Origin of the sequence: Enhydrobacter aerosaccus (genome assembly GCF_900167455.1) — a bacterium.
Lineage (GTDB): Bacteria > Pseudomonadota > Alphaproteobacteria > Reyranellales > Reyranellaceae > Reyranella > Reyranella aerosaccus.
The window spans coordinates 109372-165785 of record NZ_FUWJ01000006.1 but is presented as its reverse complement, the minus strand read 5'-3'; the positions used below and the strand labels follow the sequence as shown (position 1 = coordinate 165785).

The window sequence follows — 56414 nt, the reverse complement described above, 5'->3', positions numbered from 1 at the left end:
AAGGCGGCGGCTGGCAACGTCGAAAATGCGCTCGTCGTGTGTCGACAGCACCACGGCGCATTTGGCGCGCATGGTGAGATCCTGAAGTTGGTCGACCACCAGCCGTCCGGCGACGCGATCGAGTGCCGAAGTGGGCTCGTCGGCGATGATCAGGTCCGGCAAGCCAATCATGACGCGCGCGATGGCCACGCGCTGCTGTTGGCCACCCGAGAGCTCGTCCGGCCAGGATTCAGCCTTGTCGCCCAACCCGAGCAGGCCGAGCAGATGGCGGGCACGAACCTCGTCCCAGGCCGGATGCGCCAGGGCTGTGGTCGAAACGCCGGCGACCACATTCTGCAATGCCGTCAGCGAGGAAAGCAGATTGCGCTTCTGGAACAGAAACCGCACGCGGTTGCGCAGCCGGTCCAGTTGCGCGTTATTGATGTCGCTGACATTCGTCCCCAGCAGCCGCAGCTTGCCCTCGGACGGCCGACGCATCGTGCCCAGGATCGTAAGCAGTGTCGTCTTGCCGGAACCCGAAGGACCGGTGACGATCACCAACTCGCCTTCCCGCACCTGCATATTGATGTCGAACAGCACGTCGACGCGTTGCGCGCCTTCACCATAGTGATGATGCACGTCGATCGCCTCGACGACCGCAGGCCCCAGCGTGTTGCCTTCGCTCGTCATGGCTATTCGAACAACATGATGGGGTCGACCTTCCACAGACGACGGATCGCAAACAGGCTCGACACGACCGTCATGACGATCGACGCGATGAGCGATACCACCATCTCCCGCAGACCCATCGCCATACCGAGATGGATGGCCGCCTCTGCCACTCCGTAGACAAGGCGGGCCAGCGTGAAGGCGACGATGAAGGCCGGCGTGATGATGGCTGCGCCGATCTGGCCGATCATGCACAAGAAGAACCACCAATCGTAGCCCAGGCTCTTCAGGATGGCGTATTCGGGCAGGTAGAAGCGGATGATCTGGTATTGGGCGTAGTAGATGAACACCATGCCGATCATCAGGCCCATGACGAAACCGAGATCCGTGATGTAGCCGACCGGCGTTTCGCGCGACCAATAGCGCTTTTCGCGCGCCTCGAACTCCTCTCGGCTGATCACCTCACCGCGGCCAGCGAGATCGCGGTTAAGCTGCTCCGCGACCGCCGCCTTGTCGGCGCCCGGCACCAGCCGGATGCCCATGAAGGCCGGCCGGTCGGAATACCACTCGCCCAGCAGCTCATCCATGGAGGCTTCCGACATGACGATACCGCCATCGTTCACCACATTCGGACCAATGGCCACGGTGCCAACGACGAACATCTCACGCAAGAGGCCGCGATTGTCGGGAGGTCCAGTCACTGGAACTTCCTCGCCCTTTTCGGCCTCATTGGCGAGGTTACCGAAGTACGGCCGCGAGTCGCGGTCGAACAGGATCCGTCGAGTGACGCGCAGCTTGTAGAGATTCTCGCGCAACCCCGGCACATCGATCGCCGGTCGCTCGACATCGATGGCGTACCAGGCGAGCCGACGCGCCACCGGCATGTCGGCGCCCTTGAGCGACATGACGCCGAACCAGAACGGCAAGACTTGCGAGACGGAGGGATTGGCCGAGACGACATCGGTCATGGCCACGGGAACGTCTGCATTGAGCTGCAGCGACTTGAATCCCATCGGCACCAGCACGAGGTCGGTCACCACCGACCGGTGGATGCGGATCGAGGAATCGTAGACGGCGCGCTCGATGCCAAGCTGGGCAAAAATGACCAGCAGACTGGCCGTCACGCCAGCAAGCGAGAGCAAGGTGCTGGTCCGCTGCCGCCTGAGCTGCTGCGCGCCGAGAGGCATCGCCGCAGCCGTCTTGGCGGCCGCCCGGAATGCCGCCAGAGACTCCGAAAAGCTCGGCCATCTCCGGCGCGGCCGTGGCGACGGAGTGGCAGGCAGCGCGACGGTCATCAGACGACCATTAAAGGAAAGTAACGCGTGTCTCGCGACCGAGAACCTGTGGCACGCTTCCCGGATCATCGAGCTTGATTTCGACCTGAACGACGCGCGCATCGGTGGCCGATCCGCCATCGGGCTCCGTGCGCTGCATACGCTTCACGCTGGGCGCAATACGCACGATATGTCCCTTGAAGATCGTAGAGCTGCCGCGGAACGTCACGTCCACCGTTCCACCGACCACGACGCGGCCCAGATGGACCTCGTCCACATCGGCGAATACCCGCATCTGATTCATGTCGACGATCTTCGCGACACCGTACTGGTTGATGCGCTCGCCGGGCCGGGTCCAGATCTGCACCACGACGCCATCCAGCGGCGACCGCACCAGAGCCTGCTCGCGGTTCGTCCGTGCATTATCCAGCTTGGCGGTACGGATGCTGATATCGGTATCGATCTGTGCCAGATCGGTCGCCAGGGTCTCTTTCATCACGCGCAGCTTGGCCTGCTCGCGCTCAAGCTTCTGTTCGGAGATGTTGAGCTCAAGTTGCTTCTGATCCGGCGGCTTGCCCGAGCGCTGGAGTTCGAGCGCCTTGAGCTTGTTCTCCTCCATCGCCGACTTGACCGCCACTTCCTGCTCGGCGATCTCGGCAACCCGATAACCCGACACCATCGCCTCGCGTTGGCGTTTGGCCTTCTCGAGCTCCGCCTCCGCCGAGCGGACCGACACATCGGCGATGGGGTAATTCGACAGCACGGCGATCACCTCGTCGCGCTTCACCTTCTGGCCTTCGGCCACGCGCAATTCGAGAAGGACGCCACCGCCGGCGGCGTCGCCCGCAATGGCAGCCGTTCCAGCCGGCGCATCCGTATAGCCGCGGGCAATCAGGGGGCCCGCAGCCGCCCCGTCCTGGGCACTGCTGGTCTGGCGGCTCGGCGCAACCCACAGGACAACGGCTGCGATCACGAACAGGATTGCCCCCGTCGCCGCACCCCATGTGAACTTCTTCTCTCGCGCCATCCAGTTGGTCTCCAGCTCCCTCGCCTACCCGTTCGATCAGAACGAGGTCGTCGTCGTGGTGGTACCCTTGGCTACGCCCACAATCGAGACCGTACGGTACAGCGCGGACAGGATTTTATTGTACTCGTAAAGTGGCGCATTCGTGACGTAAATCACGTCTCTCGCTTGCATGCCAAATTGTTGCGCCACGAAAATGGACACGGGCTGCATCAGGTCCAACCGGAAGACGCGCGCCCGGGCCGAGGGATTATCCTGGATATCCCCCATCCGAAACACGAAGACGCCGGTCTTGTTGGCGCGCTCGTCAGACAGACCATGGACCTCGCCCAAGGCCTCCAGCAGCGTCATGTTCGACTTGGTCAGTTCGACATTACCGGCCTTGGCGACTGCGCCCAGCACGGTGAAGACCTGCGAATTGGGGCGAAGCACGATCTCGTCGCCCTTCTGAATGCCGATATCGGCCCCAGCCAGGAGTTCCGAATACTGCTTGTCCAGAATGACGGTGCCATGCCGGCGGACCACGGCCTGCAATTGAGTCGCGACTCCAACGGGGCCCCCGGCCCGGTTGACAGCGTCCACGACCGAGCGGGTGCCCTCGAGCAACGACAGACGGCCAGGGTTCTTCACCTCGCCCGACACCATGACGGTGTTGTTCCGGTCGGCCACGTACTCGACGATCACTTGCGGATTCTGGGCCTTGTTGCCTAGCTGGGTGACGATCTGGCGCTCGATCTGGCCCAGATCCATACCCGCCACCCGGACGGTTCCGACATAGGGCACCTCGATCGTGCCGTCGTCGGTTACGCGCTGGTTGCCGAGATCCGCTCCCGGCTTCTGGATAGTCGGAAAGATACTGCCTTCGTACGGCTCGAAGATGCGAACCTTGAGGACGTCGCCGGGCGCTACGGCCACGCGGGCACCGGCCGAAAGATTGCTGGTCGTGGAAGTTTGATCGACTGTCGCAGGAGGCCGATAGGCCACCACCGTCGTCGGCGTCAGGTCGATGAGATCAAACGGCAGCGCTTCGCTGCTCGTCGACTTCGCGCCATTCATCCACGGCCCGTCGCCGGGGATCGCCTGGCAGCCCGCCACCGCCACACCCAGGCCGAGGACAATAGCAGTAGGTCGACCGATGGCCTGCAGCCACGTCCAAATTGTCAATTCTCGATCTCCGTGCGGAACGGTCGGCATGCAAACGCCGCTCCACGTTCTTTGGGTCTTGCCTCAGCCTACCCAGTAATTAACCTGTGGTGCCACGGCGGTGCAAGCGCTCCGCCGGGATTCTCCCCGTCTTTGCATTCAAACGAGCCGCCGCTTCCTCTGGTGAGTCGGCGATATCCAGAAGCTGCCAGAAGCCAGAAACAAGCAGACAATCTTCGGCAGCTCCGCTGAAGCTGCAGAAGACGACATGGGCCTGCCGGTCTTCGGCACTGCGCAGCGCTGTCGCCAGGGCGCGCACGCCGGCGGCACTCATGTATGTCACGGCACTGCCATCGACGACGAGCCGGGCGCCGGGATTCAACGCATCCAGCATCGACTTCTGCACCTCCAAGGCGGTTACCGAGTCCACCCGCCCGGGCAGTCTGATCGTGGTGATATCCTTGACCTGATCCATTCCGCTCATACGGGCTTCCCCGAAACCTCATCCCCGCGCTTTCGCCACTGTCCGCCGAGGTCAGTCCCCCGCCAGTCTATATTGCGCCCGGCAAGGGCGCGAACCATCAACCAAGGGGCCAGGACCTCGCGCACTAGCGCCGCGCATGCAGCGCGGGGGCCGAAGGCCAGGCCCCGTCCCGACATGAACCATTTCTCGGCACAAAGCCAAGCGAAGATATGAAGGGCGAGGCCGGCGGCAGCCAAACTGGGGCCGGCCCCGAGCGCGGCCAGGCCGATCAGGCCGGCCACGCCCGAGACAGCGGCGCCGATCGCCGGCTCCCAGAGGACTAGGGGCCAGACCGGGAGACGAAGGCGGGTGCGGGCCCAACGGACCTGGCGCATCCATACATCCGCCCAGGTTCGCGATCCGACCGGCAGCCGCAACATGATCGAGCCCAGCCTAGTCGCCAGGCCAAGCTCACGGACCGACCGGGTGACCGAATAGTCGTCCGCGATCCAGCGGTTGAAGCCACGCCAGTTCCCGATGCGCTGCAAGGTACTGTGTGACATTAAAGTCACGCCTCCTGATGCGACGGCGAGACCCAACCGGTCGGCAGCAAACAGGAATCGCGCCTGGTGGCCATTGATGTAAGCGCATTCCAACTCGGCTGCGAACGTCTCTGGGCGGACGGCCGCTTTCAGCGCCAGGACAAGCCCCACCGTATCGGATAACGGAGCCGAAGCGCACCGCAGTTCCTCGGCACCCAGGACAATGCCCGCATCGCACAAGGCGACGACCGGCCGACTGGCGGCTTCGAGGCCCTTGCGCACATTGTTCATCTTCGGATTGAAGGTCGTATCGGTGCCGACCAGGATCGGCGCGTCGGGCCAGAGTGCGCGCGTCGCGGCGATTGCAGCATCCTCGGCAGTGGCGACGCAGATCAATACCTCGACGCCGGCCTGCGCCAGTGTCTGCAAGCCGCCGACATAGGCTGCCGATGCATCCGTCGCTCCTTTCATCGGAGCAACGATGCTGAATTCCTTGGGTAAGTGCCGCGGACTAGGCGACGGTCGGGGATTGCGGGCGAGTGCGGCGCTCACCCACTGGATGGCCGAACCTGTCCCCCACCAGCCGAGTCCCAGCCAAACCAGCACATCGCCGGCCATGCCGCATCACCCGCTCGCGGAGAAGCGATGTACATCGTCCTTCTCCACCAGCAGGGCCCGGTGATAGGACCGGATGACCTCGCTTGGATCGCCCTGCTCGCGGATGCGGCCTTCCTCGATCCAGATGGCCCGCGTGCACAGCCGGCGAACCTCCGCCATGGAATGCGAAACGAACAGCAATGTTCCAGTCTTGCGAAAGCTGTCGATCCAGTCGAGGCACTTGCGCTGGAAGGCCGCATCGCCGACGGCCAGAGCCTCGTCGACGACCAGAATTTCCGCTTCGACATGGGCGCAGATCGAGAAGGCCAAGCGCGTCTTCATGCCCATCGAATAGTGCTTGACCGGCTGTTCCATGTAATCGCCGATACCGGCGAATTCGGCGATCGAGTCGAACTTGCGCAGAATTTCGGCACGCGTGAGGCCCAGCACGGCGCCGCCGATCATGACATTCTCGCGTCCCGACAATTCGAGGTCGAAGGTCGAGCCGAGCGCCAGCACGGGGGCGATCCGGCCGTTGACGCGCAGTTCGCCGTGGGTGGGCAAGGTCATGCCGCAGATCACCTGCAGGAGCGTGGACTTGCCACAGCCGTTGCGACCGAGGATCCCGATGCTCTCGCCCCGCCTGATTTGCAGATCGATGTCGCGCAGGACCCAGAATGGCTTGAAGTAGGTCTTGTACCAGCCGAACATCACCTGCTTCAGCCAGTCGTTGCGACGGGCATAGAGCTGGTACGCCTTTCCAAGGTGCTTGGCCTGGACGACGATGTCAGATGACGTCGACGATGACATTCCGATACCTGTCGAAGAACCAGTAGCCAAAATAGAAGGTGAACACCGAGGTGAAGAGCGTCCAGGCGTAGACATGCCAGTTCGGCAACTTGGCGAGCAGTACGATGTCGCGCATGACCTCCACATAGCCTGTAAGCGCGTTCGCGTAGATCCAGAAATCGAATGGCGGCGGCAGCGATTCGTGGGGATAGAAAACCGGCGTCGCGAACATGAACAGCGGCACTACGTTGATCATCAGGTAACCGGCGTCGCGTGTGAAGGCACCAATGGCGCACAGGAACCACGACATTCCGACCAGAAATCCCATGAACGGGATGAACATCAACGGCAGCAGCAGCACGGTCCATGGCAACGAGTGCACCATGGCGAGTTGGAACAACAGCATCACGCTGATGGAGATCACGGTATAGAGCGTGGCGCGCAACGTCGAGATCACCGCCAGCATGTCGCTCGGGAAGATCGTCTGCTTGATGAAGTGCGTGTACTCGTGCAGCAGCATCGGCGCACGAAACGCCATCTCCGAGAAGAAGTTGAAGACGATGATGCCGCTGAAGATGAACAGAGCATATCCCACGCGGGGACCGGCATTGCCGTCGGACAGCGGCAGCTTGAGATTGGTCGTGAAAGCGAAGGTGTAGACCGCGATCGCAAGCAACGGAGCAACCACCGCCCAGACCCAGCCGGCGACGGAGCCCTTGAACCGCTCGCTGACTTCTCGCCGCAGGATCGCTCGGATCAAATCACGGTGATGCCACATCTGCGAGAAGGGCTTGACCAGGAAGCGGACCACCCGCTGGGCCGGGCCGAGGTTCTCGACCACGATCTGCTTGCCGTTGACGACATTCACCGACGGCATGAGCCGCTTCTCTCCTTATTCGGTCCCGTGGTGAGCCCGGTGGGGTACGATCCCACGACCCTCTGATTAAAAGTCAGATGCTCTACCGCTGAGCTACGGGCTCGTCCCGGTGTCGCGCTGCAGGCCAAAACCTCGCGCGGCGCCCGTATAAAGTGCGCCGGCCCTCCGGTCAACGCACCCTCGGGGGGTATCACGTCCGGGCAAATTTGCGCTTGAGGCGTTCGTAGACCTTCTGGGACACGAACTGGGACGTGTCGCCGCCCAGCCGTGCGATATCCTTCACCAGCGACGAGGCGATGAACTGGTGACGGTCCGAGGCCATCAGGAAGATGGTCTCCACATTCGGCTCCATACGGGCGTTCATATTGGCCATCTGGATCTCGTACTCGAAGTCCGATACCGCCCGGAGACCGCGAATGATGAGGGAGGCCTTCATCTCGCGCGCAAAATGGATCAGCAGCCCCTCGAACGGCACCACCTCGATCCGGTCGCGCTCCGCCTTCGGGAAATCCGCGATGTCGTCCTGGATGATTTCGATCCGCTCTTCGAGCGAGAACAGCGGGCCCTTGCCGATGTTGATCGCCGGTCCGATGATCAGTTTGTCGACCAGCCGCAACGCACGCCGTACGACTTCCATGTGCCCGCTGGTTATCGGATCGAACGTGCCCGGATAAACGCCCGTACGCTCTACGGCCATGTCTCCCCCTTATTCCCCGATTACGGGTGCGCCAATTGCCGCGGCGAAGTCTTAGCGACACGGGCCGTCCTTATCCACCGTTTGTTTCGGAATGATCATCGGCTTGGCCGTTGGCACCGGCATCGTCGTCATCGCCGATTCGAACGGCGGAAACGACACGCTCGCCTTCACTGACATTGACGATCCGCACGCCGCGTGTGCCGCGACCTGCAATGCGGATTCCGTCGACCGGACAGCGGATCAGGGTCCCGCCATCGGTAACCAGCATGACCTCGTCGCTCTGCAGCACCGGGAACGCCGCAACGACCTGCCCGCCCTTGGCCAGGTTCATCAGTTCCACGCCCTTTCCGCCGCGGCCGGTGACACGATACTCGTAGGCGGAGGTGCGCTTGCCGAAACCGGACGAGGCCACGGTCAGCACGAATTCTTCCTTGTCTTGCAGCGCGTTGAAGCGCTCGGGCGACAGGGATGTGGTTACGGCTACAGGCTCCTCGGGTTGTGCTGCCGCCTCCTCCGCGCCGTTGCCGCTCTCCTCCTCCAGATTTGCCAGCTGACGTAGCGCGCGGGACTGGCGCAGGTAAGCGTCACGCTCCTCGGTCGCGATGCCCTTGCCGCCGTCGACCAAAGACATGGAGATCACCTCGTCCCCGTCGGCCAGGGCGATACCCCGGACGCCCGTGGAGGCGCGGCTCTGGAAGATACGAACCGTCGACACCGGAAAGCGCATGGCGCGACCGAGGCGCGTCGCCAGCAGCACATCCTGGTCTTCACCGCAGACCGCGACGCCGATCAGACGATCACCGGCATCGTCGCCCTCGAACTTCATGGCGATCTTGCCGCTCTGGTGCACGTTCACGAAATCCGACAGTTCGTTGCGCCGCACTCCGCCGCGCGCCGTCGCGAACATAACGTGCAATGTCGCCCAGCTGGCCTCGTCCTCCGGCAAGGGCATGACCGTGGTAATGGTCTCGCCCTCGCCAAGAGGCAGCAGGTTCACGAATGCCTTGCCGCGGGCCTGGGGAGCGCCGAGCGGCAAACGCCAGACCTTGAGTTTGTAGACGATGCCGCGGCTCGAGAAGAACAGCACCGGCGTGTGGGTGTTGGCCACGAACAGGGTCGAAACGAAGTCGTCGTCCCGCGTGGCCATGCCGGAGCGCCCCTTGCCGCCACGGCGCTGAGCGCGATAGGCCGAGACCGGCACGCGCTTCACGTAGCCGCCGTGCGTCACGGTCACCACCATGTCCTCGCGCTGGATCAGATCCTCGACATCCTGCTCGAACTCGTTGTCCAGGATCTCCGTCCGACGCGGCGTGGCGAACTGTGCCTTGATCGCGACCAGTTCTTCGCGCATCAGCGCGAACAGCTTGTCCCGATCGCCCAGCAATTCGAGATATCCCTCGATCAGCTTGGCGACATCGGTCAGCTCTTCGGCGATCTTGTCGCGTTCCAGGCCGGTCAGGCGCTGCAGTCGCAGCTCGAGGATGGCGCGCGCCTGGGCTTCCGAAAGTCGATAAGTCCCCTCGGCCGAGACCTCCCGCCCAGGCTCCGCGATCAGCGCGATCAGGGGCGCCACGTCGGCCGCCGGCCAGTCCCTGGCCATCAAGCGATCGCGGGCGACAACCGGATCCGGCGACCGCCGGATCATTTCGATCACCTCGTCGATATTCGCGACGGCAATGGCAAGACCGACCAGCACATGGGCGCGGTCCCGAGCGTGATTGAGCTCGAACTTGGTGCGGCGCGTCAGGACGTCGGCGCGGAAGCGGATGAACGCCTCCAACAGCTCCTTCAGCGTCATCAAGCGCGGCCGGCCGCCGTCGAGCGCCAGCGCATTGACGCCGAAGCTCGTCTGCAACGGCGTGAAGCGATAGAGCTGATTCAGCACCACGTCAGCCATCGCATCGCGCTTCAGTTCGACCACCAGACGCACACCGTCGCGGTCGCTCTCGTCGCGGACTTCGGAAACGCCCTCGACCTTCTTGTCGCGCACCACCTCGGCGATGCGCTCGTGCAGGCGCGCCTTGTTCTCCTGGTAGGGAATTTCCGTGATGATGATCGCCTCGCGGCCGCCCCGGATCTCCTCGACCCTGGTCTTCGCCCGCATGATCAGCGAACCACGGCCAAGCTCGTAGGCGGCACGGATGCCATTGCGACCGAGGATGCTGCCGCCGGTCGGGAAATCCGGGCCTGGCACGTACTCCATTACCTGCTGGATGGTCAGCTCGGGATTGTCGATCAAGGCACAGCAGGCGTCGATCAGCTCACCGAGATTGTGCGGCGGGATATTGGTCGCCATGCCGACGGCAATGCCGCCGGCACCGTTCGCGAGCAGGTTCGGGAAGGCTGCCGGCAGAACCGTCGGCTCCCGCTCGCGCTCATCGTAGTTCGGCTGGAAGTCGACCGTATCCTTGTCATAGTCGGCCAGCAGCGACTCGGCAGCGACCGCCAGACGCGCCTCGGTATAACGCATGGCTGCCGGCGGATCGCCATCCATCGAGCCGAAATTGCCCTGCCCGGAAATCAACGGCAGGCGCATGGAGAAATCCTGCGCCATGCGAACCATGGCGTCGTAAATCGCCGAATCGCCGTGCGGGTGATATTTACCCATCACGTCGCCGACGATACGGGCCGACTTACGAAACGGCCGAGTCGAGTCGTAGCCGTTCTCTTTCATCGCGTAGAGAATGCGCCGCTGCACCGGCTTCAATCCGTCGCGCGCATCGGGCAGAGCGCGGGACACGATCACGCTCATCGCGTAATCGAGATACGATCGACGCATCTCTTCTTCGATCGTGATCGGCGCTGTGTCGTGCGGTGGCGTCGGCGGAGGCGTGTCAGAGGGTGGCGGCGCCGGCGGGAGGGTCGTATCGTCGCTCAAAGAGATACCTGGTTTTTGCTCGTTCTATTGGCATCGCCGGGAGTCGGCGAACGCATTTCGCACAGTAGCAAAACGGGCTGAAAACACCAACAAAAAACGCGCCCGGAAGGCATCTTTAACACATTGATTTTATTGGCTAAATTTCCGCTGAAAATAGCCCGTGGAAAGGCCCCCTTTTGCCCTCGAAAACCACCCCTTCCAGCCCTACTGTCGCGGTCTTCGATTTCGGCGGCGTTCTGGTCGACTGGAACCCGCGGCACCTCTATCGGAAGCTGATTCCCGATCCGGCCGAGATGGAGCGATTCCTGGCCGAGGTCACCACCCGCGACTGGCACACGGTGCAGGATCACGGCGGCGATCCGGCCGTCGCGACGCGGCAGCTGCAGGCCCTGCATCCCGGCAAGGAAGCGCTGATTGCGGCCTTTTACGATCGTTTCGACGAAATGAACGAATACGCCTTCCCGGAGATGGCGGCTCTCGTCGAACAGCTGCACGAAGCGGGGACGCCGCTCTACCTGCTGTCGAATGCACCCAACCTGCTCGATCCGTGGCTGCGCGGGCCCGCTCGGGAACGACATCCCTTCTTGGGTTTGTTCCGCGACTACGTTGTCTCGGGACTGGTTGGACATTCCAAGCCCAATGCCGAGATCTATGAACTGGTTTGCCGCACCGGTAGCTTCGAACCGGCGGACGCGGTCTTCATCGACGATGTGCTAGCAAATGTCGAAGGGGCCCGAGCAGCCGGCATGACAGCCATCCATCATCGCACGCCTGAGGAGACGGCGACCGAATTGCGTGCCTTGGGCTTCGCGATCTAACCCGCCGCTCGAACATCCGTCGGGGTGGCTGTTCGAGGTGTCGCCCTATCCTTGCTCCGGCCGGCAGACGCGAAAACGGCGGCACTCGACCCGCAAGTGCCGCCGCCGACCGCATACTGTCCCTAGAAGGGGATATCGTCGTCGAGTTCAGGCTTGCTGCTGCCGCGCGCGGCCGGACGGCCACCACCGCCGCCGCTCGGCATGCCGCCACCACCAGTGTCGTCCTCCGGTCCACCGAAGCCGCCGCCTTCACCGCCCCGACCATCCAGCATGGTGAGGGCGCCGCCGAAACGCGGGATCACGACCTCGGTCGTGTAGCGCTCCTGGCCGCTCTGATCGGTCCATTTGCGCGTCGCAAGCTGGCCCTCGACATACACTTTCGAGCCCTTGCGGATGTACTTCTGCGCAACTTCCGCCAGCTTCTCGTTGAAGATCACCACGCGGTGCCACTCGGTACGCTCCTTGCGCTCGCCGCTCTGGCGATCGCGCCACGTATCCGACGTAGCCACCGACATGTTCACCATGGAACGGCCATCCTGCATGGCCCTAACTTCAGGGTCGCGGCCGAGATTGCCGACCAGGATGACTTTATTGACGCTGCCCGCCATGGGGGCCTCCCTCGCCTTCCCGGTGCCGCGGGACGCAGCACCTACCTCACGGCCGGCAACCTACTCCGGCGGTCCTGTGGGCAGCCACCGATTTCCGGTCATGGCCTTCGTCGACCTTGCCACGGGATCCCCGTGACGGTGGGACAGGTCCGGAAAATGGCGACCTGTGACAATTCCTGACACGTTTCCCGGTGGCGGAATCGGCTGTGGATAGCCATATGCGCGGATCGCGCGCATCGCCTATTCTCCCGGACCAGATGGCAAAGTCACGCTTACCCGCCGCCGAGCCGCACCGGTTCATTTCGATCCGGGGCGCCCGCGAACACAATCTGAAGAACGTCGACCTCGACCTGCCCCGCGACAAGCTGGTGGTGATCACCGGTCTGTCGGGCTCGGGCAAATCCTCGCTCGCCTTCGACACCATCTATGCCGAGGGCCAACGGCGTTATGTCGAAAGCCTGTCGGCCTACGCTCGGCAGTTCCTCGAACTGATGCAAAAGCCGGACGTCGATTCGATCGAAGGTCTGTCACCGGCCATCTCGATCGAGCAGAAGACGACCTCGCGCAATCCGCGCTCGACCGTCGGTACGGTCACCGAGATCTACGATTACCTGCGCCTGCTGTTCGCCCGCGTCGGCGTGCCCTATTCCCCTGCCACCGGCTTGCCGATCGAAAGCCAGACGGTGTCGCAGATGGTCGATCGGGTAAAGGCGATGCCGGAGGGCACGCGCCTCTATCTGATGGCGCCCATCGTGCGAGGCCGCAAGGGCGAGTACCGGAAGGACCTGCAGGAGCTGCAGAAGAAGGGATTCCAGCGCGTCAAAATCGACGGGAAGCTGTACGAGATCACCGAAGCACCAGCGCTCGACAAGAAGTACAAGCACGACATCGATGTCGTGGTCGATCGCCTGGTCGTGAAGCCCGACCTCGGCAATCGCCTCGCCGACTCGATCGAGACGGCCCTGAACCTTGCCGAAGGCCTGGCCATTGCCGAGAACGCCGACACCGGCGAGCGTACCGTCTTCTCGTCACGCTTTGCCTGCCCGGTTTCGGGTTTCACGATCGAGGAGATCGAGCCGCGCCTGTTCTCGTTCAACGCCCCGCAGGGCGCCTGTCCGTCGTGTGACGGTCTTGGCGTGAAGATGTTCTTCGACCCCGAGATGGTGGTGCCGGACGACCGGCTTTCGCTCGCCGAAGGCGCCGTCGCGCCCTGGGCGGACTCGTCCGGGCAGTATTACCAGCAGACGCTCGAGAGCATCGCCAAGCACTACAAGGCCAAGATGTCCACGCCCTGGCGTGACCTGCCGAAGAAGGTGCGCGACGTCATCCTGAACGGCAGCGCCGGCGAAGCGATCGCCATGCGCTACGACGACGGCATTCGCCAGTACCAGACGACCAAGCCATTCGAGGGCGTGATACCCAATCTCGACCGCCGCTGGAAGGAAACCGATTCCTCGTGGGTTCGCGAGGAACTCGAGCGGTTCCAGCACGAGAGCAAATGCGAGGCCTGCGGCGGCGCTCGGCTCAAGCCCGAAGCGCTGGCGGTCAAGATCGCCGGCCTCCACATCAGCCAGGTCACCGAATTCGCGATCGGCGAGGCGGTGAAATGGTTCCTTGAGCTCGGCCCCAAGCTCACGTCCAAGCAACGCGAAATCGCCGCGCGTATCCTCAAGGAGATCAACGAGCGGCTGGGCTTCCTCGATAATGTCGGCCTTTCGTACCTGACCCTGAACCGGACCTCGGGCACATTGTCGGGTGGCGAGAGCCAGCGCATCCGCCTCGCCTCCCAGATCGGCTCGGGCCTCACGGGGGTACTCTACGTTCTCGACGAGCCTTCGATCGGCCTGCATCAGCGCGACAACGATCGCCTGTTGAAGACGCTGACTCGCCTGCGCGATCTCGGCAACACCGTGCTGGTCGTGGAGCACGACGAGGATGCGATCCGCGCCGCCGACCATCTGGTCGATATGGGGCCTGGCGCCGGCGCCCATGGCGGCAGGGTCATCGCCGAGGGCACGCCCGACGAAGTAATGCAGAACAGCGCCAGCCTTACCGGTCAGTATCTTTCCGGCTTCCGGCAGATTCCGGTACCGCAGATGCGGCGCCAGCCGCCGGCCAAGAACGGCCGCTGGCTGACACTCAGGGGCGCTCGCGCGAACAACCTCCAGAACGTGACGGCCGGCATCCCGCTCGGCACCTTCACCTGCGTCACCGGCGTATCGGGGTCCGGCAAGAGCACCTTGATCGTCGAGACGCTCTACAAGGCTCTGGCCAAGCGCCTGAATGGCGCTCGCGAACATCCGGGCGAGCATGCCGGCCTCGATGGCATCGGCCATCTCGACAAGATCGTCGATATCGACCAATCGCCGATCGGCCGGACGCCGCGCTCGAATCCCGCCACCTATACCGGCGCCTTCTCCCCGATCCGCGACTGGTTCTCGCAGCTGCCCGAGTCGACCGAGCGCGGCTACAAAGCCGGCCGTTTCTCGTTCAACGTCAAGGGCGGCCGTTGCGAGGCCTGCCAAGGCGACGGCGTCATCAAGATCGAGATGCACTTCCTCCCTGACGTTTACGTCCAGTGCGACGTCTGCAAGGGCAAGCGCTACAATCGGGAGACGCTGGAAATCACCTTCAGGGGCAAGTCGATCGCCGACGTGCTCGAAATGACCGTCGACGAGGGTGTCGAGTTCTTCAAGGCGGTGCCCGTCATCCGCGACAAGCTGCTGACTTTGCAGCAGGTCGGCCTGGGCTACATCCATATCGGCCAGCAAGCCACGACGCTCTCCGGCGGCGAGGCTCAGCGTGTGAAGCTTGCCAAGGAACTTTCCCGCCGCGCCACCGGGCGCACGCTCTATATCCTCGACGAGCCCACGACGGGCCTGCATTTCGAGGACGTGCGCAAGCTGCTGGAAGTCCTGCATCGGCTGGTCGAGGGCGGCAACACGGTCTTGGTGATCGAGCACAATCTCGAAGTCATCAAGACCGCCGACTGGATCCTCGACATGGGCCCGGATGGCGGTTCAGGCGGCGGACGCCTGATCGCCGAGGGGCCGCCGGAGGAGATTGCGCGGGTGCCGGAAAGCTATACCGGCCAGTATCTCGGCCGCCTCCTGCCCCGCGGCACCGCGTCGAAGAAGCGAGCCTGACAGCGGAGTGCGCAGGGCGCTCCGCTACCGCCGCTTCCAGCCGATCTCGCCCAGCTCGTAGCTGAACTGACGGGCCACGACATCCGGCGTCGCATCCGAGGCGTCGGCTTTGCGGCCAGCGACGCGGGCTTGAGCCACTTCCTTCGGCACGTCGAGCCATATGCCCTCGAACGGCACGCCGACCTTCCGCGCCAGCTCCTCTGCCGCGGCGCGTTCCTCCGGCCGGGCGAAGACCGCATCGAGCACCGCACTCTGCCCCGACCTTAGAACCCGATCGGCGCGTTCGATCATCGCGGCGTAGACGGCGGCAGACGCCTGTGGCGTGTAACTACCGGGCGGCATGCGCTGCTCCAGCGGGATGCCCGCCGCACGTTTCCGCTCGACATCGCTGCGCACGACGATGGCCCCGGGGACGCGTCCGATGCCGGGCGCAATGGCCATGGCCTTCGTCGTCTTGCCGCTCCCGGAAAGTCCGCCGACCGCCACCAGCCGCGGCGGCGCAGGCTTCAGCACTTCCAGCGCCAGCCGCTGGTACGCGCGAGCCAGATCGGTATCGCCGCCCTTTACCGCGGCAACCGATGCATCGACATAGGCGCGGATGGCGGCGCGACGACTGAGAAACATCGGCAACAAGGCCAGCGCTTCCTCGTGCGGCGCCAACGGCAATTCCTTGATTCGCCACAGCCATTCGTTCAGCAGCCGGTTGGCCAGCGGCCACAGACCACGATGGCCGAGATCCATCAACGCGAAGGCAAGATCGTACAGCACATCGATGTTGGCGATGCGCGCCGAGAATTCGATCGCATCGAATGGCGTCGGCTGGCCTTCGATCAGGACGATATTGCGGAGATGAAGGTCGCCATGGCAGCGCCGGATCGCTCCGGCCTCGACCCGCCGCGCAACCACGTCGAGGAACGGCTCGAGGGAGCGCGGCATCGCTTCGGCCAGCGCTTCGCTGAGTTCGGGATCGAGTCTGGCGCCGTGCTCGCGCATCTGTCGCACGTCGGCCGCCACCGAATGACGATAGTCGTCCGGCCGGCCAAACCCGTTCCGGATCGCTGGAAGTCGGTCATGGATCGACGCGACCCGAGCGCCGAGCAGTGCCATGAGATCCGGCGTGAGGCTCCCCTTCTCCGCCAGCCGGTCGAACAGGGCCTCGTCGTCGAAGCGCCGCATGACGACCAGCCAATCCACCGCGTCATCTGCCGCCTCGTCGAGTTCGCCCAGAACCAGGCCGGTGCGGTTACGCCGGACCGCCGCCACGCCGAGATAGATCTCCGGCGCCATGAGGCGATTGATCTCGATTTCCGCCCGGCACATCTCGGCCCGCCGCTCGACCGTCGAGAAATCCATGTAGGGAAACTTCACGGCCCGCTTCAGCTTGTAGGCGCGATCCTCCCTCAGGAAGACCACGGCGCCGTGCGTGTCGATGCGCCGGGCCGGCGCCAGCCGCTTCTCGAGAAAGTCGATGACCTCCGATTGGTCCTCGATGACGAAGGACGGACGGTCACCCATTACGTCAGCGGCGGGCGCCGAGGTCGTGGTCGTTCCAGGGATCGATATGCAGGATCACTTCCGCCTGCGGAAAAGCCTCGCGGATCTCGGCTTCGATCGAGTCGCCCATCACATGCGCCCGCCCCAGCGACATCGTCGGCTGGAACACGACATGGAGCTGGATGAATTGCGTCAGGCCCGAGGAGCGCGTGCGCAGATCGTGCACGCTGCGGACCCCCGGATGGCGCATGGCCAAATCCAGAATACGCTGCCTGTCTTCCGCCGGCAGCTCCCGATCCATGAGCACGTCGATCGAGGTCCGGCCGATCGACCATGCCCCGATTACCAGATAGGCCGCGACGCCCAGGGCGACGGCCAGATCGATCCAGGGCTGCTCGAGCCGGCTGGCCGCCACGATGCCGGCACCGACCGCGATATTGGTGACGAAATCCGTCGTGTAGTGGGCCTTGTCCGCCGTGATGGCGATCGACTTGGTCATGCGTACGACATAGTTCTGAAATGACATCAGCGCGAAAGTCAGGACGATCGCAACGCCGCTGACCAGCAGGCCGGCGAACTCCTGTTGCACCGGTCGCGGATGGAGGAAGCGATCGATGACCGTAAGCACCAGACCGCCAGCGGAAGCGGCGATGAAGCCGGCCTGCGCCACACCGGCCAACGCCTCCGCCTTGCCGTGACCGAAGCGATGGTCCTCGTCCGCCGGAACCAGAGCCTGCCGGATGGCGACGAAGGTGATCATCGAACTCACGAGATCGAGCGCCGAGTCGACCAGCGAAGAGAGCATGCCGATCGAGTCGGTCAGTAACCAGGCCAGAGCCTTGGCGACGATCAAGATCGCGGCCACCGACATCGAGGCGATGCTCGCGCGCCGCATCAGGCGCGCGGCGACCTCAGGCTCGGCCGTCAGGGATACAGCGTGCGTGTCGACCACGGTGCACCGGGGGTTGGGCGACTATACTCCAAACGATCATGCAGCCGGAAAGCACCATCCTGCCAGAATTCGATCAGGAGGGGCTGCAGGCGAAAGCCGGACCAATGGTCAGGCCTAGGCACCTTGCCGATGACGTATTTCGCCGTGACCTCGGCCACGCGCTTCTCCAGTGCGAACCGGCTCTCCAGCGGTCGCGATTGCTCGGATGCCCAGGCCCCGATCTGGCTGCCGCGGGCGCGGGTGGAAAAATAGGCATCGGCTTCCTCGGGCGTGGTCTTCTCGATCGGCCCTTCGAGCCGCACCTGCCGCCGCAAGGATTTCCAATGGAACAGGAGGGCCGCTTTCGGATTGGCCAGGAGCTGGCGCCCCTTGCGGCTTTCGTAATTCGTGTAGAACACGAAACCGGCAGGATCGTAATCCTTCAGCAACACCATACGAACCGAGGGCATGCCGTCCGGCCCGACCGTCCCGAGGGCCATGGCCGACGGATCGTTCGGTTCGCTCTTGACGGCCTCGGCATACCATTCGGCAAAAAGATCAAGCGGATCGGCTTTCTCGCGAATCATGATCCACACAATATGGAGGGCCAAGGCGCCTTTCACCACCGGCATCTTGTCCCGCTGACGCAGCCCCGCTAGAACGGGGCATGACTGCAGCTGCACAATTAATGGCCGGAAAAAAAGGCCTGGTCATGGGCGTCGCCAACCATCGGTCGATTGCCTGGGGGATCGCAAAAGCCTGCCACGATCATGGCGCCCAGCTTGCCTTCACCTATCAAGGGGAAGCGCTCGAGAAGCGCGTGCGTCCGCTGGCGCAGGAGATCGGCAGCGAGCTGGTCCTGCCCTGCGACGTTTCGGATGCAGCCAGCATCGACGCGACCTTTGCCGAAATCGAGAAGAAATGGGGCGGCCTCGACTTCCTGGTCCATGCCATCGCCTTCTCGAACAAGGACCAGCTGAAGGGTCGGTATCTCGATACGACACCTGACAATTTCCAGCTGACAATGAATATCAGCTGCTACTCCTTCACCGCCGTCGCCCAACGCGCCGTGCCGCTGATGAAGGACGGCGGCAGCCTGCTGACCCTCACCTATTACGGCGCCGAGCGCGTCATGCCGCACTACAACGTCATGGGCGTCGCCAAGGCGGCGCTCGAGGCGAGCGTGCGCTATCTGGCCGCGGACCTTGGCGACAGGAAGATCCGCGTCAACGCCATTTCCGCGGGTCCGATCAAGACCCTGGCCGCATCGGGCATCGGCGACTTCAATTACATTCTCAAGTGGAACGAACTGAATGCGCCGCTCAAGCGCAACGTTTCCACCGAGGAAGTCGGCAATGCCGGTCTCTATCTCCTGTCGGATCTCGGCAGCGGCGTGACCGGTGAGGTAATGCATGTCGATGCCGGCTATCATGTCGTCGGCATGATCAAGACCCAGTCGGCCAAGCAGCTCAGCGAGCTGCTCGCCAATTTCGACGACGACTAACGCGGAGGCCGCCGGCCATGGCCGGCAGCAGTTTCGGCACCCTCTTCCGGTTCACCAGCTGGGGCGAAAGCCACGGGCCAGCGATCGGCTGCGTGGTCGATGGCACGCCATCCCGGATCGCCCTCAGCGAGGCCGATATCCAGGTGTGGATGGACAAGCGCCGTCCCGGCCAATCGCGCTTCGTGACGCAGCGGCAGGAGCCGGATACGGTCAAAATCCTGTCAGGCGTGTTCGAAGGCGTGACGACCGGTACGCCGATCGCACTGCATATCGACAACGTCGATCAACGGAGCCGCGACTATGGCGATATCAAGGATCAGTTCCGCCCGTCGCATGCCGACTACACCTACTTCAAGAAATATGGCGTGCGCGACTATCGCGGCGGCGGTCGGCAGTCGGCGCGAGAGACGGCAGTGCGAGTCGCGGCCGGCGCCATTGCCCGCAAGATCCTGGGTGATGGCGTCACCATTCGCGGCGCGGTGATCCAGATCGGTACGGAGAAGATCGACCGTGCGACGTGGGACTGGGACGCCACCGCCGACAATCCGTTCTGGTGTCCCGACCGCCAGGCCGTCCAGCGATGGGAAGGTTATCTCGACGATGTGCGCAAGCGCGGCAGTTCCTGCGGAGCGGTGATCGAGGTCGTGGCGTCCGGCGTTCCCGTCGGTTTGGGCGAACCTGTCTACGACAAGCTCGATGCCGATCTCGCCAAGGCGCTGATGAGCATCAATGCCGTCAAAGGCGTGGAGATCGGCGACGGCTTCGCAACCGCTGCCATGAGCGGCGAGCAGAATGCCGACGAGATGCGGATGAAGGACGGCCATCCGACCTTCCTCAGCAATCATGCCGGCGGCATCCTGGGTGGCATCTCGACGGGCCAGGATATCGTCTGTCGTCTGGCCGTGAAGCCGACCAGCTCGATCCTCTCGACCGTGCGCAGCGTCGATCGCTTCGGCAATGACGTCGAGCTTCGGACGAAAGGCCGGCACGATCCGTGCGTCGGCATCCGCGCGACGCCTGTCGCCGAGGCGATGATTGCCTGCGTCCTTGCCGACCATCTGCTGCGCCATCGCGCGCAGTGCGGCTAAGATGGCCGCCCCCGAATCCCTCCAGGCGCGGTACGGAAAGTTTCACAATCTGAGCATGGCGTTGGTGGCGGTCGCCATGGTGGCTGCAGCGGTCCTGCATTTCGCCACCCATCCGGCCAATGCTCCGAGCCCGTCGCTGGCGGACCCGCGGACGGTACTGTTCGCGGTCCTGGCCGTGGCGATGCTCTACTATGCCTACATTGGCATCAGCCACGCCCTCGATCGCGAGCCGCAGGTCGTGATCGATCGCAATGGCATCCAACTCGGCTTTGGCCGGAATCGTCGCCTCGGCTGGTCCGATGTGCAATGGGTGCGCCTGCGTCGGCTCGCACTGCGTCCGCAATTGCAGATCGGCCTGCTGCCGGAAGCATTCGTGGCGGCGGATCTTAGGCTTTCCATGTGGAGTCTCGATGACGGACTCCGGCCTATTCGCGGCGTCCCTGCGGGGGTGCTCGTCCGCGACAACGGGCTCGACACCTCGGCGTCCGCAATGCTTGACGCTGTCAGAAGGTTTCGGCCCAATCTCGTCAAATCCTGATCAGTTGGAGAGCCCGCCATGAGGCGGTTTGTTGTTGGCCTGCTCGCGACCATCGGCGCCATTACACTGCTGCTTGCCGGAGTGGGTGTGTACTTCGCCGCCCGGGGCCCCTTTGCCACCCGTTCCCTTCCCTCCTCGATGGTACTGTCGCTCGACCTGCGCAGCCTGCCGCCGGAGACCGTTTCGTCCGATGTCCTGAGCAGCCTGTGGGCGGGCAGCTCCCAGGATATCGTCGATACGGTTCAGGCCCTCTGGCGCGCCGCCGACGATCCGCGCGTCAGCGGCCTCTATGTGGAGATCGGCGACGAGGACGCCGGACTGGCGCGAGTGCAGGAGCTCCGCGAAGCTATTCAGCGCTTCCGCGGCAAGGGCAAGTTCGTGATCGGGTTCGCCGAGTCGCTGGGCAGCAGTGGCGATCATTTCTCCGATTACTATCTCGCCTCGGCGCTCGATCGCATCTGGCTGCAGCCGAGTGGCGGTTTCGGCGTGGCCGGCCTCGCCATCGAGACCCCGTTCGTGAAGGCCGGACTCGACAAGCTCGGGGTCCGCATGGAAGGGGGCAAGCGCTACGAATACAAGAGCGCGCCCGATACCTTCACCGAGACCGCGATGACCGCCCCGGCCCGGGAAAACCTTCAGCAGCTGATCGACGCGCTCTACGGCCAGTTCATCGAGGATGTTTCCCGTGAACGTCATATCGCGCCGGCCAAGCTTCGACAGTTGATCGACTCCACGCCCTTCGATTCCGAGCGGGCCCGCACCGAGGGGCTGGTGGACAAGATCGGCTATCGCGCCGACGCCATGGACGATGTCTGGCAGCGGGCAGGAAAGACCCACGATCTGGTGTCGCTCTCCGACTACAGCGATGAGGATCGCCGGCCCAAACCTCGCGGCGACGTGATCGCGCTCGTTCGCGTCAGCGGCACCATCGTCTCTGGCCCAGGCAGCGATACACCGCTCGACGACGACCTGCAGGCGGCGTCGGACGACATCGTCGACGCCCTCGATGCGGCCGCCCAGTCGAAGGACGTGAAGGCCATCGTTCTGCGGATCGACTCCCCTGGCGGTACCTATCCCGCCGCGGATGCCATTGCCGACGGCGTTGCCCGCGCTCGTGCGGCCGGCAAGCCCGTGATCGTTTCGATGGGCGACGTCGCCGCTTCGGGAGGCTATCTCGCCGCCGTGCGGGCCGATGTGATCGTGGCCGAGCCCAGCACCATCACCGGATCGATCGGCGTATTCGGCATGTGGCCGGTGGCGATGCCCGACCTGCTCAACACGCTTGGCATCAAGGTCGATCGCCTCACCGCCGGCGCCAATGCCGGCATGTTCTCCTCATTCCACCTTCCCAACGCCGCTCAGCGCGCCGCGATAGGCCGGCAGCTCGACGCCATCTATGCCGACTTCGCCCATCAGGTCGGCGAGGCCCGGCAACTCGACGCCACCCGGCTCGACCTAGCCGCCCGCGGCCGTGTATTCGGCGGCGTCGATGCCCGTCGTGCCGGACTGATCGACGAGCTGGGCGGCTTGCAGCTGGCGTTCAGCATCGCCAAGGCAAAGGCCGGCATCGACGAAAGCAAGACCATCGACGTGCAGCGCTTCCCCCAGGACAACGACCGCCTCCAGCGCGTCATCGATCGTCTCAGCCGGTTGGCCAACGTCGCCACGAACGGCCCCGAGATGCGGCCGCCGCGGGAACTTCGTGATCTGCTGAGACGATTGGGCATCTCGGCGCATGCGGGAAATGTACGCCTGCCGCCGATGCCGCCGCTCTGGCATTGAGCACGGGCCGGGCTGTCAGCCCGCCAATCGGACCTGCTTGATCGTCTCGAGGGCGTCACCTTGGTGCCGCAGGAGGCTCAACTCCTCGATCCGGCCGTGCATCGGCAGATGCTGACGCTCGATGACGCGGGCGACCTGTTCGGCATCGGCCGAGCGCTGAAATAGACCCAATGTAATGTGCGGTTCGAAGTCCTCGTCGCCCGGCACCGGGTTCAGCGCCTCGTGAAGTCCCGCCAGGGCGGAGGCGCCTTCGCTCGGAACCGCATAAAGATAGGCGGAGCGCGAGGGCGGCCGCTGATCGAGCCGAACCACGCGGTCCAGCAAAAACCAGAAGGGGCGCTGCTGGACCTGTTCCAGCGCCGCGTGCAACGAGCGTTCGCGCTCGGGCGGCGCACCGAAGACGAGCGTGAAATGCGGGCCGATCAGGTCGGCCTCGCCAGCGTGATATTGCGCCCGTATCCGCCGCAATGCGGTGTCGTCGGTCTCGCTCAGGATCGGCCAGGCGACGACGTAGAGCACGGTCAGCTGTAGCTCTTGGCCATGCCAAGCGCCGGATCCATCACCGCGCCATAGGGCGGGAACGGATAGCGCAGCCCGTTCTTGCCGAGATGGCCCATGCCCTCGATCGCCCGCAGGAACTCATCCGGCGGGCAGGCCATCAGCAGTTCGTCATCGGCCACGCCGCCATAGCGTCGCTCGGCGAAGCACGGCAGCGACAGCGAGGTCTGACGCGTCGCCAATGCCCGCCCCCAGGAATCGGCGCAGGCACTCTCCCCAGTGACGGTGAAGTCGTAGCGACGATAGCGATGGTACTGCAGGCCGTTGATGAAATAGATCATCTGGCCGGGCGTGCCGTAGAACAGGCAGATATCCGGCGGATCGAGCCGGCCCGACCGCAATGGCGAGACCGCAAGGCCGTTATAGGTGCCGTTCGGCACGCGCGGCATCTGGGCCTGATGGGCAGCCGACGCTTCCTTGTTGCCAAACCACACGCCGTTCATGTGATCGCCCGACAGGAAATCCTCACCCGGATGATTGAGGCCGACGACGCCCCCGCAGTTGCCGCCGCGCGTATTGTCGACAGTGATGCCGAGGGTAAAGCCGTACCAGCGCGACTGGGTCACCATCTGGCACATGGTGAACTTGAAGCCCTCGGTCGGCTTGCGAATGCCCGGAATCTTTTCCATGTCCGCCGGGTTCTCGAACAGCTTCATGCCGATCGGCTGCGTGCGGATGCGCAGGAGTTCGATCAGCTTCGCACTGGCCTCCGCCAGCATCTTGCCATCGATCTTCTCGGGCGGTGTCCACGGAGCGGTCTTGTAGCCGGGCGGCAAGGTCTGGACGTTCATGGTTCCTCCGTCGCTTTTGGGTCTTGGCGCCTCAGGTCAGATTGAGTCCACCGTCGGCGATCAGGATCTCTCCCGTAACGTAATCGTTGCGACAGAACGCGGCCACCAGATCGGCGATGTCATCTGGTTTCGCAGGACGGCGCATCGGGGACTTGGTGTTCCAGAGCTCATAGGCGGCTTCCCATCCCGTGCTCATGGCCGTATCGACCAGGCCGGGGGCGACGCAGTTCACCCGGATGTCAGGCCCAAGCGTGAGCGCCAGCAGCCGCGTGGTGTGATGGAGGGCCGCCTTCGACACGGCATAAGGGATGGACGATCCCTTCGGTCGCACGCCGGCATGCGTGCCGATATTCACGATGCAGCCCGGTCGGCCCGTCCGCGCCGAGGCGCGCAGCGCCGTTTCGGCCTCGGTGATCAACATCCAGGGCGCGATCAGGTTCACGTCCATCATGCGCCGCCAAACCGCCGGCGTTGCCGCCTTGAGGTCGGCGTGGGGAAAGCGAGCGACGGCACCGGCGTTGTTCACCAGCACATCGAGCCGGCCATGATGGGCCAGCACATCGCGCACGAGGCTGCCGGCGCTTTCGACCTGTTCGAGATCGGCCGCGTGATAGCTCGCGCCCGGCAGTCCAGTCAGCAGGGATGCCATCTCCGAGGCCGACCGACGGCCATGCAACGCGACGCGATAGCCCTCCTTCGCGAGACGCCGCGCAATTGCGGCACCGATCCCCTGGGTCGAGCCGGTGACGAGGGCGACCCGATCAGACATGGCGCTTCAGGGCCTCAAGCGTCTCGTCCGGACGCTCCACCATCATGAAATGTCCGCAGTTGGGAATCACGACCGTCTCGGCGCCGGCAATGGCGGCCGCCAGGGATTTGGCTTTTGCCGCCGGCGTCATCAGATCGCCGTCTCCCAGCACGAGCACGGTCGGGCATTTGACGGCGGAAGCGCGGGCAAGCACGTCCTTATAGGCATTGCAGGCCGCAAGATCGGCATGAATGACGTCGGGCTCGTTATGCGACAGCACCGCCAGGGACTCACGACGCAGCCACAGGCCGGGCGAGACCATGCCACCCTTGTGCAGCGAATTGCCGATCCCCCAGAAGGTCATCAGCTCCTGTACCTTGAGGGTGTTGGCCTTGGCCGACTCGAGCATCTCGGGATGAACGGGCATCTCGGTCGCGACTCCGCAGAGGCCGAGTGCCCTCACCTTGCCGCCATGACGGCCGGCACAATCGAGCGCCACCAGCGCCCCCATCGAATGGCCGACCAACGCCGCGCTCTCGAGGCCGGCCGCGTCGATCAGGCGCGCGGTCCAATCCGCCATGTCGGCAATGCTGGTCAGCATCGGACCTTCCGACCAGCCATGTGCCGGGAAGTCCACCGCCAGCACGCTGCGGCCATGATGCGCGAACCAGCGCGTCTGCAGGCGCCAGCCCGTGCGGTCGAAACCGGCGCCGTGGAGGAAGATCACCGCGGGCTTGGACGGATCGAAGCTCACGCCGCCCGTCGTCGCGAAGACATCGCGACCGTCCACTTTGAGTTTCATGGTCAGCCCTTTTGCGACGCGCGCAGCGCCTGCCCGAGATCGTCGATCAGATCGTCGGGATCCTCGAGGCCGACCGAGAGACGAATCATGCCTTCACCGATACCGGCGGCCTGCAATGCCGCGGCATCGAGCTGCGCGTGCGTGGTCGAGGCAGGATGGATCACCAGCGACTTGGCGTCACCGACGTTGGCGAGATGCGAGAACAGCTTCAGCCGTTCGATGAAGCGGCGCCCCGCTTCGCGCCCGCCCTTGATGTCGAAGCTGAAGATCGAGCCTGCCCCCTTGGGCAGGAGACGGTTGGCGAGCTCATGGTCCGGATGCTCGGGCAATTCGGGCGAGGCAATACGCTCGACGGCCGGATTCCCCTTGAGGAAGGCGACGACCTTGCGCGCATTCTCGACATGACGTGCCACGCGCAGCGGCAGTGTCTCCAGTCCCTGGAGCAGATAGAAGGCGTTCTGCGGCGCCAGGCAGCAACCGAAGTCGCGGACGCCTTCGGCACGGGCACGCATGATGAAGGCATGCGGGCCGAACTCCTCGGCGAAGTCGATGCCGTGATAGCCGGCGTAGGGTTCGGTGAGGGTGGGGAACTTACCCGAGCCCTCCCAGTCGAACCGACCGGAGTCGACGATCACGCCGCCGATCGCCACGCCGTGGCCGCCGATGAACTTGGTGGCCGAATGGAAAACGATATCGGCGCCAAGGGTCAGGGGCCGGCACAGGATCGGCGACGCGAAGGTGTTGTCGACCATCAGCGGGATCTTCGCCGCGTGCGCGATGTCGGCGATGGCCGGGATATCGAGCACTTCGCCGCCCGGATTTCCGATCGTCTCGCCCAGCACCAACCGGGTCTCGGACTTGATTGCCTTGGCGAACCCATCGTGGTCGCGCGGATGCACGAAGGTCGTGGTGATGCCGAAGCGCGGCAGGGTGAGCGCCAGCATGTTGCGCGTGCCGCCATAGAGCGATGTCGAGGCGACGATGTGGCCGCCGGCGCCCATCAGCGTGGCGATGGCGATATGCAACGCCGCCTGTCCGCTCGACACGCCGAGCGCTCCCGATCCCTCCTCGAGTGCCGCGACGCGCTCCTCGAACACGCTGACGGTTGGGTTGGAGATGCGGCTGTAGATATGGCCGCCGACCTCGAGATTGAACAGGCTCGCCGCATGGTCGACGTCGCGGAAGACGTAGGACGTCGTCTGATAGATCGGCACCGCCCGCGCCCCCGTCACCGGGTCGGGATGCTGGCCCGCATGCAAGGCGAGCGTATCGGGCTTCAGGAACTTCGCTTCGACCACCGGGTCTCCCCCTCTCGCTCTCGCCTCGAGAGCTGTTTCTTATTGAGCCGTCCAGCCGCCGTCCGATACGAGCTGAGTGCCCTGCATGTTCGACGCCGTATCGGAGGCCAGGAATACGGCGAGACCGGCGATCTGTTCGGGCTTGGTGAACTGCAGTTGCGGCTGTTTCTCGGCCAGCAGGTTCTTGGCCGCCTGCTCGACCGGGATGCCCTGCTCCTTCGCGCGCGCATCGATCTGCGCCTGCACCAGCGGGGTGAGGACCCAGCCCGGACAGATGGCATTGCAGGTGACGCCGGTATCCGCGCACTCCATGCCGACCACCTTGGTGAGACCGACGATGCCGTGCTTGGCGGCCACATAAGCGACCTTGTGCGTCGAGGCCACGAGGCCGTGGGTACTGGCGATGTTGATGATGCGCCCCCACTTCCTCGCCTTCATCGCCGGCAACGCGGCCCGGATGGCATGGAAGGTGGCGCTGAGGTTGATGGCGATGATCGCGTCCCACTTCTCGATCGGGAACTGCTCGATCGGTGCGGTGAACTGGATGCCGGCATTGTTCACCAGGATGTCTACGGCACCGAAGGCGGCTTGGGCTTTGGCGACGAGATCGGCGATCTCGGCCGGCTTGCTCATGTCGGCGCCGTCATACTCGACCCGCACACCGTTCTTCTTCGCCATCTCTTGCTGGAGCTTGGCGATCGCGGCCGGATCGCCGAAGCCGTTGAGCATGACGTTGCAGCCTTCGGCCGCGAAGGCCTCGGCGACGGCCCGACCGATCCCGCTGGTTGAGCCGGTGACGATGGCGGACTTACCCTTGAGCGACATGACGTGCCTTACCTCTTGAAGAATGCCGCGGCAGCTGAAGCATGGCTTTGCTTGGCCTTGATCTTGGCTTCGACCCGTTCGATCTCCGCCTTCAAGGCATCGACGTACTCCTTGAGCGCGTCGACGCTCATGTCGTCGAGGTTGACGGGTTTCGTCCTCTTATTGCGCGGATCGAGATCCTCGAGATCGAAGGCCATGGCAAGACTCCACGGAAGCGGCTAAGTGAGACCTACCATTGCTCCCCTAGAACCGAAAGGCCGGCCATGAGCGCGCTGCCCGCAACGATGATGTGCGTTGAAATCAAGACTCCGGGCGGGCCCGAGGTCCTGGTGCCGACACAGCGGCCCGTGCCGCAACCCAAGGCAGGCGAACTGCTGGTCAAGGTGGCGGCGGCCGGCGTCAATCGCCCCGACCTGGCGCAGCGTGCGGGCACCTATCCGCCGCCGCCGGGTGCGTCCGATCTGCCGGGCCTCGAATGCGCGGGAACGGTTGCCGCGATCGGTGACGGCGTCAGCGGCTGGAGTGTGGGCGATGCGGTCTGCGCGCTGACACCGGGCGGCGCCTATGCCGAATATTGCACCGTCCCCGCCCCGCAATGCCTGCCGCCTCCGAAGGGCTTCGACATGCTGCACGCGGCGGCGCTGCCAGAGAACTACTTCACGGTCTGGCACAACCTGTTCGAGCGCGGTCGCCTCGAGGCCGGCGAGTCGGTGTTGATCCATGGCGGCGCCAGCGGCATCGGCACCACGGCGATCCAGCTCGCCAAGGCCTTTGGTGCCAAGGTGTTCACGACGGTCCGCAATGCCGAGAAGGCCGAGGCCGTGGTCAAGCTCGGCGCCGATCACGCCATCCTCTACAAGGACAACGACTGGGCGGCCGAAGTGAAGAAGCTGTCGGGCGGCGTCGATGTCGTGCTCGACATGGTGGCCGGCGACTATCTGCCGAAGAACCTGCAACTGCTGAAGCAGGACGGGCGCTGCGTGGTGATCGCGCTCCAGGGCGGCGCGACGGCGACCATCAGCGCCGGTATCGTGATGGTCAATCGCCTCACCCTGACGGGCTCGACGCTGCGGCCGCAGAGCATCGAGAACAAGGGCCGCATGGCACACGGCCTCAAGGAGAAGGTCTGGCCGCTGCTGGAGAGCGGCAAGACCCGACCGATCCTCTACAAGACCTTTCCGCTCAGGGACGCGGCAGGCGCGCACGCGGAACTCGAGCGCGCCAACCACGTCGGCAAGGTGATGTTGACGGTCTGAGGCCGCACCGCGTGCGGCCGCGGAATCATCAGTTGTGGTGCTCGCTGTCGAGCGCGTCCACCTCGGGCTGATCCGCCTCGCCCGGATCCACCGCCTCGGCTTCGACCTCCGACTCGAGCGGCGCCAGGCCGGCCTTCTTGCGCGCCGCATCTTCGCGAGCCGCCTTGCGGCGGGCGCGATCGACCGCGTCGTTCAGATCCTTCAGCGAACACAGCCCCAGTGTGACGGGGTCGCGCGGCCGGACGTTCTGCATGTTCCAATGCGTGCGATCGCGCACCGACTGGACCGTGCTCTTGGTCGAGCCGACCAGCTTGGCGACCTGGCTGTCCTGCAGCTCGGGATGGACCTTCAGCAGCCAGGCGATAGCATCCGGCCGATCCTGCCGCTTGGCGACCGGCGTATAGCGCGGTCCCTTGGAACGGGCCATCGGCTCCGGCACGTCGCGGACGCTGAGTTTCAGTCGCGCTTTCGGATCGACCTCGCAGCGCTTGATCTCTTCCTTGGTCAGCTGCCCGTTGGTCGTCGGGTCCAGTCCCGTCATGCCGCCTGCGACTTCGCCATCGGCGATCGCCTGGATTTCGAGCGGATGCAGGCCGGTGAAGGCCGAGATCTGGTCGAACGTCAGGGTCGTATTCTCGACGAGCCACACGGCCGTCGCCTTGGGCATCAACACTTGCGACATTGATTTCACTCTCCTGCGCTCGGATATAGAGACGCATCCAGCGCGCGCCAACCTGAAAAGCGCCCCCTCCCCTTGGGAACCAGGGCGGGAACAAAAAGAAACGGCCGGGAATGACCCGGCCGCCTCTCGGAACAGATGTTCCGCCCCGTATTACTGGAGCGCGATCACGACGCGGCGGTTCTGCGGCTCGCGGACGCCGTCGGCGGTCGGAACCAGCGGATCGGCCTCGCCCTTGCCGACGACCGAGATCGCCGTGGCCGGCACGCCGTCGCGCACCAGGGCATCCTTGACCGCGTTCGCACGACGCAGCGACAGCGCCATGTTGTAGCTCTCCGGGCCCGACCGGTCAGTATGGCCGGTCGCCGTGATGCGCGCATTGCCCTTGGTCTTGTAGGCGTCAGCCGCCTGCTGGACCGTGGCCAGGGCCTGTTGCGACAGGTTCGCGCGATCCCAGTCGAAGAACACCATGAAGGACGGCGCCTGGACCGGCGGCGGTGGCGGCGGCGGAGCGGCCTCGGCCGGGGCGCCGAACTTGACCTGCAGACCCAGCATCACGCTGAAGTTGTTGTTGCTCCAGCTCGTTCCGGCAACGCTCGGATTGGTCGTGCCGTAGTAGCGGCCGTCGAGGTTGACGCGGAAAGTGCTATCCACGTTCCAGCCGAGACCGACGATGCCCTGATAGGCGAACTGCGTGCTCCCCAGGGAGGAGTCGCTGTCGACGAACGCGATACCGGCGCCGGCGCCGACATAGGGCGTAATGGTCGCGCCTGGCGCGAAATCATACAGCAGGTTGGCCATGACCGAGAGCTGGCCGATCTGGTTGTTGATGGCACGACCCGGGAAACCAATGTTGGTCTGGTTGTTCCGATAGACGCCTTCCAGCTCGACCCTCGGACCGACGAAGTCGTAACCGACCACGCCGCCCGCCGCCCAACCAGTCTGCGGGCTAACAGAATTACCGAGGATGGTGGTGTTGAGCAGCCAGTTCAGGCCGCCTTCCGCACCGATATAGAACCCTGACGACGGCGTCTGGGCCTGTGCCATCACCGGAAGCGCGATGAGCGCTGCGGCGGCCAGCAAAGCCTTTTTCATGGATTTCCCTCATGTACTGAACAGATGGGTGTTGGGGGCGGGGCTGGATTGTTCCAACTCCGCGTCGGATCTGGGGCCCCGCTCCAAGCCCAACAAGCCACGGAAATTTTTCAATTTTATCGTGTTGCGATGCCGCAACAGTACGCCAAACCGACCCCTAATCGTCGGGCGGGGCGGCCATCCGGCTACTAGATATAGTTTTCGGCTTGGTGCCCGATATCGACGTCAATCTTCACGCCAGAAGCGAAAACACCCAGAAAAATAAGGCTCTGCCCATGCAGATACCGAATATTGACAAGGTGGCGGCGACCTAATGCCTGCATGCAGGCACACCATATATTGGAAACGCGGCCGCCTTGCTCAAGGTCTGCCATTTCTGAGATTTCACTTCAGGAAACCCCGCTAACTTTCCTTCGACGAGCCGCTTGGAAAGCGGGTGCCGGGTGCGTCGAGAACGCCGCCGCGCCGATCGCCGGAAACTGCAATTTCCGACTCGGCAATGGCGCGCTTTTGCATTGTCCACGGCGCGGGGTAAACCAGCATTCACACAACGTCGCACCGGAGGACAGGAAACGCCATGGGTCAGTACAGCAAGGTCGATATCGAGGGCCGCCTGATGATCGTCACGATCAACCGGCCGGAGGTCTATAACGCCTGCCATCCGATGGCGAACCAGGAGCTCGTGGAGGCCTTCGACGAGTTCCATGCCAATCCCGATCTCTGGGTCGCCATCATCACTGGCGCCGGCGACAAGGCCTTCTGCGCTGGCAATGACCTCAAGTATCACGCCGAGACCCAGGCCAAGACAGGCAAGCGGCCGGTGCACCCCCTCAAGGGCTTCGGCGGCCTGACCAACCGCCACGATCTCGACAAGCCGGTGATCGCCGCCGTCAACGGTGTCGCCATGGGGGGCGGCTTCGAGATCGCCTTGGCCTGCGACATCATCGTCGCGTCCGACAAGGCGACCTTCGCCTTGCCCGAACCCAAGGTCGGCCTCGCCGCCGGCGCCGGCGGCATGCAGCGGCTGTCGCGCATGATCCCCCTCAAGAAGGCCATGGGCATGATGCTCACCGGTCGGCACGTCTCGGCCAAGGAAGGCTTCGAACTGGGATTCGTCACGGCCGTCGTGCCGCACGCAGATCTCCTCAAGGAAGCTCGCCGCTGGGCCGACGATATCCTCGCCTGCTCGCCCATGTCGGTGCGCGCCACCAAGCAGGTCGTGATGCGCTCGCTCGATGTGCCGGCGCTCGAAACGGCCATGCACAATCTCAATTATCCAGCCTTTGTCGCCATGACCAAGAGCGAGGACACGGTCGAGGGACCCAAGGCCTTCGCCGAGAAGCGCAAGCCCAACTGGAAGGGCCGGTAGTCCCGTCCGGGTTTGCGGACGCACCTGCCAGACAAAAATATCCTCGCGACGCGTGAGCGCCTCGCGAGTTCGGGCGGCGGAGGCTGTCGCCGTTAAATAAACGGAAAAATAACGGGAGCCTTTCACCAAAACCCTTATTTTTCTGCATTTTTCTGATCGCGCCGTCGGAATAAACGGCAGGAAAACGGGAATCATGGGGGTCTGACTGTTTCTCGGCATCGCTCACACCTTCGGCAACGACGGCCATCATAGGGGCCGAGGTCGTGAAGCGACGATTCCGGTCACCATCGAATGGACGACCGCACCTCCGGGCTGCCATGCTTCAACCGGTCCGATCGGCCTCATGCGGAGGGCCGACTGCAGAGGGGAGTCTCCATGTTCGACAAGGACCAGTTCATCGCAGATTGTCGCGCCGCGCTGGACGGCGCCCATGCCTCCCGCAACGTGCGCGAGGTCGTCGCCCGCGCCGTGTCCGACCCCTCGGCCGTGATCGGTGCGCTGGGCGAACCGAAGCCCGGCGGGATCGTCCCGCTGCACCGTTCGCCCGAACTCACGGTCATCAACGTCTTCTGGCCGCCCAACATGGTGATCATGCCCCACGATCATTCGATGTGGGCCGTGATCGGCGTCTATGGCGGGCGCGAGGACAACATCCTGTGGCGGCGCCTGCCGGACGATGCGGCCGGCCGTATCGAAGCCGCCGGCGCCAAGTCGCTCTCGACCAAGGATGTGCAGGTGTTCGGCCCCGACGTCATTCACTCGGTGGTCAATCCGATCCCGCGCGTCACCGGCGCCCTGCATATCTACGGCGGCGACTTCTTCGCTACCGAGCGCAGCGAATGGGATCCCGACTCGCTCGAAGAAAAGCCTTACGACATGCAGAAGGCGCTCAAGATGTTCGAGCGGTAGAGCGACCCGCAAATCCCGCCGTCATGCAGTGGGCGCGATGCGCGCGCTCCAAACGCCGGTCCCGCATCATTTCCTTCCCGGTAGATTTGCCGCGGCGATGGCGCCGCGCAGCCACTTCTCGAACGATGCCGTCCGGGTGCCGCTACGCAAGCCCGGCGCCCTGACGAGGAAATAGGACGCCGCCTCGACGGTGTGGGCGTCCCCGCCGAAAGGCGCGATGAGGCGGCCGTCGCGCAGTTCTTCGGCCGCCAGCATCTCGCTCTCGAGCACCACGCCCAGGCCGTTCACGGCCGCATCGATCGCCATGGTCGAACGATCGAGCCACAACTCATTGGCGGCACGCAGACCCTTCACGCCGACCTGCCTCAGATAGTCGGCCCATGTCAGCGCATTCATGGAATGAATGAGAGGAGCGCGCGCCAGATCCGCCGGGCTGCGCAGACCCAGCGCCTTTGCCAGCGCCGGGCTACAAAGCGGCCGCAGCCGTTCGACCAGAAGCGGCTCGGCCCGCCACGGCGCCGACGGCGCTGCGCCATAGACGATCGCGATATCGAACCGGGCGGTATCAAGGTCACCGGGTTCGGACAGGGTCGACAAGCGCACACGGACGTCTGGATGGGCGCGCAGGAAATCGGGCAACCGGGGTTGCAGCCACTTCGCTGCAAAACTCGGACTGGCGGCGATGACCAGATGGCCCGCCTGAGATTGCGGCGCGACCAGTCCGGTTGCTTCCGAGATGATGCCGATCGCCCGTTCGACCTCGCGCGCATAGATGCGGCCGGCATTCGTCAGGGCAGCACCGCCGGCCTGGCGCTGGAACAGGGATACACCGAGGAAATCCTCTAGCTGCTGGATCTGATGACTGACCGCCGACGGCGTGACGCCGAGTTCCTGGGCACCCTGCGCGAAGCTGCCGTGACGGGAGGCGGCTTCGAAGGCCAGCAGCGCCTTGAGGGGCGGCAGGCGCGGCCTCTGCGCCTGCACAGGTGAGCGCAGTTCAGCGGGTGCTGAGTTCTTTGCTCTGGCTGTCACTCCCACGCCTCCGTATCGACTCGTGACGCTACAGCAAGGATCGAACCATGGATACGGACCTGCGCCAGGCTGCCAAGGATTATCTCGTCCGCTACGGCGGCGACAGCTTCCCCAATCTCTTCCGTTCCGCCAGGGGCACTGTCGTTACCGATAGCGAGGGGCGCGAGTATCTGGATTTCACGTCCGGCCAGATGTGCGCCACCATCGGCCACAACCATCCCGCCATCGTCGAGGCCGTTCATCGCGCCGGCCAGAAGGCATTTCACCTCTTCAGCGGCATGATCCCCGAGGTGGTGGTCGAACTGGCGGCGACGCTGGCGCGCGACTGGCTGCCGGGCGACCTGGAGCGGACGATCTTCATCAACACGGGCTCGGAGGCGACCGAGGTCGCCCTTCGCATGGCCAAGATGTTCACCGACGGATACGAAGTGCTGGCGCTCGGCGGCTCGTGGCACGGCATCACCGGAGGTGCGGGCTCGGTATCGATGGCGAGCGATCGAAAAGGCTACGGCGTCCCGGCGCCGGGCGTCTTCGTCATTCCCGAGCCGAATGCCTACAGGCCCTATATTCCCGGTGCGACCGACGAGGAAGCCGCGCTCGCCAACCTCGATCTCGCGCTCAGGATGTTCGACATGCAGTCGGCGGGCCGCGGTGCGGCCATCATCGTCGAGCCGGTGATCAGCGCCGGCGGTGTGCTGGTTCCGCCTAAGGCATTCCTCCAGGCTTTGCGTCAGGCCGCCGACGACCGGGGCATGCTGCTGATCTTCGACGAGGCGCAGACAGCCTTCGGGCGTATCGGCACCCGCACCGGCGCGGAGTATTTCGGCGTCGTTCCTGACATTATGACCATGTCCAAGACGCTGGGCGGCGGACTGCCCCTTGCCGCGGTCGCCACCACGGCCCGGATCGAAGAGGCACTGCACGACCGCCATTTCACCTACTACACAAGCCATGTCTCCGATCCGCTGACAGCCGAGGTCGGGCTCGCCGTCCTCAAGGTCATCGCCGAGGAAGGCCTGATCGAGCGGGCACGGACCATGGGTGCCTATCTGCGGGGCCGGCTGCAGGAGCTGCAGCAACGCTACGAAGTGATCGGCGACGTCCGCGGCCTCGGCCTGCTCATCGGCGTCGAACTGGTGCGCGACCGTGCCTCAAAGGCGCCGGCGCACGAGCTTGGCGCCTTGACGACGGCCAAATGCTTCGAGAGCGGCCTCAGCATGAACATTCGCCGCCGGCCCGAGCGGGGTTCGGTATGGCGCATCGCCCCACCGCTGACCGTATCGACCGACGAGGTCGATCGTGCGGTCGACATCCTCGAGAAATCGCTGCGCGCGAGCCTCGACCAGATGGCCGCCGCCCGGGCGGCCTAAAGGGAGGAATGCCGACGATGTCTCCCCGTTTCCTGCTCGCCCTTGTCCTTGCTGCTCCTCTTGCCGCCGGCTCTGCCCATGCGGCGACGCTCGATACCGTGAAAACCAGAGGGGCCGTCCGCTGCGGCGTTTCGACTGGATTTCCAGGGTTCAGCCTGCCGGATAGCCAGGGCGTCTATCGCGGCCTAGACGTCGATGTCTGCCGCTCCGTCGCCGCCTCGGTGTTTGGTGACGCGACAAAGGTACAGTTCGTCCCGCTGACTGCTGTTCAAAGATTCACAGCCTTGCAGTCGGGTGAGGTCGACCTGCTGGCCCGCAATGCCACCTGGACCTATGCCCGCAGCGCCCAGCTCGGTCTCACCTTCACGGCCGTGAATTACTACGACGGTACGGCTTTCATGGTTACAAAGACATCGCCGGCCAAATCCGCTCGCGACCTGAATGGCGCCACCATCTGCGCGCAGGCCGGTACCGAGACGTTGCTTGGTGTGCAGGATTATTTTTCACGCAACGGGCTCAAGTTCGCGCCGGTAACGTTCGAGAACGTCGACACGATGAAGTCTGCCTTTGTCGGCGGGCGGTGCGATGCGATGACCAGCGACTCCACGCAGCTCATGGGCATCCGTTCGACCCTACCGACCCAAGGCGACTATCGCCTGCTGCCTGAAGTGGTCACGAAGGAGCCGCTGAGCCCAGCAGTCAAGAGCGGCGACGATCAGTGGGCGAACATCGTGCGCTGGAGCTTCTGGGCGATGGTCAACGCCGAGGAGATGGGATTGACGTCACAGAATGTGAAAGCCGAGGCTGGTGCCAGCACTGATCCCAACGTCCAGCGCTTCGTCGGCAAGACCGGCGATCTCGGCAAGATGTTGGGCCTGGAGCCGGCCTGGGCTCTGAACGTCGTGGCCCAGGTCGGAAACTATGGGGAGAGTTTCGCCCGCAATCTCGGCCCGCTCGGCGTCGATCGTGGGCTCAACCGCCTTTGGCGTGACGGCGGCTTGATGTTCGCGCCACCGCTGCGCTGAGCTCTCCGACCTCGAGGACAGTCGTCCCGTCAACCGACCCGCCCGCGCGCATTGTCGTAGTCCCAGTCGAGCTCGAAACTGTCGCCGGTCGCCTTCACATAGGCAGCGTGCGGCGGCGCGAAATGTGCCGGCATCAGGAGCCCGCCCTGCTCGGCGCAATCGGCCAGCAGGGTGTGGCGAGTCTGGCGCGCCAGGTCACGATCCTCGCAAAACCGACTGTTCCATTTCCACAACGGCACCTGAACCGGATTATGCAAGGCATCGCCGGCAAAGATGGCGCATTTGCCTCGCGACTCGAGATCGATGCGAATCTGCCCCGGCGTATGGCCGGGCGCCGGCTTCAGAATGCAGCAGCCGCACATGCCGTGCTCGCCCGAAACGAACTCCGCCTTCTTCGCCTCCACGATCGGCAACACCGAATCGTTGTAGGTATTGATCTGGTAGGTCTCGGTATCGGGCTTCTTCGCCAGCGCCGCCCAGTGATCGTGATCGGTACGCGACATGACGTATTTGGCATTGGGAAAGGTCGGCACCCACTTGCCACTCTCCTGTCGCGTGTTCCATCCCACGTGATCGACATGGAGATGCGTGCACATCACGAAGTCGATCTCCTCCGGCTGCACGCCCGCCTCGCGCAGGCGATCGAGATAGGCCGTGTTCAGCATGTCGAAACGCGGCATGCCGGGCCGCGGCTTATGGTTGCCGCTGCACGCATCGATCAGGATCGTGTACGTGCCGGTGCGTACCAGCCAGGAATGGATCGATGTCACGAGCCGACCGCTTTCCGGCTGATAGTAGCTCGGCGCCAGCCAGTGCTGCTGGGCCGCAAAGGCGTCCGCCTCGAACTCCGGGAAGAAGTCCCTGGCTGGAAAGCCAGGCCCCATCTGTTCCTCGATGCGCGTGACACGGACGTCGCCGATCTGACGGTCTTGCATGAGCCCTCCTCCTGGTGCCGTCAGTCTGCCCGCAAGACGCCACGCACTCCAGCGAGGCGATCAGGAGACCTCGCCGGCCAGGCCGCGCGGCTGCAGAGCGATGAAGATCGCCAACGCCAGCGCCATGAAGGCCGCGACCACGAGGAAGCCGAGCCACCAAGCATACACGGACATCCCTCCCGCGAGATCCAGCGTCCATCCCATGGCGATCGGGCCGATGAAGCCACCGCCGTATCCCAGCATCGAATGGACCGCCAGGGTGGCGCCTCGCCGCGACGGTTCGGCGGTCCCCGCGGTGCCGGCGGTCAACGACGAGGAATCGAGCCAGATCACGAGCCCGTAGGCGATCACCAGCGCGATGGCGGCGGCATACGAAAGAGTTCCGAGCAGTCCGAGCACGGCGCCCAGCGCAATCGACAACAGCATCGACGCCACGATCAATCGTCGCCGGCCGAAACGGATGGAAGCCTCGTTGCCCACGACGCTCGCTGCTGTGCCGATCAACCCGAGCGCCGTGATCACTACGGTCGGCGACAAGGCATCGTCGATCCGACCGGTCTGTGCGGCGATCCAGGCGAGGAACGCCACGCCCCAGCCGCGCAAGGTGTTCATCTCCAGCGTATGGGCACAATAGGCCAACGCATAGGCCATCGCCGAGCGATTGCGCAACACGGGCCGAAAGTCGAACAGCGCCGGCCCACCCGGGTGACGTGGGATGGAACGGCCGGGCACCAGCAGCGCGACCGAGAGCCACGCCGCTGCTGCGGTGCCGCCACCGATCGCGAACGCCGCCCGCCACCCGAACTGGTCGGCGAGGAAGTCGCCGGCGATATAGGAGAGCGCTCCCGAGATGCCGATGCCGGCGGCATGACCGGTGACCGCGCGCGACATCATCTTCTCGTCAACCTGGTCGGCCAGCAGCTTCAGGCCGGTCATATAGGTGCCGGCCCATCCGATGCCCGCCAGGGCGCGTAGCAGGAGCGCCGTCCAGAAGCCGTCGGCCACCAGCCCGAACAGCACATGCGCGAGTGCCGAGCAGCCAACGCCGAAGAGATAGACGCGCCTCGCATCGACTCGATCTGTCAGCGTCACCAGCACCGGCACCGCCACCATGTAGGCACCGTAGAAAGCGGACGTGATCCAGCCCGCCTCGCTGTTGCTGAGCTGCCAGCGTTGGATCATCTGCGGAAGCAACGCAGGCCAGAAGAACGCACCGATCTGCACGAGGACCTGCGCAGAACACACGATCGCCACGAGCCTGGCGCCGGATATCGGATGGCCTTCAATCCGCATGTGCGACACCGGCGGGAGACGGGCGGCGCACGGCGCACAAGGCGGCAAAGCCGGCTAATGCGACAGCAGTGGAGATCACCAGCACACCGGCGCCGAGAAAGGCCGGCTCCCGATCAAGATCGCCTGACCTCCCACGCGGTCGGAACTCCCATCTCTTCCCCTCCTCCTGGCCGTCGTCCCGGCCGATCGCCCGGCTGAAGCGGCCGGGCGACCTCGTGCCTACGGTCGGTGTGTCAGGAGCAACCACAGCCCTTCTTGCCGTCCGCCGTCACATCGGCAACGCCGCAACCGCTTGCCTGATCTGGCGCCGGACCGCCGCAGCATCCAGCAGCCACGGCGCCAGCAGGGACGCTTGGTGCCGGCCCCGAGCAGACGCCCGTTTCCGGCAACACCAGTTCGACCTTGGCGGCAGCGTCGCGATCGCCCGCAATCTCGGCGACGATGGAACGGACCTGCTCGTAGCCCGTCAGCATGAGGAACGTCGGCGCGCGGCCATAGCTCTTCATGCCGGCGATGTAGAAGCCGGGTTCGGGCTGGCCGAGCTCGCGTGCGCCGTGTGGGCGGACAGTGCCGCAGCTATGGAGGTTGGGGTCGATCAGGGGAGCCAATGCCGGCGGCGCTTCGACGGCAGGATCGAGCGCCAACCTCACCTCGCGCAGGAAGCCCAGATCGGGCCTGAATCCCGTTGCGACCACGAGCTCGTCGACCAGCACGCTGCGGCAGCAACTCCCGTCTCCGGTTGCCACGCGCATCCTGGTGCCCTCGGGGCCGATATGGGAAACCTTGAACCCGCTCTCGACACGGATCTTACCGTCCGCCACCAGCGCGGCGAAGGCCACACCGAGGGCGCCACGGGCGGCAAGCTGATCGCTCGCACCGCCGCCGAAAGCCTTTTCCGGCTTGTCGCCGCGCAGCAACCAGATGACTTCCGTCGCCGGTGCTTCCTCCTTGAGACGCACCAGATCGATCAGCGTCCCCACCGCCGAATGACCGGCCCCGAGGACCGCGACGGTCTTGCCCGCATACCGGCCGCGCGCGGCTCCCAGTACATCCGGCATGCCATAGACGATCCGCGCCGCCATCTCCTCCTCGCCAATGGCCGGCAGGCCGTCTGCACCGGCCGGATTGGGCGAGAACCAGGTGCCGGACGCATCGATGACCGCGTCGGCCTTCAGCGTCCCGACGCCCTTGTCATTGCGATAGCGGACGGTGAACGGCTCGAAGGCGCGACCGTTGCTCTTCATCTTGTCGTATCCGGCCCGCGCGATGGCCGTAACGCGGGTCGATGTCCGGATGCGATCCCGGAGCGGCGTCCGCGAGGCCAGGGGTTCGAGATACTGCGAAACGATCGCGCCGCCGGTCGGATATTCATCGAGCGGCGGCGAATTCCAACCGCCCGCGACCAGCAGGCGCTCGGCCGCCTTGTCGATATTGTACTGCCATGGCGAGAACATGTGCACATGGCTCCACTGGCGGATGGCGTGTCCGACCTCCGGCCCCGCTTCGAGGACGACCGGTTCCATGCCGCGCTCCATCACGTGCGCCGCGGCGGCAAGCCCAACCGGTCCCGCGCCGACGATGGCGACGGTCTTCTTCGTCTTGGTAAGAGCGTCTGGCATTTGTCTTCTCCTCTATTTCCAGAACAATCGAAATATAAAGCCAAAAATTTTTACGCGACCTTCGGCAACTTGAAGGGCGCGCACCCCTTGCCTTCGGCGCAGCATTCCTCGGCCATGTATTCGAGGAGGCCACGCATCAGGGTGTAGTTGGTCCGGCAGATCAGCGTCGTGCCGTCGCGGGTCTGTGTCACGAGGCCGACAGCGACCAGCGCCTTGAGATGGTGCGACAAGGTCGACGCGGCGATATCCAACCGATCCTGCAAGCGACCGACCGGCATCCCCTCTTCTCCCGCGCGCACCAACGCCCGGTAGATGCGGAGCCTCGTGGGGTTGCCCAAGGCTTCCAGGCGGGCAGCGGCATCTTCGATCTTCATGATTGCAAATCTAGTCCGGGCGCCATAGAAATCAAGCCGTATTTCTAGAATTATAGAAATAAAGGAGAACTCTCGTGACCGACCGCACCTTCAACGTCCTGTTCCTGTGCACCGGCAACTCCGCCCGCAGCATCCTGGCCGAATCGATCGTCAATCGCCTCGGCGCAGGGCGCTTCAGGGGCTTCAGCGCCGGCAGCCACCCCAAGGGCCAGGTCCATCCCTACGCGCTCGAACTGCTGAACGGCATGGGGTATCCCACCGAGGGCATGCGTTCCAAGAGCTGGGATGTCTTCGCCGTCGCCGGCGCTCCGCACATGGATTTCGTCTTCACCGTCTGCGACGACGCCGCGGGCGAAACCTGCCCGCTCTGGCCAGGACAGCCGATGACGGCCCATTGGGGCGTGCCCGATCCGGCCGCCGCCGAAGGCAGCGAGATCGAAAGGCGCGCGGCCTTCCGAGCCGCCTTCGCCGCTCTGGAGAACCGGATCCGTCTGTTCCTGAGCCTTCCCCTGGGCAAGCTCGATCGCATGGCGCTGCAGCAGAAGCTCGACGCCATCGGCGCGCGGTCGCCGTCGAGCGCAGCGGCCTGATCGCAGTCTCATGTCCCGCTTCGAACGCTATCTCACCCTCTGGGTGGCTCTGTGCATCGTCGTCGGCGTGGCGCTCGGCCATTTCCTGCCGTCGATCTTTCAGGCGATAGGCTCCGCCGAGGTCGCACGGGTCAATCTGCCTGTCGCGGCTCTGGTCTGGCTGATGATCATCCCGATGCTGGCCAAGATCGATTTCGGCGCACTGGGCCAGGTCGGGGCCCACTGGCGCGGCATCGGCGTCACCCTCCTCATCAACTGGGCCGTAAAGCCGTTCTCGATGGCGGTGCTGGGATGGCTGTTCGTCGGCCATCTTTTCGCGCCCTATCTTCCCGCCGGACAGATCACCAGCTACATCGCGGGCCTGATCCTGCTGGCGGCGGCGCCCTGCACGGCCATGGTCTTCGTCTGGAGCAACCTCTCGGAGGGCGAACCGCACTTCACGCTCACCCAGGTGGCACTCAACGACACCATCATGGTCTTCGCCTTTGCCCCGATCGTCGGCCTGCTGCTGGGCCTGTCCGCGATCACCGTGCCGTGGAGCACGCTGGTCCTGTCGGTGGCTCTCTACATCGTCGTGCCTGTCGTGATCGCCCAGGTCCTGCGGCGACGTCGGCTGGCAGCGGGAGGACAGGCCGGCCTGGCGCGGACCCTCGCTGTGCTGCAGCCCTTGTCCCTGATCGCCCTGCTGGCGACGCTGGTCCTGCTGTTCGGCTTCCAGGGCGAACAGATCATCAGGCAGCCGCTCATCATCGCCTTGCTGGCCGTCCCGATCCTGATTCAGGTCTACTTCAACTCGGGGCTCGCCTATCTTCTCAACCGCGCGACCGGTGAAGCGCACTGCATTGCCGCGCCATCGGCACTGATCGGCGCCAGCAACTTCTTCGAGCTCGCCGTCGCCACCGCGATCAGCCTGTTCGGCTTCGACTCGGGCGCCGCGCTTGCGACAGTCGTCGGCGTCCTGATCGAAGTGCCGGTCATGCTGTCGGTGGTGAAGATCGTCGGCACGACCAAGAGCTGGTACGAGCGCGGCGACGCCGTCCGGCGGAGGGAACGGGTACCGTCCGGTTCCTGATCATGGCGGACTGGGTTGCTACCGCCCCTTGAAGTGCGGCTTGCGCTTCTCGAGAAAGGCATTCAGCCCCTCGAAATGATCCTCGGTCGCCGCACAGGCGGCCAGGCCCTCGGCCTCGCGGTGGCTGTGCTCGTCCCACGAGTTGTCGAACGAGTTGCGGATCAGCCGCTTGGCCGTGGCGAGCGCAATTGTCGGTCCGTCGGCCAGGCGGCGCGCCATCTTCTCGGTCTCGGCCGCAAGCTGATCCTTGGGCACGATCCAGTTGAGGATGTTCTGCCCCTTGGCCTCCTGGGCGGTAAAGCGTTCACCCAGCAAGGCGATCTCGAGCGCCTTCCGCTCGCCGACGATGCGCGGCAGGAAATAGGTCGCGCCACCGTCGGCGCTCAGGCCGATATGGCGGTAGGCGAGCGTGAAGAACGCGTCATCCGCAGCAATGGCGAGATCGCAGGCGAGGATCAACGACAAGCCGAAGCCGGCCGCGGCTCCCTGCACCGACGCCAGCACCGGCTTCGCCATGCGGCGGATCTGGTAGATCGTCTGGTGCGCCTTCACCACGCGCATCTCGAAGCCGGCGAGATGCACCGCCTTGTTCTCGGTCAGCGACTTGTGGAAGCCCTTGATGTCACCGCCCGCCATGAAATGCGTGCCGGCGCCGCGGATCACCACGCATCGCACCGCCGGATCCTTCTCGAACTCGGCTGTGTGCTTGATCAGCAGGTCGGTCATCTCGAACGAGAGCGCGTTCAGCGACTCCGGCCGGTTGAGCGTCAGCCAGCCGATGCCGTCTTTGACTTCGGCCAGAACATGCGGTGCGGACATGGCGCCTCCCCCTTCTACTTGCAGCTCCTCTCCATGCCGACGGAGAGGACCAGGCGTGTGATGTGAGACGCGTTCCCTAGAACGCTTCGGCCGGCAATGCCATCAGCGTCGCCGCCCCTGCCTTAATGGTGTGATTGAGCGACGTCGTCTGCGGCAGGATCCGCGCCATGAAGAAGCGTCCCGTGGCGATCTTGGCCTCGTAGAAGGCCTTGTCGCCGCCGGTCGCCAGACCCTTGTTGGCCGCGACCACGATCCGGTTCCACATGTACGCCATGGCGGTCAGCGCCATCAGGCGCAGCAGGTCGGACGCGGCGGCGCCGGCCTCGTCGTGATTCTTCATCGCGTTCTGCATCAGGAACAGCGCCGCGTCCTGCACACGACCGAGCGCCTTCTCGAGCGGCTCGACGAACTCCTTCATCTTCTCGTCGCCCTTGTGGGCGCCGACGAAGCCCGCGATCTCGCCCAGCAGCCGTTGCGCCGCTGCGCCGCCCTTCATGGGCAGCTTGCGACCGACCAGGTCCAGCGCCTGGATGCCGTTGGTGCCTTCATAGAGCTGGGTAATGCGCGCATCGCGCACCAGCTGCTCGACGCCGTTCTCGCGGATGAAGCCGTGGCCACCGTAGGTCTGCACCGCCAGATTGGCGCATTCGCTGCCCATGTCGGTGAAGTAGGCCTTGATGATCGGCGTCAGCATCTGGATCAGGTCGTCCGCCGCCTCGCGCTTCTTGGCGTCCGGATGACGATGCGCCTCGTCGATCAGCATGCCGACCCACAGCGCCAGCGCGCGTGCCGCCTCGGTGAACGACTTCTGCGTCATCAGCATGCGCCGCACGTCGGGATGCACGATGATGGGATCGGCCGGCCCGCCGGCGTTCTTCGGCCCGGTGAGCGAGCGGCCCTGCAGGCGATCACGCGCATAGGCGACAGCGCTCTGGTAGGCGCACTCGGCAATGCCGAGACCCTGCATGCCGACGCCGAGCCGGGCTGCGTTCATCATCACGAACATGGCCGGCATGCCCTTGTTCAGCTCGCCGACGAGCCAGCCCTTGGCGCCGTCGAGATTCATGACGCAGGTCGACGACGCCTTGATGCCCATCTTGTGCTCGATGGCGCCGCAGCGGATGCCGTTGCGCTCGCCCACCTTGCCGTCGGCCGTCGGCAGGAACTTCGGCACCAGGAACAGCGAGATGCCCTTGGTTCCCCCCGGCGCGTCCGGCAGGCGCGCCAGCACCAGATGGATGATGTTCTCGGTGAGGTCGTGCTCGCCGGCCGAGATGAAGATCTTGGTACCAGAGATCGAATAGCTGCCGTCCGCCTGCGGCTCGGCACGGGTGCGGATCAGGCCGAGATCGGTGCCGCACTGGGGCTCGGTCAGGCACATGGTGCCCGACCAGGTGCCGTCGGTCAGCTTGGGCAGATAAAGCTTTTTCAGTTCGTCCGAGCCGTGCTGCGCCAGCGCCTCGTAGGCGCCGTGGCTCAGCCCCGGATACATGCCGAAGGACTGATTGGCCGCCGTGATCATCTCGGTGATGGCAAAGCCGACCGTCGCCGGCAGGCCCTGGCCGCCATAAGCCGGATCGTTGGTCGTCGCCGTCCAGCCACCTTCGCAGAACTGCCTGTAGGCCTCCTTGAATCCCTTGGGCGTATGCACCACGCCGTTCTCGTAGGTGCAGCCCTCCTCGTCGCCGGAGCGGTTGAGCGGGAACAGCACGTTCTCGCACAGCTTGGCCGCCTCCTCGAGGATCGCCTGGATCGTGTCCGGCGTTGCGTCCTCGTAGCCGGGCAGCTTGGCGAGACTCGAGACGTCCAGCACCTCGGTCAGAACGAATTGGATGTCCTTCAGCGGGGCCTTGTAGACGGCCATGATCTTCCTCCTCAGTCCTTCGCCAGATCGATGCCGCGCTTCCTGAGCTCGGTCGCCGCCTGGCTTTCCACTTCCCTGAATTCCTGGATGTGCGCGTCGAGATCGCGGCGCCGGCGCTCGAGATCCTCGATATGCAGGCGACTGCGCCGCAGCAGCTCCCGCAACTGCTGCACACCCGTCCGATCGACCTGGTAGAGATCGAGCAGTTCCTTGATCTCGGCGAGCGAGAAGCCCAGGCGCTTGCCGCGCAGGATCCAGCCCAGCCGGGTCCGATCGCCTGCGCTGTAGAGCCGGGTCAGCCCCTGCCGCCGAGGCTTGATCAGCCCTTCGTCCTCATAGAAGCGAATCGTCCGGGCCGTGATGCCGAATTCCCGCGCCAGTTCCGCAATGCTGTAGATGCGCTGCAGGTCGCGCTGGGTTTGGGTGCTGGCGGGAGCGGCGACGGACATAACGAGAGCGTCATAGTTAACGTTTACGTAAACGTCAATGGAGCTTTACGTAAACGGAAGCCTACTCGCGTCGCCATGGCCTCAATGCGGACCGGTGCGATTGCCGGCGAGATCGTAGCCCGCGAGCAGGCGTGCACCGTAGCCGTCGTCGACCAATCTCTGCAGCGCGTCTCTCACCTCCTCCGGCACGGGCTGCGGCAGCGAGAACCCGAGAGAGGGGTAAACGATGATCCGGTGCAGATCTCCGACGAGAGCGGACAGCGTGCGCTCCGGGTCCGCTTCGCGCTCGAAATAGTCGAGGACATCGATGGCCTCGCACTGCATCAGAAGATCCACGTCGGCCCACTGGATCCGGCCGGTCGCGAAGCCCCGGCGCGTCATATAAGGCTTGGCAACGACCACGAGCCGTCGAATCGCGATACCGGCCTGCTCGGCGGCCGCTCGGCCACAGACGAAGTTGTCGCCGGTATTCTGGGCTCGGTCCTCCCTCAAGATGGCTTTCGCGGGAACCCCCTCGGCAATGGCGATGTCGGCAAAGACATGCGCTTCCGGCCGATCCCAGCCCGTGTCCAACAGTCCTCCACGGTGCGCGATGCCACCGGACATGATGACTACCGGCGCCCATCCTTCCCGCCAAAGAGCGGCCGCATGTACGGCTGCTCGGGTATCGAAACTGCCGAGGACCAGGATCGCGTCCGATCGCGCCGGCGAATGGACCAGGCGCATGTACTGCCACACCACGCGCAGGGCAGAAGCGATGTCGGGCGCGTTCCAAGTCATTGTCGTCTGGCGATCCCGGAGAAAAACGAAAATCCCATACCTGGCCCGGTGGCCTAAGGTTGCACGAGAGACGGCACGCGGGAAGTCGTGTAGGTCACTGTTCAACGTTCCGGAGGAAGAAGCCCCAATGGCCATCTACCAGCTCAATGACCGCAAGCCGATCATCCCCGCCTCCTGTTACATCGCCGAGGAAGCCGTCATCATCGGTGATGTGCGGCTGGGCGAACGGGTCAATATCTGGTTCGGCGCCGTGCTGCGCGGCGACAACGAGCCGATCGTGATCGGCGACGACAGCAACATCCAGGAGAACTGCGTGCTGCATACCGATCCCGGCGCGCCCCTCACCATCGGCCAGAAGGTCACGGTCGGCCATCAGGTGATGCTGCATGGCTGCACCATCGGCGACGGCTCGCTGATCGGCATCCAGGCCGTGGTCCTGAACCGCTCGGTGATCGGCAAGGACTGCCTGGTCGGAGCCGGCGCCGTCGTGACCGAGGGCAAGAGCTTCCCGGATCGCTCGGTGATCTTCGGCTCTCCGGCAAAAGTGGCGCGCGAGTTGGACGAGCAGAACGCCGTGCGGCTGGCGATGAGCGCGGAGAGCTACGTCCATCGCGGCCAGAACTACAAAGCGAATCTGAAGCGGATCGGCTGATGGTCTGCCGCGGGCGGAGCGCTCTCCCAGCATGATCGCATCCCTCGACCATGTCGTCCTGCGGGCGCCGTTCGGCGAGGCGGCGGTGGCGGCCTACGAGACGCTGCTCGGTCGGCGCGCCGAGAGCAGTCGCTTCCAGCTCGGCAATGTCGGCTTGGCCATCGAGAACGAAGCGACGACCGCCCATCTCGCGTCGATGGCCTTCGCGACCGAGTCGCTCGACAAGGCGGAACATCTGCTGCAGCGACGCAACGTGCAGACTACGCGCGCGGGCTACGGCCTCGCCCTCGATCCCGCGGCGACTCATGGCGTGCCGATCGCCCTGATCGAACGCAAGGACAGGCCGGTCATGTCCGATCTGACGGGCGCCGACGAAGCGGCTGCAATCGCCGGACTGGATCACATCGTGATCCGCACGCCCAATCCGGAACGCGCCGTCGCCTTCTATGGCGGCCGCCTCGGGCTGGATCTGAGGCTCGACCGCAGCAACCCGCAATGGGGCACGCGCCTGCTGTTTTTCCGGTGCGGTGATCTGGTCGTCGAGATTGCGCACGATCTCGGCAAGGGTGTCTCCGCTGGTCCCGATCAGCTCTGGGGTCTGAGCTGGCGCGTGCCCGACATCGCCCGCGCCCACGCGCGGCTGCAGAAGTCGGGAGTCGAGGTTTCTTCACCGCGCGACGGCCGCAGGCCAGGCACGCAGGTTTTCAGCGTGCTAAGCCACACCGCGAACGTGCCCACGATCGTCATCGGTGGCCTCGGGCGCTGGTAGCATCGCCACAGGGAGACGGAAATGCGTCGCCTCTTGTTTCCACTTCTCCTCGCCGCAAGCGCTGCGGCCTGCGCGCCGCAGCCTCCGCGTCAGGCCGGGCCGCTTCCGCCGCTCGGGCCCTGCCCGGCTTCCACCTGGCATCCCGAGGCGCCGCCACCGACGGCCAGCAAGAAGACATCGATGGTGCTGCTCGCCGTCGCGGAGTGGTTCCGCTTCGGACAGCAGACGGTCGACTATCCCAGCAACGGCGCGCCGCAGGTCGAACGCAGCGGCATGCAGGAGGGCGACGCATTCGCATCCGAGCGTGTGCGCGATTACTGGAAGAGCGTCGGCCGGCCCAATCTCAGCGGAGCGAACCACGAAGTTCCGTGGTCAGCGGCGTTCATCTCCTGGGATATCGAAAGCGCCGGCGTGCCGCGCGATCAGTTCTGTCCCGATGACCGCCACACGATCTATGTCGAGCGCATGGTCCAACGCGCGCGCGAGCCCGATCCGGCGTTCATTCCGCGACGCCTGAACGAGCGAGCGCCGCAGGTCGGCGACCTGATCTGCTCGTCCCGCGCCGGTGGCAAGACGACGCTCGACAATCTCGATCGCGGCCCGGGCCATTGCGATATCGTCGTCGAAGTGCGCGCCCGCGAACTAATTGCAATCGGCGGTAATGTGGATGATTCAGTCACTCGCAGCGTATTTCCTCTGGACGCCAATGGCTTTTTATCGCCCATTTCCGCCCGACCCTTCTTCACCGTAATCGAGAACAGACTGCCGTAGGAAAGAACGAAGATGTCTTGGCCGTACGACTACATCATCATCGGCGCCGGATCCGCCGGTTGCGCAATCGCCAACCGGCTCGCCGAGGACTACGCCCTGCGGATCCTGATCCTCGAGGCCGGGCCTGCCGATGACTCCTTCAAGCTCAAGATGCCGGCGGGGTTCGCCAGTCTGGGCGAGACGACGCCCTACAACTGGCGCTACGAGACGGTGCCGCAAAAGCATTGCAACGACCGCCGCATGTACTGGCCGCGCGGCAAGACACTCGGCGGTTCGTCCTCGATCAACGCCATGCTCTATGTGCGCGGCCACGCATCTGACTATGACCACTGGCGCCAGCTCGGCAACGAAGGCTGGAGCTACGACGACGTGCTGCCGTTCTTCAAGAAGGCGGAGAACAACGAACGCGGCGCGGACGATTTCCATGGTACGGGCGGTCCGTTGAACGTCGCCGACCAGGCGGATCCGGCCAAGATCAACGAAGCGTTCCTGAAGGCCTGCGAACAGGCCGGCCACAAGCGCAACAAGGACTTCAATGGCCCGACGCAGGAAGGCGTCGGATACTTTCAGGTGACGCAGAAGGACAGGCAGCGCTGGAGCACGGCGTCGGCCTATCTGCGACCGGCGGTCGAGCGCAACAAGAACAACGTCCATGTCCTCTCGGGCGCCGTCGTCGAGCGCATCATCCTCGACCAGAACCAGGCGATGGGTGTGCGTTACCGCTACAAGGACCAGGACGAAGTGGCCCGCTGCAGCCGCGAGATCATCCTCTGTGGCGGCGCCGTGAACTCGCCGCAGCTGTTGATGCTGTCCGGCATCGGTCCGGCCGACCACCTGAAATCGGTCGGCATCCATCCGCTGTTCGATATTCCCGGTGTCGGCGCCAATCTGCAGGATCACCTCGACGCCTCGATCCTGCAGTTCTGCAGGACACGCGACACCTACGACACCGCCAACAAGCTGTGGTCGCTCTACCAGTACTGGAAGGACAAGAAAGGCCCCGGCACCTCTCCCATTGCCGAGTCCGGCGGCTTCATCAGTACGAAGCCTGGCCTGGCAGCACCCGACATCCAGTTGCATTTCCTGCCGGCGCTGGTGGTCGATCACGGCCGCACCAAGATGAAGAAGAACGGCTACAGCCTGCATGTCTGCACGTTGCGCCCGGAAAGCCGCGGCACCATCCGGCTGGCCACCAAGGACCCGAACCAGCATCCGTTGATCGACGCCAACTATCTGGCCGAGCGCAAGGATCTCGACACGCTGATCGAGGGCGTGAAGATCGGTCGGGACATTCTCGCCCAGTCGGGCCTCGACCCCTATCGGGCCGAAGAGTTCCAGCCGGGCGCCATAGCCAAGAATGATGTCGAAATCGAGCGCTGGATCAGGGCCCGAAGCGAGACGATCTACCACCCGGTCGGCACCTGCAAGATGGGGCCGGACAACGATCCCATGGCGGTGGTCGACCACGAGTGCCGGGTGCGCGGCATTCAGGGACTGCGCGTGGTCGACGCCTCGGTGATGCCGACGCTGGTCGGCGGCAATACCAATGCCCCTACCATCATGATCGCCGAGCGCGTGGCGAGTTTCATGCAGGGCAAGGGCTGATCGTCCTTAGCCGTGTAAGACCAGGCGCACCGTCGACGATCAGGTCGCCCGGTTCTCCACGACCATCATCCAGAGCTTGCCTGGCGTCGGCGCCAGGCGGCCGCGGCTGTCGATGGGATAGAGGCTCATCGTCACGCTGTTCTTCACATTTCCCCCCACCGCCTGCACATAGCCGCCGCGCACGTCGGTGACGACGTCGCAATGGCTGGCGGTGCTGTCGATGCGGCGGTGCGCCATGGCGGGGCTGGCATAGCGCCAACTCGCTCCTGCGGTTCCCGAACAGACGAGATCGCCCGGCTTGGGCGAATATTCATTCGGCGCATGGAGCAGGAACGCGGTGCTGCGGCTGCCATGCTCGCGATCGTAGAGCGCCGACAGATACTGACCATGGCGGCCCGCGGCCGGGAAGCCACCGGCGCCGGAATGCTTCATGACCCAGGACACGAAGGCGCCTGACCAGGGCCGGCTCGAAGTATGGCCATTCCATTCCGGATGGCCGCAGCTCCCCCAATAGTCGCCGACGCGACTGGAAAGCGGCTCGCTGCGCTCACTCACGCCGGCCCGATTGGTATAGCCGCCGGCCGCCCCGCCATAGACGACGGTCGAACGGCCGAAACGTGTCCATTCTTCCCACGCGACCAGGGCAGTCCTATTGGTCGGTGGCCGATCGGCATAGCCGCCTCGATCGGCGGTACCGCAGCCAAAGAGCAAAAGCACAAGGAAAAGCAGCGCTGGCAGCCGCAAATCGACCAGGTCAAAGGACCATCGGGACTGCGGCCGCCAGCAAACACGAACATCGCCGAAGGGGAGGCGTTCATGTATCACTTGCAGTTCATACTCTAGCTTTATGTTTTTATTTGATTATCTTTTAGCACAAACGATCACCAATGTCACTGCCCTTAAACCACACTCTCATCCGGCAACTGGAAGACCGCTGCTTCCGCGCCTGGCCCGCTCTCGACTGCCGAACCGAGCATGGTTGGCTCCAGAGATTTTCAGGCGGCTATACAAAAAGAGCAAATTCTATCAATGCCTTAGGATCTAATACTCAATTTACACTACAGATTAAGGACGAGCTGGAAGCGGCTTACTGCGAACGCAATCTGCCGCCGATCTGGCGGTTGACGCCGCTGGCGCCGGAAGACGTCGATGCCACCCTCGCGGCCCAAGGTTATCGCCGCATCGACGAGAGCTACATCCAAGTGGCATCCCTCGATGATCGCTTCGCCGCCGATCCCGTCGTGACCATCGCGCCTGCCCCGTCGCCGAAATGGCTGGCCGGCTTCGCGGCCCTCAGCCCCGTGGCACCGCATCATCGTCAGACGATGGCGCGCATGCTGACCGCCATCGAGTCACCGGTGGGATTCGCCCAGGTCGAGCAGGCAGGCCGGCTCGTGGGCTTCGCGCTCGGCGTGGTCGACGGCGACCATGTCGGCCTGTTCGATGTCCTGGTGGCCCCCGAAGCCAGACGTCGGGGTCTTGCGCGCCGCCTCACGCAAAGCATCGGCGCCTGGGGCTGCCAGCACGGCGCGCGCTTTGCCTATTTGCAGGTCGTGGCCACGAACGAAGCGGCCTTGCCGCTTTACGCAACCCTCGGCTTCAAGACTGTCTACTCCTATGCCTATCGTGTGCCATAGTCGTTGCAGGAGGAACGACTCAAAATGGCACAATATCCGTGGGAATCGAGCTATCCACCGGGCGTGAAGTGGGAACTCGACGTCCCGCGCACGACGATCCACCAGATCTTCGAAGAGAGTTGCGCGAAATACGGCGACAAGCCGTTCACGGATTTCCTCGACAAGGTGATGAGCTTCCGCGACTACAAGGAAGCGTCAGACCGCGCGGCGGCCGGCTTCCAGAAGCTGGGCGTGAAGCCCGGGGTCAATGTCGGCCTCTACCTGCCGAATACGCCTCACTACCTGATTGCCTTCTTCGGCGTGTTGAAGGCCGGTGGACGGGTCGTCAACTACAGCCCGCTCGATGCCGCGCGCGAGCTTGAATTCAAGATCGGCGATTCCGAAACCGATATCCTGGTCACGCTCGACGTCGCGGCGCTCTATCCAAAGATGGCCGCCATGCGCGGCAAGACGCGGCTCAAGAAGCTGATTGTCGGCTCCATTGCCGATTACCTGCCGTGGCCCAAGAACTGGCTCTACCCCCTCGCGAAGAAGAAGGAACTGTCGCCGTGGCCGCGCGACGACTGGCACATGTCCTTCAAGGACCTGCTGGCCAATGACGGCAAGTACGTCCCTGCCCCAGCGCCAGCCGATCCGTGGGACGAGGTCGCGATCCTGCAATATACCGGCGGCACCACGGGCCTGCCGAAGGCGGCCATGCTGACCCATGGCTGCGTCGTTGCCGCGACGCTGCAGGGCGCCGCCTGGACCACGCCCTACACCAAGGCCGGCACCGAAAAAGTGGTGTGCGTGCTGCCGTTGTTCCACATCTACGCACTGTCCGGAATCATGATGGGCGCGGTGCGCAACGGCAACGAACTGATCCTTTATCCCCGTCCCGACATCGACCTCATCATCCAGGATCTGACCAAGAAGAAGCCGACCTTCCTGCCCGGCGTCCCGACGCTCTATACTGCCATCAACAAACACCCGAAGGCGCAGGGGCTCAATCTCAAGGCGCTCAAGATCTGCATGTCCGGCGGCGCGCCGTTGCCTGTCGAGGTCCAGCAGGCCTTCGAGAAACTGACCGGGGCGACCCTGATCGAAGGCTACGGCCTCACAGAGACCTCGCCCACCGGCGCGATCTGCCCGGTGGACAAGAGCGTGCGGCGCGTCGGCTCGTGCGGCGTTCCGATCGTCGGCACCATCATCGAGATCCGCGATATGGATAATCCCGACCGCGTCCTGCCGCCGGGCAAGGAGCATGTCGGCGAGGTCTGCATCATCGGCCCGCAGATCATGAAGGGCTACTGGAAGAAGCCCGACGAAACCGCCAAGGTCCTGTTCGATCACCCCGGCAGCCGCTGGAAGGGACTTCGCACCGGCGACATGGGCTATATGGATGCCGACGGCTGGCTCTATCTGGTCGATCGTTCCAAGGACCTGATCATCTCCTCCGGCTACAACGTCTATCCCCGCATGATCGAGGAAGCGGTCTACGAACACCCGGCCGTCGATGAATGCATCGTGATCGGCATTGCCGATCCCTATCGCCAGGAAGCGCCCAAGGTATTCGTCAAGCTGAAGCCGGGTGCCAGCCTCACCTTCGAGGAGTTGAAACGGCATCTCGAAGGCAAGATCGGCAAGCACGAGATGCCGGTCGCGCTCGAGATCAGACCGGAGCTGCCCAAGACTCCGGTCGGCAAGCTCTCCAAGAAGGAGCTCAAGGAAGAGGAGCGCGCCAAGGCCCAGGCCAAAGCGGCATGACCCTGGTGCGGGCGCTGCATTCGTCGCCATGAGCGCGTTCGTTTTCGATCGTCGGACCTTCGTCGTCGGTGCGGCCGGCCTCGCTCTGGGCGGCTGCTTCGAGGGCTCGTGCTACGAGTCGAACCCGCAGCAGAAGAAGTTCGTGTCCGATCTGGCGGCGCTCGCCAAGCCGGCGATGGCGTCCAACAACCCGCTCGCCGTCGAGGATGCCGCCAAGCGCAGCCTGGCCCTGGCCGATTCGGTCGGCGCGTTCACCGACTGGTGCGGCACCCTCAAGTCCATCGACGGCAAAGCCGACAATGTCGCCGTCACGATCGAGGTCGGACCGCAGGTTTCGCTCTACGCTTTCAATGACTGGGCGCTGGCAACGGCGGGGGCTCTGGCGAGCCTGTTCGACACACGATCGCGCGAGGCGCCGCCACCGGGCCTTTCCCAGCAGGCCATCGCAGCGCTAAAAACCTTCCGCCTGGGCCAGCACGTGCAGCTTTCCGGAAAGATGGGCGCGATCGCCGGTTCGGGCTTGTTCGATCTCTCGCGCCTGTTCGGCAAGGGCGATACGGACAACCGCCTGTTCCTGCAATCGCCACGGTTCGTGGCCCGCATCGAGTCGCTCTCCGCCTCGACTAAGAAATGAAAGGACTTCTGGAGTGCCGTCTTTCACTTACGATTTCCCCTACGCCTCCAAGAAGCTGCCGATCTTCGCCGACAATGTCGTCGCCTCCTCCCAGCACCTCGCCGCCACCGCCGGCCTGCGCATGCTGGCCAAGGGCGGCAACGCGGTGGATGCCGCTGTAGCCGCGGCCATCGCCATCACGGTGGTCGAACCGACCATGAACGGCATCGGCGCCGATGCCTTCTGCATCCTGTGGGATGGCCAGAAGCTCGTCGGCCTGAATGCGCACGGCCATTCGCCGGCCCTGATGACGCCCGACCAGTACAAGGGCCAGGACAAGATGCCGAATGTCGGCTGGGGCAGCGTCACGACGCCGGGCGCGGTGTCGCTGTGGATGACGCTGCATGGCCGCTACGGCAAGCTGCCGTTTGCCGACCTGTTCGAGCCGGCGATCAAATACGCCCACGACGGCTTCCGCGTTTCCTACATGGTGGCGCGCCAGTGGGATCGGGCGATCGACCGCCTGAAAGGCCAGGAGAGCTGGGTGAAGGCGTTCCTGCCCAACGGCCGGGCGCCGCAGCCGGGCGAGCTGTGGAAGTTCCCCGACCAGGCGAAGACGCTCGCGAAGATCGCCGAGACCAAGGGCGAGGCCTTCTATCGCGGCGAACTGGCCGAGGCGATGGACAAGTACGCGCGGGAAACCGGCGGCGCCTTGCGCAAGGAGGACCTTGCCGTCCATCAGCCGGACTGGGTCGACCCGATCGGCCTTACCTATCGCGGCGCCACGCTGCACGAGATCCCGCCGTCGGGCCAGGGCATCGCCGCCTGCATGGCGCTCGGCATCCTGGAGAATTTCGATCTCGTCGGCCTCGATTGCGATGGCCCCGAAGTGGCGCATCTGCGCATCGAGGCGATGAAGCTCGCCTTCGCCGATATCTACCGCTACGTCGCCGATCCGCGCTTCATGGACGTCACGCCGGCGCAGCTCCTCGACAAGCACTATCTCAAGAGCCGCGCCAAGCTGATCGACCCGAAGAAGGCCAAGGATTTCGGGCCCGGTACGCCCAAGGACGGCGGCACGATCTATCTCGGCACCGCCGACGCCTCCGGCATGATGGTGTCGCTGATCCAGTCCAACTATACGGGCTTCGGCTCGGGCATCGTCGTGCCCGGCACCGGCATCGCGCTCCAGAATCGCGCCACCGGCTTCGTCACCAAGGAAGGCCATCCCAATCAGGTCGGCCCGAAGAAGCGGCCCTTCCACACCATCATCCCGGCCTTCATCACCAAGGACGGCAAACCCGTCGCCACCTTCGGTCTGATGGGCGGCGCCATGCAGCCCCAGGGCCACATGCAAGTCTTCTCGCGCATCGTCGACTACGGCCAGAATCCGCAGGCCGCCATCGACGGGCCGCGCTGGCGCGTGCACGAAACCGACGGCACGATCTGGACCGAGGAGCACATGCCCACCGACACCATCGCGGGCCTGGAAACGCGCGGCCACAAGGTGACGCGCACCAAGGCCCCGAGCTTCGATTTCGGCTCGAGCCAGATCATCTGGCGCTTCCCCGAAGGCGGCCCCTATCTCGGCGCCTCGGAAAGCCGCCGCGACGGCGCCGCGGTGGGATTCTAGCCGGCAGGTTCTAGCGACAGGCTTCCGCTAGAACCGCCGTGTCGGTCCAGACGACACGGCTCTGTGGCACGCGGTTGCCGTCGATCTCGGCCATACCGCGCTCGACGATCTCACCGCCCAGCCGACGATAGAATTCGATCGTGCGGACATTGGCATCGAACACCCAGAGATAGAGCCGCCGTTCGCCCCGTGCGGCCAGGCGTTCGGCGGCCGCGCCCATCAGCCGTCGGCCGACACCCCCGCCGCGCCGGTCAGGATGGACATGGAGATTGTCGAGATAGGCACCGAAGCCCGGATCACCTTCATCCCACACGGCGATGAAGGCCAGGTCATCGACCAGCAACACGATATCGCGCGGGCCGAGATCGGCGAGAGCGTAACGCCAATGCGTGCGCCGCTCCTGGTCGAGAGCCGGTCCAAGTGTCCCGCTGCTCAGGATACCACGATAGGCTGAACGCCAGCTCGCGGCATGCAGCGCCGCGATGGCGTCGGCATCGACAAGAGTCGCGGTGCGGATCGACGGATCGGTCATGCACCGCGACGGTAGCCGACTTCTACTTCCCGCAATAGGCCTCGAGGCGGTAGCCGTCGGGAT

Annotated in this window: 56 protein-coding genes and 1 tRNA gene (2 of these 57 only partly in view); 21 read left to right on the top strand and 36 right to left on the bottom strand. The window is 64.5% G+C overall.

What is annotated here, in order from left to right; all coding sequences use genetic code 11:
• The 11 genes from B5D62_RS21005 to gyrA all read right to left on the bottom strand — a co-directional run.
• Window positions 1–669, bottom strand: the 5' portion of a protein-coding gene (locus B5D62_RS21005; RefSeq protein ID WP_085935902.1) for an ABC transporter ATP-binding protein. The gene continues 48 nt to the left of window position 1, outside the view; 669 of the gene's 717 nt are visible here — the first part of the coding sequence; its start codon is at window positions 667–669; its stop codon lies beyond the left edge, outside the window.
• A gap of 2 nt (window positions 670–671) precedes the next feature.
• Window positions 672–1835: an ABC transporter permease family protein gene (locus B5D62_RS21000; protein ID WP_170921049.1), complete on the bottom strand. Its 1164-nt coding sequence runs from the start codon at window positions 1833–1835 to the stop codon at window positions 672–674.
• 118 nt (window positions 1836–1953) lie between these two features.
• Entirely contained in the window at window positions 1954–2949 is a 996-nt protein-coding gene (locus B5D62_RS20995; protein WP_085935900.1) for an HlyD family secretion protein, read from the bottom strand.
• A 36-nt stretch (window positions 2950–2985) separates the two neighbouring features.
• Window positions 2986–4140 carry a polysaccharide biosynthesis/export family protein gene (locus B5D62_RS20990; RefSeq protein WP_085935899.1) on the bottom strand — a complete coding sequence of 385 codons (1155 nt, stop codon included), beginning with the start codon at window positions 4138–4140 and terminating at the stop codon, window positions 2986–2988.
• A 49-nt stretch (window positions 4141–4189) separates the two neighbouring features.
• Window positions 4190–4564 carry an STAS domain-containing protein gene (locus tag B5D62_RS20985; protein ID WP_170921048.1) on the bottom strand — a complete coding sequence of 125 codons (375 nt, stop codon included), beginning with the start codon at window positions 4562–4564 and terminating at the stop codon, window positions 4190–4192.
• 5 nt (window positions 4565–4569) lie between these two features.
• Window positions 4570–5712 carry a glycosyltransferase gene (locus B5D62_RS20980; RefSeq protein WP_085935897.1) on the bottom strand — a complete coding sequence of 381 codons (1143 nt, stop codon included), beginning with the start codon at window positions 5710–5712 and terminating at the stop codon, window positions 4570–4572.
• A 6-nt stretch (window positions 5713–5718) separates the two neighbouring features.
• Complete coding sequence (locus tag B5D62_RS20975; RefSeq protein ID WP_085935896.1) at window positions 5719–6501, bottom strand: ABC transporter ATP-binding protein; 783 nt, start codon at window positions 6499–6501, stop codon at window positions 5719–5721.
• Window positions 6479–7357 (bottom strand): ABC transporter permease, encoded by an 879-nt coding sequence (locus tag B5D62_RS20970; RefSeq protein WP_085935895.1) that lies wholly within the window; start codon window positions 7355–7357, stop codon window positions 6479–6481. Before B5D62_RS20970 ends, B5D62_RS20975 begins: the two co-directional genes overlap by 23 nt.
• A gap of 28 nt (window positions 7358–7385) precedes the next feature.
• A tRNA-Lys gene (locus B5D62_RS20965) sits at window positions 7386–7460 on the bottom strand.
• Between the two features lie 87 nt (window positions 7461–7547).
• Window positions 7548–8054 (bottom strand): pantetheine-phosphate adenylyltransferase, encoded by a 507-nt coding sequence (coaD, locus tag B5D62_RS20960; protein WP_085935894.1) that lies wholly within the window; start codon window positions 8052–8054, stop codon window positions 7548–7550.
• 70 nt (window positions 8055–8124) lie between these two features.
• Entirely contained in the window at window positions 8125–10938 is a 2814-nt protein-coding gene (gyrA, locus tag B5D62_RS20955) for a DNA gyrase subunit A (protein ID WP_419188800.1), read from the bottom strand.
• A gap of 170 nt (window positions 10939–11108) precedes the next feature.
• Between gyrA and B5D62_RS20950 the strand changes: the two genes are divergently transcribed.
• Window positions 11109–11750 (top strand): HAD family hydrolase, encoded by a 642-nt coding sequence (locus B5D62_RS20950; protein ID WP_085935892.1) that lies wholly within the window; start codon window positions 11109–11111, stop codon window positions 11748–11750.
• A gap of 122 nt (window positions 11751–11872) precedes the next feature.
• Here the strand turns inward: B5D62_RS20950 and ssb are convergent, their stop codons facing one another.
• On the bottom strand, window positions 11873–12358 hold the full coding sequence (gene ssb / locus B5D62_RS20945) for a single-stranded DNA-binding protein (protein WP_085935891.1): 486 nt from the start codon (window positions 12356–12358) through the stop codon (window positions 11873–11875).
• Window positions 12359–12615: 257 nt separating this feature from the next.
• Here ssb and uvrA point away from each other — a divergent pair, with 257 nt between their 5' ends.
• The gene (gene uvrA, locus B5D62_RS20940; protein ID WP_085936010.1) at window positions 12616–15504 is read left to right on the top strand and encodes an excinuclease ABC subunit UvrA; all 2889 of its coding nucleotides are present in this window, start codon (window positions 12616–12618) and stop codon (window positions 15502–15504) included.
• Between the two features lie 24 nt (window positions 15505–15528).
• Here the strand turns inward: uvrA and B5D62_RS20935 are convergent, their stop codons facing one another.
• The 3 genes from B5D62_RS20935 to pdxH are packed head-to-tail and all read right to left on the bottom strand — an operon-like array spanning window position 15529 to window position 18516.
• A complete protein-coding gene (locus tag B5D62_RS20935; protein WP_085935890.1) occupies window positions 15529–17019 on the bottom strand; it encodes a bifunctional aminoglycoside phosphotransferase/ATP-binding protein in 1491 nt (496 codons plus the stop codon).
• A gap of 4 nt (window positions 17020–17023) precedes the next feature.
• Complete coding sequence (locus tag B5D62_RS20930) at window positions 17024–17950, bottom strand: cation diffusion facilitator family transporter (RefSeq protein WP_139374000.1); 927 nt, start codon at window positions 17948–17950, stop codon at window positions 17024–17026.
• Window positions 17923–18516 carry a pyridoxamine 5'-phosphate oxidase gene (gene pdxH, locus B5D62_RS20925; protein ID WP_085936008.1) on the bottom strand — a complete coding sequence of 198 codons (594 nt, stop codon included), beginning with the start codon at window positions 18514–18516 and terminating at the stop codon, window positions 17923–17925. The genes B5D62_RS20930 and pdxH overlap by 28 nt, the downstream gene beginning before the upstream one ends.
• Window positions 18517–18596: 80 nt before the next feature.
• Here pdxH and fabI point away from each other — a divergent pair, with 80 nt between their 5' ends.
• Genes fabI through sppA form a run of 4 tightly spaced genes read left to right on the top strand, consistent with a single transcriptional unit; the run spans window position 18597 to window position 22841 of the window.
• The gene (gene fabI, locus B5D62_RS20920; protein WP_085935889.1) at window positions 18597–19433 is read left to right on the top strand and encodes an enoyl-ACP reductase FabI; all 837 of its coding nucleotides are present in this window, start codon (window positions 18597–18599) and stop codon (window positions 19431–19433) included.
• A 17-nt stretch (window positions 19434–19450) separates the two neighbouring features.
• Complete coding sequence (gene aroC, locus B5D62_RS20915) at window positions 19451–20521, top strand: chorismate synthase (RefSeq protein ID WP_085935888.1); 1071 nt, start codon at window positions 19451–19453, stop codon at window positions 20519–20521.
• A gap of 1 nt (window position 20522) precedes the next feature.
• Window positions 20523–21059, top strand: a complete 537-nt coding sequence (locus B5D62_RS20910; protein ID WP_085935887.1) for a hypothetical protein — start codon at window positions 20523–20525, stop codon at window positions 21057–21059.
• Window positions 21060–21077: 18 nt separating this feature from the next.
• Window positions 21078–22841 (top strand): signal peptide peptidase SppA, encoded by a 1764-nt coding sequence (gene sppA / locus B5D62_RS20905; protein WP_085935886.1) that lies wholly within the window; start codon window positions 21078–21080, stop codon window positions 22839–22841.
• Window positions 22842–22856: 15 nt separating this feature from the next.
• On the opposite strand, the gene B5D62_RS20900 is transcribed toward sppA, so the two are convergent.
• The 7 genes from B5D62_RS20900 to B5D62_RS20870 are packed head-to-tail and all read right to left on the bottom strand — an operon-like array spanning window position 22857 to window position 28060.
• A complete protein-coding gene (locus B5D62_RS20900) occupies window positions 22857–23360 on the bottom strand; it encodes a 2'-5' RNA ligase family protein (protein ID WP_170921047.1) in 504 nt (167 codons plus the stop codon).
• A 2-nt stretch (window positions 23361–23362) separates the two neighbouring features.
• The gene (locus tag B5D62_RS20895; protein WP_218191179.1) at window positions 23363–24190 is read right to left on the bottom strand and encodes a DUF169 domain-containing protein; all 828 of its coding nucleotides are present in this window, start codon (window positions 24188–24190) and stop codon (window positions 23363–23365) included.
• A 31-nt stretch (window positions 24191–24221) separates the two neighbouring features.
• Window positions 24222–24959: an SDR family NAD(P)-dependent oxidoreductase gene (locus tag B5D62_RS20890; protein ID WP_085935884.1), complete on the bottom strand. Its 738-nt coding sequence runs from the start codon at window positions 24957–24959 to the stop codon at window positions 24222–24224.
• Window positions 24952–25740 (bottom strand): alpha/beta fold hydrolase, encoded by a 789-nt coding sequence (locus tag B5D62_RS20885; RefSeq protein WP_085935883.1) that lies wholly within the window; start codon window positions 25738–25740, stop codon window positions 24952–24954. The genes B5D62_RS20890 and B5D62_RS20885 overlap by 8 nt, the downstream gene beginning before the upstream one ends.
• A 2-nt stretch (window positions 25741–25742) precedes the next feature.
• On the bottom strand, window positions 25743–27038 hold the full coding sequence (locus tag B5D62_RS20880) for an O-acetylhomoserine aminocarboxypropyltransferase (protein ID WP_085935882.1): 1296 nt from the start codon (window positions 27036–27038) through the stop codon (window positions 25743–25745).
• 39 nt (window positions 27039–27077) lie between these two features.
• A complete protein-coding gene (locus B5D62_RS20875) occupies window positions 27078–27863 on the bottom strand; it encodes a 3-hydroxybutyrate dehydrogenase (RefSeq protein WP_085935881.1) in 786 nt (261 codons plus the stop codon).
• Between the two features lie 8 nt (window positions 27864–27871).
• Complete coding sequence (locus tag B5D62_RS20870) at window positions 27872–28060, bottom strand: DUF1192 family protein (protein WP_085935880.1); 189 nt, start codon at window positions 28058–28060, stop codon at window positions 27872–27874.
• A 66-nt stretch (window positions 28061–28126) separates the two neighbouring features.
• Between B5D62_RS20870 and B5D62_RS20865 the strand changes: the two genes are divergently transcribed.
• Window positions 28127–29119 (top strand): NAD(P)H-quinone oxidoreductase, encoded by a 993-nt coding sequence (locus tag B5D62_RS20865; RefSeq protein WP_218191178.1) that lies wholly within the window; start codon window positions 28127–28129, stop codon window positions 29117–29119.
• Window positions 29120–29147: 28 nt separating this feature from the next.
• On the opposite strand, the gene B5D62_RS20860 is transcribed toward B5D62_RS20865, so the two are convergent.
• Window positions 29148–29801, bottom strand: a complete 654-nt coding sequence (locus B5D62_RS20860) for a DUF1013 domain-containing protein (RefSeq protein WP_085935879.1) — start codon at window positions 29799–29801, stop codon at window positions 29148–29150.
• Window positions 29802–29951: 150 nt separating this feature from the next.
• Window positions 29952–30893 (bottom strand): OmpA family protein, encoded by a 942-nt coding sequence (locus B5D62_RS20855; protein WP_085935878.1) that lies wholly within the window; start codon window positions 30891–30893, stop codon window positions 29952–29954.
• 577 nt (window positions 30894–31470) lie between these two features.
• Here B5D62_RS20855 and B5D62_RS20845 point away from each other — a divergent pair.
• Both B5D62_RS20845 and B5D62_RS20840 read left to right on the top strand, forming a co-directional pair.
• On the top strand, window positions 31471–32262 hold the full coding sequence (locus B5D62_RS20845; RefSeq protein WP_085935876.1) for an enoyl-CoA hydratase-related protein: 792 nt from the start codon (window positions 31471–31473) through the stop codon (window positions 32260–32262).
• Between the two features lie 375 nt (window positions 32263–32637).
• Complete coding sequence (locus B5D62_RS20840) at window positions 32638–33171, top strand: cysteine dioxygenase family protein (protein ID WP_085935875.1); 534 nt, start codon at window positions 32638–32640, stop codon at window positions 33169–33171.
• Between the two features lie 66 nt (window positions 33172–33237).
• On the opposite strand, the gene B5D62_RS20835 is transcribed toward B5D62_RS20840, so the two are convergent.
• Entirely contained in the window at window positions 33238–34203 is a 966-nt protein-coding gene (locus B5D62_RS20835) for a LysR substrate-binding domain-containing protein (protein ID WP_218191177.1), read from the bottom strand.
• 47 nt (window positions 34204–34250) lie between these two features.
• On the opposite strand from B5D62_RS20835, the gene B5D62_RS20830 reads away from it, so the two are divergent.
• Together B5D62_RS20830 and B5D62_RS20825 are read left to right on the top strand one after the other, a co-directional pair.
• Window positions 34251–35573 (top strand): aspartate aminotransferase family protein, encoded by a 1323-nt coding sequence (locus B5D62_RS20830; RefSeq protein WP_085935874.1) that lies wholly within the window; start codon window positions 34251–34253, stop codon window positions 35571–35573.
• Window positions 35574–35590: 17 nt separating this feature from the next.
• The gene (locus tag B5D62_RS20825; RefSeq protein ID WP_085936004.1) at window positions 35591–36598 is read left to right on the top strand and encodes an amino acid ABC transporter substrate-binding protein; all 1008 of its coding nucleotides are present in this window, start codon (window positions 35591–35593) and stop codon (window positions 36596–36598) included.
• 29 nt (window positions 36599–36627) lie between these two features.
• Here the strand turns inward: B5D62_RS20825 and B5D62_RS20820 are convergent, their stop codons facing one another.
• The 4 genes from B5D62_RS20820 to B5D62_RS20805 all read right to left on the bottom strand — a co-directional run bounded on the left by B5D62_RS20820 (window position 36628) and on the right by B5D62_RS20805 (window position 40819).
• On the bottom strand, window positions 36628–37533 hold the full coding sequence (locus B5D62_RS20820; protein WP_085935873.1) for an MBL fold metallo-hydrolase: 906 nt from the start codon (window positions 37531–37533) through the stop codon (window positions 36628–36630).
• Window positions 37534–37593: 60 nt separating this feature from the next.
• Entirely contained in the window at window positions 37594–38826 is a 1233-nt protein-coding gene (locus B5D62_RS20815; protein WP_085935872.1) for an MFS transporter, read from the bottom strand.
• A gap of 233 nt (window positions 38827–39059) precedes the next feature.
• Window positions 39060–40445, bottom strand: coding sequence for an NAD(P)-binding domain-containing protein (locus tag B5D62_RS20810; RefSeq protein ID WP_085935871.1), 1386 nt, complete (start codon window positions 40443–40445; stop codon window positions 39060–39062).
• A gap of 50 nt (window positions 40446–40495) precedes the next feature.
• Window positions 40496–40819: an ArsR/SmtB family transcription factor gene (locus tag B5D62_RS20805; protein WP_085935870.1), complete on the bottom strand. Its 324-nt coding sequence runs from the start codon at window positions 40817–40819 to the stop codon at window positions 40496–40498.
• Window positions 40820–40893: 74 nt separating this feature from the next.
• Here B5D62_RS20805 and B5D62_RS20800 point away from each other — a divergent pair, with 74 nt between their 5' ends.
• Both B5D62_RS20800 and arsB read left to right on the top strand, forming a co-directional pair.
• Window positions 40894–41409 (top strand): arsenate reductase ArsC, encoded by a 516-nt coding sequence (locus B5D62_RS20800; protein ID WP_085935869.1) that lies wholly within the window; start codon window positions 40894–40896, stop codon window positions 41407–41409.
• A gap of 10 nt (window positions 41410–41419) precedes the next feature.
• A complete protein-coding gene (gene arsB, locus B5D62_RS20795; protein WP_085935868.1) occupies window positions 41420–42481 on the top strand; it encodes an ACR3 family arsenite efflux transporter in 1062 nt (353 codons plus the stop codon).
• Window positions 42482–42499: 18 nt separating this feature from the next.
• Here arsB and B5D62_RS20790 read toward each other — a convergent pair whose 3' ends face one another.
• The 4 genes from B5D62_RS20790 to B5D62_RS20775 form a co-directional block, all read right to left on the bottom strand.
• Complete coding sequence (locus tag B5D62_RS20790) at window positions 42500–43300, bottom strand: enoyl-CoA hydratase/isomerase family protein (protein ID WP_085935867.1); 801 nt, start codon at window positions 43298–43300, stop codon at window positions 42500–42502.
• Between the two features lie 76 nt (window positions 43301–43376).
• Entirely contained in the window at window positions 43377–45164 is a 1788-nt protein-coding gene (locus tag B5D62_RS20785; RefSeq protein WP_085935866.1) for an acyl-CoA dehydrogenase C-terminal domain-containing protein, read from the bottom strand.
• A gap of 11 nt (window positions 45165–45175) precedes the next feature.
• Window positions 45176–45613: a MerR family transcriptional regulator gene (locus B5D62_RS20780; protein WP_085935865.1), complete on the bottom strand. Its 438-nt coding sequence runs from the start codon at window positions 45611–45613 to the stop codon at window positions 45176–45178.
• An 81-nt stretch (window positions 45614–45694) separates the two neighbouring features.
• Window positions 45695–46528, bottom strand: coding sequence for a YdcF family protein (locus tag B5D62_RS20775; RefSeq protein WP_085936003.1), 834 nt, complete (start codon window positions 46526–46528; stop codon window positions 45695–45697).
• Here B5D62_RS20775 and B5D62_RS20770 point away from each other — a divergent pair.
• From B5D62_RS20770 to B5D62_RS20755, 4 genes are read left to right on the top strand one after another with little or no spacing between them, the layout of a single operon-like run.
• Window positions 46521–47045 (top strand): gamma carbonic anhydrase family protein, encoded by a 525-nt coding sequence (locus tag B5D62_RS20770; RefSeq protein WP_085935864.1) that lies wholly within the window; start codon window positions 46521–46523, stop codon window positions 47043–47045. The genes B5D62_RS20775 and B5D62_RS20770 overlap by 8 nt on opposite strands.
• Window positions 47046–47076: 31 nt before the next feature.
• The gene (locus B5D62_RS20765; RefSeq protein WP_085935863.1) at window positions 47077–47814 is read left to right on the top strand and encodes a VOC family protein; all 738 of its coding nucleotides are present in this window, start codon (window positions 47077–47079) and stop codon (window positions 47812–47814) included.
• A gap of 21 nt (window positions 47815–47835) precedes the next feature.
• Window positions 47836–48585: a DUF2272 domain-containing protein gene (locus B5D62_RS20760; RefSeq protein WP_085935862.1), complete on the top strand. Its 750-nt coding sequence runs from the start codon at window positions 47836–47838 to the stop codon at window positions 48583–48585.
• 12 nt (window positions 48586–48597) lie between these two features.
• The gene (locus B5D62_RS20755) at window positions 48598–50190 is read left to right on the top strand and encodes a GMC family oxidoreductase (protein WP_085935861.1); all 1593 of its coding nucleotides are present in this window, start codon (window positions 48598–48600) and stop codon (window positions 50188–50190) included.
• Window positions 50191–50229: 39 nt separating this feature from the next.
• Here B5D62_RS20755 and B5D62_RS20750 read toward each other — a convergent pair whose 3' ends face one another.
• On the bottom strand, window positions 50230–50907 hold the full coding sequence (locus B5D62_RS20750) for a DUF2272 domain-containing protein (RefSeq protein ID WP_139373999.1): 678 nt from the start codon (window positions 50905–50907) through the stop codon (window positions 50230–50232).
• A 170-nt stretch (window positions 50908–51077) separates the two neighbouring features.
• On the opposite strand from B5D62_RS20750, the gene B5D62_RS20745 reads away from it, so the two are divergent.
• The 4 genes from B5D62_RS20745 to ggt are packed head-to-tail and all read left to right on the top strand — an operon-like array spanning window position 51078 to window position 55819.
• Window positions 51078–51827 carry a GNAT family N-acetyltransferase gene (locus B5D62_RS20745; protein WP_085935859.1) on the top strand — a complete coding sequence of 250 codons (750 nt, stop codon included), beginning with the start codon at window positions 51078–51080 and terminating at the stop codon, window positions 51825–51827.
• A gap of 24 nt (window positions 51828–51851) precedes the next feature.
• Window positions 51852–53573: a long-chain-fatty-acid--CoA ligase gene (locus tag B5D62_RS20740; protein ID WP_085935858.1), complete on the top strand. Its 1722-nt coding sequence runs from the start codon at window positions 51852–51854 to the stop codon at window positions 53571–53573.
• A gap of 28 nt (window positions 53574–53601) precedes the next feature.
• Window positions 53602–54207, top strand: coding sequence for a hypothetical protein (locus B5D62_RS20735; RefSeq protein WP_085935857.1), 606 nt, complete (start codon window positions 53602–53604; stop codon window positions 54205–54207).
• A gap of 13 nt (window positions 54208–54220) precedes the next feature.
• On the top strand, window positions 54221–55819 hold the full coding sequence (gene ggt, locus B5D62_RS20730; protein ID WP_085935856.1) for a gamma-glutamyltransferase: 1599 nt from the start codon (window positions 54221–54223) through the stop codon (window positions 55817–55819).
• A gap of 10 nt (window positions 55820–55829) precedes the next feature.
• Here ggt and B5D62_RS20725 read toward each other — a convergent pair whose 3' ends face one another.
• Window positions 55830–56351, bottom strand: coding sequence for a GNAT family N-acetyltransferase (locus B5D62_RS20725; RefSeq protein WP_085935855.1), 522 nt, complete (start codon window positions 56349–56351; stop codon window positions 55830–55832).
• 22 nt (window positions 56352–56373) lie between these two features.
• Window positions 56374–56414, bottom strand: partial view of a VOC family protein gene (locus tag B5D62_RS20720; protein ID WP_085935854.1) — the final stretch only. The gene runs 331 nt beyond the window's last position; 41 of the gene's 372 nt are visible here — the last part of the coding sequence; its start codon lies beyond the right edge, outside the window; the stop codon is at window positions 56374–56376.

Coding starts and splice junctions, on each gene's coding strand:
- B5D62_RS21000 (WP_170921049.1), bottom strand. CDS start 1,835: ATGCCTCTCGGCGCGCAGCAGCTCAGGCGGCAGCGGACCAGCACCTTG.
- B5D62_RS20995 (WP_085935900.1), bottom strand. CDS start 2,949: ATGGCGCGAGAGAAGAAGTTCACATGGGGTGCGGCGACGGGGGCAATC.
- B5D62_RS20990 (WP_085935899.1), bottom strand. CDS start 4,140: ATGCCGACCGTTCCGCACGGAGATCGAGAATTGACAATTTGGACGTGG.
- B5D62_RS20985 (WP_170921048.1), bottom strand. CDS start 4,564: ATGGATCAGGTCAAGGATATCACCACGATCAGACTGCCCGGGCGGGTG.
- B5D62_RS20980 (WP_085935897.1), bottom strand. CDS start 5,712: ATGGCCGGCGATGTGCTGGTTTGGCTGGGACTCGGCTGGTGGGGGACA.
- B5D62_RS20975 (WP_085935896.1), bottom strand. CDS start 6,501: ATGTCATCGTCGACGTCATCTGACATCGTCGTCCAGGCCAAGCACCTT.
- B5D62_RS20970 (WP_085935895.1), bottom strand. CDS start 7,357: ATGCCGTCGGTGAATGTCGTCAACGGCAAGCAGATCGTGGTCGAGAAC.
- coaD (WP_085935894.1), bottom strand. CDS start 8,054: ATGGCCGTAGAGCGTACGGGCGTTTATCCGGGCACGTTCGATCCGATA.
- ssb (WP_085935891.1), bottom strand. CDS start 12,358: ATGGCGGGCAGCGTCAATAAAGTCATCCTGGTCGGCAATCTCGGCCGC.
- uvrA (WP_085936010.1), top strand. CDS start 12,616: ATGGCAAAGTCACGCTTACCCGCCGCCGAGCCGCACCGGTTCATTTCG.
- B5D62_RS20935 (WP_085935890.1), bottom strand. CDS start 17,019: ATGGGTGACCGTCCGTCCTTCGTCATCGAGGACCAATCGGAGGTCATC.
- pdxH (WP_085936008.1), bottom strand. CDS start 18,516: ATGATTCGCGAGAAAGCCGATCCGCTTGATCTTTTTGCCGAATGGTAT.
- fabI (WP_085935889.1), top strand. CDS start 18,597: ATGACTGCAGCTGCACAATTAATGGCCGGAAAAAAAGGCCTGGTCATG.
- aroC (WP_085935888.1), top strand. CDS start 19,451: ATGGCCGGCAGCAGTTTCGGCACCCTCTTCCGGTTCACCAGCTGGGGC.
- B5D62_RS20910 (WP_085935887.1), top strand. CDS start 20,523: ATGGCCGCCCCCGAATCCCTCCAGGCGCGGTACGGAAAGTTTCACAAT.
- sppA (WP_085935886.1), top strand. CDS start 21,078: ATGAGGCGGTTTGTTGTTGGCCTGCTCGCGACCATCGGCGCCATTACA.
- B5D62_RS20895 (WP_218191179.1), bottom strand. CDS start 24,190: ATGAACGTCCAGACCTTGCCGCCCGGCTACAAGACCGCTCCGTGGACA.
- B5D62_RS20890 (WP_085935884.1), bottom strand. CDS start 24,959: ATGTCTGATCGGGTCGCCCTCGTCACCGGCTCGACCCAGGGGATCGGT.
- B5D62_RS20885 (WP_085935883.1), bottom strand. CDS start 25,740: ATGAAACTCAAAGTGGACGGTCGCGATGTCTTCGCGACGACGGGCGGC.
- B5D62_RS20875 (WP_085935881.1), bottom strand. CDS start 27,863: ATGTCGCTCAAGGGTAAGTCCGCCATCGTCACCGGCTCAACCAGCGGG.
- B5D62_RS20870 (WP_085935880.1), bottom strand. CDS start 28,060: ATGGCCTTCGATCTCGAGGATCTCGATCCGCGCAATAAGAGGACGAAA.
- B5D62_RS20865 (WP_218191178.1), top strand. CDS start 28,127: ATGAGCGCGCTGCCCGCAACGATGATGTGCGTTGAAATCAAGACTCCG.
- B5D62_RS20860 (WP_085935879.1), bottom strand. CDS start 29,801: ATGTCGCAAGTGTTGATGCCCAAGGCGACGGCCGTGTGGCTCGTCGAG.
- B5D62_RS20855 (WP_085935878.1), bottom strand. CDS start 30,893: ATGAAAAAGGCTTTGCTGGCCGCCGCAGCGCTCATCGCGCTTCCGGTG.
- B5D62_RS20845 (WP_085935876.1), top strand. CDS start 31,471: ATGGGTCAGTACAGCAAGGTCGATATCGAGGGCCGCCTGATGATCGTC.
- B5D62_RS20840 (WP_085935875.1), top strand. CDS start 32,638: ATGTTCGACAAGGACCAGTTCATCGCAGATTGTCGCGCCGCGCTGGAC.
- B5D62_RS20830 (WP_085935874.1), top strand. CDS start 34,251: ATGGATACGGACCTGCGCCAGGCTGCCAAGGATTATCTCGTCCGCTAC.
- B5D62_RS20825 (WP_085936004.1), top strand. CDS start 35,591: ATGTCTCCCCGTTTCCTGCTCGCCCTTGTCCTTGCTGCTCCTCTTGCC.
- B5D62_RS20820 (WP_085935873.1), bottom strand. CDS start 37,533: ATGCAAGACCGTCAGATCGGCGACGTCCGTGTCACGCGCATCGAGGAA.
- B5D62_RS20815 (WP_085935872.1), bottom strand. CDS start 38,826: ATGCGGATTGAAGGCCATCCGATATCCGGCGCCAGGCTCGTGGCGATC.
- B5D62_RS20810 (WP_085935871.1), bottom strand. CDS start 40,445: ATGCCAGACGCTCTTACCAAGACGAAGAAGACCGTCGCCATCGTCGGC.
- B5D62_RS20805 (WP_085935870.1), bottom strand. CDS start 40,819: ATGAAGATCGAAGATGCCGCTGCCCGCCTGGAAGCCTTGGGCAACCCC.
- arsB (WP_085935868.1), top strand. CDS start 41,420: ATGTCCCGCTTCGAACGCTATCTCACCCTCTGGGTGGCTCTGTGCATC.
- B5D62_RS20790 (WP_085935867.1), bottom strand. CDS start 43,300: ATGTCCGCACCGCATGTTCTGGCCGAAGTCAAAGACGGCATCGGCTGG.
- B5D62_RS20785 (WP_085935866.1), bottom strand. CDS start 45,164: ATGGCCGTCTACAAGGCCCCGCTGAAGGACATCCAATTCGTTCTGACC.
- B5D62_RS20780 (WP_085935865.1), bottom strand. CDS start 45,613: ATGTCCGTCGCCGCTCCCGCCAGCACCCAAACCCAGCGCGACCTGCAG.
- B5D62_RS20770 (WP_085935864.1), top strand. CDS start 46,521: ATGGCCATCTACCAGCTCAATGACCGCAAGCCGATCATCCCCGCCTCC.
- B5D62_RS20775 (WP_085936003.1), bottom strand. CDS start 46,528: ATGGCCATTGGGGCTTCTTCCTCCGGAACGTTGAACAGTGACCTACAC.
- B5D62_RS20765 (WP_085935863.1), top strand. CDS start 47,077: ATGATCGCATCCCTCGACCATGTCGTCCTGCGGGCGCCGTTCGGCGAG.
- B5D62_RS20760 (WP_085935862.1), top strand. CDS start 47,836: ATGCGTCGCCTCTTGTTTCCACTTCTCCTCGCCGCAAGCGCTGCGGCC.
- B5D62_RS20755 (WP_085935861.1), top strand. CDS start 48,598: ATGTCTTGGCCGTACGACTACATCATCATCGGCGCCGGATCCGCCGGT.
- B5D62_RS20745 (WP_085935859.1), top strand. CDS start 51,078: ATGTCACTGCCCTTAAACCACACTCTCATCCGGCAACTGGAAGACCGC.
- B5D62_RS20740 (WP_085935858.1), top strand. CDS start 51,852: ATGGCACAATATCCGTGGGAATCGAGCTATCCACCGGGCGTGAAGTGG.
- B5D62_RS20735 (WP_085935857.1), top strand. CDS start 53,602: ATGAGCGCGTTCGTTTTCGATCGTCGGACCTTCGTCGTCGGTGCGGCC.
- B5D62_RS20725 (WP_085935855.1), bottom strand. CDS start 56,351: ATGACCGATCCGTCGATCCGCACCGCGACTCTTGTCGATGCCGACGCC.